Consider the following 52,816-nt stretch of genomic DNA (forward strand, 5'->3'; position numbering starts at 1 on the left):
TGTCATTATGACGTTAAGCTCACTGTTTATCATCGGGGGGATTGGCTATATCGTGCTGCTTGATTTAAAAATCAATAAAAGCTTGCGGAAACTTTCTCTCCATACCAAATTGGTTTTGCTGATGACACTGATTCTAAATATTTTAGGCACAGTTTTCATATTTCTTTTGGAATTCAATAATCCTGCGACAATTGGTGACTTGGGAATGAAGGAAAAACTGTTAGGATCTTATTTTCATGGCGTCGTTCCTAGAACAGCTGGCTTTAATTCGCTTAATACGGGTGAGCTGACCATGGGCTCTCAGCTTATTACCATGCTTCTAATGTTTATTGGCGGAGGATCAGGCGGAACGGCAGGAGGCATTAAAGTAACTACCTTTGCTTTGATCCTGCTTGCTGTCAGAGCCCTCATCAAAGAAGATGAGGAAGTCAATCTGATGGGCAGAAGAATCCCGAAGGAATTAATTTTTCGGGCGTTTACGATTACGGTGTACTCTATGGGTTTAATAGCACTGGTTCTATTTCTTCTTTCTTTGACAGAAAATGCACCGCTGAATATGCTTCTATTTGAAGTTATTTCTGCTTTCGGCACCGTTGGGATGTCTCTTGGATTAACTCCAGAGCTGAGTCCATTAGGAAAACAATTAATTGCTTTCATGATGTTTGCAGGCAGGGTGGGACCGTTAACTCTTGCATTCGCACTAGCCAGAAAAAGAGAAAAAGCTAACTTTAAATATGCAGAAGAGAAAATCATGATTGGATAAATAATGAAAAGTTATCTGGTGTATACGACAGATTTCAATAAAATGCCACCATAAAAAGGATAGGGGATTTTTAATGAAAACCAGATTTAATGACTATATAAGCATTAAGATCCATCAGACAGACCTGAACTTAACAAGCTATATTAAGACTAAATTAGCCCATTTAAATATTGCCCCTGAGCAGAACCTTATTCTTATGCTTCTCTGGGAAGAAGACGGATTAAGCCAAAATGAAATCGCCAGGCGGCTGGATAAAGATAAATCCAACATTACCAGAATGCTGAGCAGTCTTGAAAAAAAAGGATTTATCAATAAAAGCATGAATAAAGAGGACAGCAGATCTCTGAATGTCTATCTAACAGAAAACGGCAAAAATCTCAGCGAGCATGTATATCCAATCACAGAGGAATTTCACTCGATCGTCACATCAGGTATTACGAAAGAAGAGCTGAGAATTGTTGACGATGTTTTAATGAAAATGAGAAGAAATGTAGAGGGTAATAAGTAAAATTAAGATTGTGGCTGTGCAGGATAGAGTGGAATGCTCTTCCTGTTTTTTTGTGAAGGTCTTTAAGACAAAAATGAGAGCAGCAGTAAGAAAACAGTCGCCATGGAATCTATAAGAATTTAAAGCGGCATTCAAAAGAAAATCAGTTTATGTGCAATTAAACATTTGAACCATCTGAATTAACAGGTAAATCGATTCAGTTCCCCTCATTAATAATGTATAATAAAATACTAACAGGTTTGCATATGAGACTTTATTTAAAATTGTTGGAAATGAAGCAATAGAGACGACAGAGGGGCAGCAGATTCGATATAATTATAAAGTCCCCGATATAGGCAGGAAGGGGAATGGAAAACAATATATACTGCCATTAGAGCTTTTAAAGAAAAATCAGAAGGAAGTTTGATCAGGTGAAACTCATCAACAAACTATTCTCAAAGCAAAAAACGGCTTCGATTGAATTTTGTCAGCGGAATCTGGATGCTTTTTTAAAAGAAGAGAGTGTTGCTGCATTTAATCAATTTCTGAGCCAGAAGAGTGTTAACTATAAAGAATACGAATGTCAGAGCAGATGCAAAGAATGCAGGCAATCACCCTATGCCCTTGTAGACGGGAAACTGATTGCAGCGGAGAATTCGGATGAATTATTGATAAAATTGAAAGAGGAAGTAATGAAATAAAAGGAATCGGAGCAATCCGAGTCCTTTTTTATATAATATCATTTTTTCTGGCGTAACCTTGAATGGTTTACGGCTGTTCAAAATAACAAAAACAAAGTCAGAGTGATGCATTTAGTGCATCGCTCTTTTTTGAGGTATATTGGGAATGTATTAATCTATTATTGGTCCTGAAAGAGCATAAAAAAGAAGGAGCACTATTGCTCCTTCCCTGCACCAAGGTCTTCTGCCAATTCGATAATCGCTTTGTTGATTCTCCAGACGAAATAAAGATGATGAATCAAATCTCGCTGGGATTGCTGCCTTGCCGGTGCCAATCGTTCAATTTGTTCCCTTTCATTTTCAAGACTATAAACAAGCATGCCGTCTCCGCTGTCTTTAATCAGGTCCATTAATGTCTCAATATTTAGTTCAAGCTTTTCTTCAATCCTTATGAAAACATCGACCAGCTCATCGGGATAGTCAAATCCTTTTCGGTAGGAGGAAGCCACAAGGTGTCTTGCATAGTAATTGATGGCTGAAAATAATGTAATCCATCTGTTAACATCAGCATGGCGCGGGGATCCGGGTTTCTTTATCAAGGATTGCGCTTCAACGTTTATGGTTTTAAGTTTTTGATCCAATAAGAAGCCTTTGCCTGAAAGCTCCTTAACGTTCACATCTTCCCGGAAGCTTCGCACATACTCAGTGACATACGGTTTCAGTTCTTGAAGGTAATCATTTATGGTATCCGCCACTTTTTCCTTCGTTTTCTTTGGGAAAATAAATAAGGAAACTCCGAATGCAATGCCGGCACCGGCGATTGTATCGATAACCCTTGAACTGATAAGGGAAAATGTAATTCCACCCAGTAAAAGGTCATACATAAAAGCAACCAGCATCGTTATAAACATGCTCATTAACGTATAGGAGACCTCAAACAAATAAAAGGCGAAAAAAACTGCTGCAAAAATCAGCGCAATTTCCAGGACGGAATGGCCGCTGACAACTCTTGCAAGTGTAAATCCTATTACTGCTCCAATAATTGTTCCAACCGAACGCTGAAAACCCTTCGTATAAATGCGTCCGATCGATTCGGTTCCGAGCAAAACAATAAAAGCGGTTAAAAGAACCCAGTAAGGCTGGTCAGGCGAAAGAATCTGGCCGGCAATGATGGAAATGATTGCAGCAGTCAATGCCTGAAAAGCTTTTTTAGTGGAAGGCTTGATGCCCTTATCTTCTTCAGATGGTTCATCTTCATTTTCGACTTCAGCTGCCTCATCGGATGATTTAATCTCATTGTCTTTCACTTTATGAAGTGCCTGCTGTATGGTTATGCCGCCCTCGATTACATGGTTCGCAATGGACTCGATTCGCCTGATCAAAAACAGCCATCCAGCAGGTTTGTCTTCCCGGCTGAACAAATCAATAATAAGCAGGCGAAGGGCCTGTACAGCAAGCTCTGCTTCACGCAGATTTTGTTCTTCATATTGCTGGGCAAGAACTTCAGCATCGCGAAGAGAACGGGTTACCCAAACCAGGAGTTTTCTCAGCTCATCAATTTCAAGAGCATTCGCTTTTTTTAAGCTTCGAATTGAGTCTGTCAGTGTTTCAATCAGCATACCTGCATCAAATATATATAACCTCAGCTGAGTAGAGGTCAGCCCTGGCCATAATTTTTGAACATCTTCATCATTTACATACTCTGAAACCATTACTGCGTATTCCCTGAGCTTCAGCACGTTTCTCCGCAATTCCTCCCGCTGCTGGGGAGTCATTTCCTTGGCTTTCATCCCCTCAATTAACAGGTTGAACGTAAAATTGCTTTGGAAATGAAAGGAGCGAATGCTTCTTTTCAGGTTTTTCGCGGTGTCCTGAAACAGGATGAAATTGAACAGGAAAGCATACGCGACCCCTATCCAGATGCCGAAGTAAAAGGATGGAAGCTGACTGCCTGATAACTTTAGGATAGATGAAAAATAAAGTGTCATGAATGCAATCATGCATAGAGAAAAATACCGTACGCCAAAGCGGGTTAAATAAAAGCTTAAGAATATTAACAGCACCATTGCAATATCGACAAAGACCGTGCTTCCCGCCAATAGTGAACCAATCGATACCCCCGCCATGGCAGAAATTCCAAGCAGGCCAGTTGTGAGCATCTTACCTTTTTTAGAGTCATCCATCACAATCATGATGCCAAGCATGCCAGCCATTCCGGACACGATCGCCGGAGTGAGAGCGGCTTTAGCACCAGCGCCGGCCAATTGCATGATAAGCAAAGTCGTAAAGACTGAAGCCATTAAACTTAAAGTGGCCCGTCCAGCTTTTTGAAATCGGATAAGCCCGGGATCGGATGCAAGCAATCGACCGAGCCACCGGTGTTTTATAGGGAGCTGCTTCATTGTTTCACCAATCTTTTTAGAGAGTTAAAGATTATTTTACCACTCGTACTTTTATTATCCAAATGAACCAGCTTGAGTTTTTTATGCTTTACTGGTTTAAATACAGAACAAATGTTCTATAATAGAGGATGGAGGGATTTACTATGCCGCTAAAAGACAGAGGGAAAATAAAATGGCTGCCAGCCCATTTCATGCCGGAACACCGGGCGATGTTAAGAAAATTGGAAACTGAACAAATGGCACAAAACAAGCCGCTTATTGATGAATATGAATTGGAGGATTATGAAAACAAAATTCACTATGCAATGGAATTTGCCTTTTTTCTAAAAGTAAAGGTTTGGCGTGGTGGATTTTTCTGCGAATACACAGGGAGGGTAAACAGGCTGGATAGCATCAGCAGAAAAATTTATCTGGAAATGGAAGATGGGTTTCTTGAGAAGGTCATGTTTGACGAAATCACTGAGGTTGAAGTGAAAGAACGGTGCAGAGAGTCATAATTCAATTTTTGCAGAAAAGTTGAAGCCTTACCAACCATTATTTTCAATTTTTAGATATAATAGAAAGAAAGCGCTGATCGGAGGTACATATGAGCACGGACTTAGAAAAAGCGATAGTACTTCGCAATCTCGGAAAATACAAAGATTCCAACCTTCTGCTTATAAAATTGGCTGAACAGTATCCCTTAAACCCAGTTATTCATTATCAGTGCGGCTGGAGTTTTGACGTTTTAGGGGAGGAATCGAAGGCTGTTTCTTATTATGAAAGAGCGATCGAACTTGGGCTTCCTGAATCAGATCTGCAAGGTGCTATTTTGGGTCTTGGGAGCACATACCGGACACTTGGGGAATATGAAAAGTCAAAGATGGTGTTCGAAAAAGGGATCTCCCAGTTTCCGGCTAATCGTGCAATCCAGGTGTTTTATTCCATGACGCTCCATAATTTAGGCCAGCATAGGCAGGCCATGGAGCTGCTCCTAAAGTGTGTGGCCGAAACCTCTGATGACCCAGAAGTTTTGCAATATAAAAAAGCGATTACCTTTTATGCAGACAAACTTGATGAAATATTTGATAAAGATTAGAAAACGGATATTCCAAAATACATGATATGAAGGTGGATAGATAAAACATCTTTGAATTATAAGGGGTAATTTTAATGAATGAATGGTTAATCGATTTAATGGATAATCTTAAAAGGTCAAATGGCGGCCATATCCTTTATCAATTCGATCAAAGAGACTGCTATCTTCAAAATGCAGTCTCTTATATATCTGCAGGCGCCAAAAGCGGCTGCCATGTTTTATTTGTGGAGAACGACCGTAATTTCCTTCAGATTGATAAAGAGATAAGAAAGCTGTTAAACAAAGAGGAATTAAAGAGAGTCCACTTCGCGAATAACTTTGATTTTTATTATTCGAACGGGGATTTTAATCCTGAAACAGTGTTGAATTTTTTTCTCAAAAACATACATCCTTATTTGGAAAGCGGTACAAAGATTTTTACATGGGGCCTGGTTGAATGGGGAAACGTGAAGGACTATATTCCGTTAGTGGAAGCGTATGAAAAGAAAATTGACAAGGTCATTTCTGAACAGGGTCTGATTTCCCTGTGTGCTTATGATAACAGCATTACCCCTCTGGAATTAAAGAATAATTTAATGCGCTGCCATGATGTGCTAATTACAGATAAAGAATATAAATACTTGCAAAACTAAAGTGTTTGCTATTTTAGGAGATACCGATGGACAAGATCACTTTTCATGATATTTATAAACCGGGACACACGGTTCTGGAAAATGAACTATTTATTCACAACCATAATCCTGACATGCTCCTTCAGTATGACAGCAACTTTGTTGTTTTTAAAAGAATGCCTTCTGTTCAAGAGTTTGAGGAGGCACATCAATATTTAAGAGATTTTCATCAGAAATATGGCCAAAAGCATGTAAGGTTTTATTTTCCCGATGACGAGGAGCTTTCTGGAGAGCTTCTGGCTTTTTTTCAGAAAGATGAGGATTATACGGTTGGTTTCTTAGAGTTATTTGCCATCCATCCGGCTGATTTTCCTGATGTTCAGGAAAAGGAAGAAATCATAGTCGAAAATGTTAAGGATGAAACATGGAATGATTATCTGGAATTCCAGTATGAGCAGGATTCGGTATATGGGGGAAATTTCGCAGAGAAAAAGAAAGCTCAGCATCTTAGAAATTACAGCGATGAATGCATTCAGCAGGTTATTGCATACTATAAAGGGAAAGCTGCCGGATCTGTTGATGTCATTATCAAGGAACGAACAGCTGAAATTGATGGATTGATGGTCCATGAGGATTTTCAGAAAAAGGGCATCGGCAGCCGCCTGCAGAAAGCGGTGATGGATCAGATTAAGGATAAAACCATCATCCTTGTTGCAGATGGAGAAGATACTCCAAAGGAAATGTACCGCAGGCAAAATTATCAGTATCTTGGAAAGCAGTATAATCTGTTAAAAATATATGAATGAAGTGAAGCCTGGTTCTATAGAGAACCAGGTCTTTTTGTGTCAATAGAACATTGTTTTGTTGAGGGAAGAGCTTCCAGGATTGATTTCACGGTACAAAACGATAAATTTGTCGAAAAATATCAGAAAAAAATGAATAAAACAACATTTTAATGTAACAGTGTTATGTTACAATGGTAACATTAGAAAGGAGTCCTGGAATTGAGCGATGAATTAATTTCAAAAAAAGAAGTCCTTGATCTAACTGGGATTTCTTATGGGCAGCTTTATCGGTGGAAAAGGAAAAGCCTGATACCGGAGGATTGGTTTGTCAGAAAATCAACCTTTACAGGGCAGGAGACTTTTTTCCCAAAAGAGAAAATTCTGGAGCGGGTCGATAAAATACAAAAGATGAAGGATAGCCTTTCGCTGGATGAGCTGGCAGATGTGTTTTCTCTGAATGCTTCACATCTGAAGCTGACAAAGGAAAGTCTGATTGCTAAAGGGATAGCTTCTGAACCGGTTATGAATATCTTTCTCGAAACTCAGGGGGAGCTTAAAGAATTCAATTACCATGAGATTTTGAAGCTTTATATACTTTCCATCCTGCTTGAATCGGGAGATATCCATATAGAGGAAGGGAAAATGCTCCTTCAGTTATTGAACGATCATCAAAGTATCCTGCAGCAGCCAAAAGCTGTTATTTGCTTTATTCGCAAACTTGGAATGTCCAGCTGCCTGGTTTCGGTTAACGGGGAACAAGTCCTGCTTGAAAAAGGAACAAAAGTGGCAGCCACTTTATCGATAGAACATTGTGCAGAGGAATTAAAATCCAAATTGGCATAGGGGGAAAATTTGCTGTGAATATGAAAACGCTAGGGAACTTAATTATTAATGGAGTTGGATCGTCTAATGGAGGTTCATTTGAAAAGGTTGAATTAAATGGCAAGGGAACTGTAAACAGTGATATTGAATGCGAGAGATTCCTTTGTAACGGTACGGGCACTGTCCATGGAAACGTAAAAACCGAAAAAGGAGAGATCAGTGGTGCAGCAAAAATCCACGGATCTGTTAAAGCTGAATCCCTGATTATCAATGGCTCGGCTGCCATTTCTGAAGCCGTCAGCTGTCAAAAGCTTGAGGTCGCTGGGAAATCCTCTATTGGAGGCTCTGTAAAATGCGATGTAATCGATGTGAATGGAAAAGTATCTATTGAGGGAGACTGTGAAGCGGAAATCTTCAGTGCTGAAGGGACTTTTTCAGTAGAAGGTTTACTGAATGCAGAAACGATTGATATTAAGCTTTTTGGAGACAGTAAAGCGAAAGAGATTGGCGGCAGAAAAATTAAAGTGACACAGCATAGAGAGACCCTATTTAAATTAATCAAATCCATCTTTCCCTTGAAGCTGGAGGCAGATTTAATTGAAGGGGATGACATCGAACTCGAAGGCACAGCAGCTCTTGTCGTAAGAGGGAAAAATGTAAAAATCGGCAAAAATTGCGAAATTGGGCTTGTCGAGTATTCTGGCGAGTATGAATGTTCCCCAGAAGCAGCAGTTACAGAACTTCGCAGAATCTGATAAAGGAGAGAGGTGAAGGGAAACAGTTTATTGATAATTACTTTCGGATAGTCCAATTTTATTTCCAGATAAAATGCTTCATTTGCTAGAACAGAATACCAGCAATTAATATGCATACAGCTGAAAGGAAAATGTTATTCCAATTACTAACTTCAAAAGCATATGTACAAAATAAGAAAAATATACTGTAAAAAAATAAAAAATATTTTAATAATGTAAGCGCTTTAAAGGGTTGAAGTTTTCAGAAGACTTTGATAAGATTTAAAAAACCGAAAAGGCTATGTGTAACTGGCGAGACGCGGATCACCGCGAGGGAGCACATAGTGTCGAAGCCGTTCGCCTGGGCAGAGGTAAGGGATTCTACCCTTGCCTCTTTCTGTTTTAAAATCTGACAAAGTTAGTTGAAAAGGGGAGAATCCAGTGAGTACCATGACTTTAGACAGAGTAAAGACGATTAAAACGTTGAATGCGATTGCGCCAAGCGGTCTTGAGGTGTTTAACAAGGATCAATTTACAATCGATAATGAAAGCGGCAATCCGGATGCGATTGTCCTTCGCAGCTTCAATATGCATTCAATGGAATTGGGCGATCGATTAAAAGCAATTGCCCGCGCAGGCGCGGGTGTAAATAATATCCCGGTTGAGAAATGCACTGAGCAGGGCATTGTTGTTTTTAATACTCCTGGTGCCAATGCAAATGCAGTAAAAGAAATGGTGCTTACTTCCTTAATGGCGTCATCCCGCAATCTCTTTGCCGGCATCGCCTGGACCAAAACGCTGAAAGATGAAGGAGATCAAATTCCAAAGCTTGTAGAAGCAGGGAAAAAGCAATTTGTCGGAAAAGAAATTAAGGGGAAAACTCTCGGTGTAATCGGATTGGGAGCAATCGGGGCACTTGTGGCCAATGATGCACTTGAACTTGATATGGATGTTATAGGCTTTGATCCATTCATTTCAGTTGATACGGCCTGGAACTTGTCCCGCAATGTTCAGCGTGCCATGACCATTGAGCAGGTGTTTGCAGAATCCGACTATATCACTGTACATGTTCCATTAACCGATGATACAAGGGAAATGTTCAATGAAGATACATTCAGCATGATGAAGAATGGTGTTCATATTTTGAATTTCTCACGCGGAGAGCTTGTGAATGAATCAGATATGGCAGCAGCCCTTGAGAGCGGAAAAGTGGGCAAGTATATTACAGACTTCCCAAATGAAAATGTCCTGAAAATGAAAAACGCTGTGGCAATTCCGCACCTTGGCGCTTCAACAAAAGAATCTGAGGAAAACTGCGCTGTCATGGCAGCACGACAGGTGAAGCACTTCCTTGAAACAGGCAATGTTAAAAACTCAGTGAACTTCCCAAATGCTGCTCTTCCTTACACAGGCAAGCGGCGTGTCACTGCTTTTCATAAAAACATCCCAAATATGGTCGGCCAAATCACGCTTGCCATTTCAAGCTACCAGCTGAACATCGCAGACATGGTGAACCGCAGCCGCGGTGAATATGCGTATACCATGATCGATATCGATAATAAAGTCAATGGCGAAGTGGTCCCTGGACTGCTTGAACAGATCAATCAAATTGACGGCATTGTAACGTCACGAATTATATAAAACTGCAGCCTCAATTCCAATGGGATTGGGGCTTTTTTTTTGGATTGAAATCAAAAAAGGTATATGAGCAGGATAATATCAGCTATCCTTAGAATAAAATGATAATAAATTATAATTACCCCGTATCTTTTAGTTCTCTTATTCCGTTATAGAAGCAGAGATGTATTAAAGGAGTGAACAGGTTTATGAAGCAAGGGAAAGTTCAGGCTGAATCAAGGGATTTCTTAGAGCAGAAGGAAAGATGTATTGCAGATATCTATCCTTCACTGCAGCGTTATAGCCGGTTTCTTGCACAGAGCAGCTGGGATGGGGACGATCTTGCCCATGAGGCAATCATCCGCGCTTATAAAAGCTATTCTCCGGAGAATATCAATCAGGCTCTTTTGAAGAAGATTGCCTATAATTGCTGGATGGATACTCTTCGAAACAGAAAGCGGGAGCAGCTGGAAGAGTCGCCTGAAAGTGAAATGAAGAATTACAGCACCGATCGAGGAGAAGCAATCAGCCATCTCATTAACCGTCTGACATTAAAGCAGGCTGTTATTTTTACTCTAAAGGAAGGGTTTCGATACAAAACAAAAGAGATTGCGGATATCCTGCAGACCACTGAATTTGCAGTGAAGTCCTCGCTGAACCGTGCTCGGAAGCAGCTACAGCACTCAGTTGAAGATGAGACTGAGGATTCTTTTGCAAATGATGAAGAAGAAAAGCTTTTTCATCTGCTGCAGCAATCTGTGGCTGCGGAAGATCCGTCCATCCTGGTAAAAATCATACCTTTTCTGCGATCCCTGGAAAGCCAAGCAAAGAAGCCTGTACTGCCAGTTCCATCTCCTTCTAATACTCTCTGCATGGCGGCATAGATCCGCAATGAACTGGAGGGATACAGGTGACAGCAATACCATATGTAATTGAGCAGTCAAGCAAGGGAGAACGTTCCTATGATATTTACTCACGGCTGTTAAAAGACAGGATTATCATGATAGGAGAAGAAATTAATGATGTGGTTGCCAATAGTGTGATTGCCCAGCTGCTATTTCTTGCAGCTGAATCTCCTGAAAAGGATATCTCTCTTTATATTAATAGTCCGGGCGGTTCGACCACCGCAGGGTTTGCCATCTTTGACACGATTCAATATATAAAGCCTGATGTGAGAACGATTTGTACAGGAATGGCCGCATCATTTGGTGCTATGCTTCTCCTGGCAGGAAAAAAAGGAAAGCGCTACAGCCTGCCGAACAGTGAAATCATGATTCATCAGCCTCTGGGCGGTGCTCGAGGCCAGGCAACCGAAATCGAAATTTCGGCGAAGCGGATCTTAAAACTGAGGGAGCATATAAATGGAATTATTGCAGAAAGAACTGGCCAGCCTGCAGAAAAAGTGGCGCGGGACACGGACCGCGATTATTTCATGACTGCTGAAGAAGCAAAGGAATATGGGATTATCGATGAAATTATCTACAAAAGCTAGGATAACGGAAAAAGCAGCCGAAGGAGGCTGCTTTTTCCGTTTGATCATTTTTCCTCGGAGTAATACTCGTCAATTGCTCTAAGCCAGTTGACACGTGCAATGTGTCCGGCTTTTTCTCTGTCTTTTTGTTCAAATGCTTTTAATATATCTTCATGTTCTTCTATAGAACGCTCTTTCAATATAATTGTTTTATTGTAGTAAAGCCGCATGACATGAGCCTGAAGCATGGAAGCTGTATTCGTAATATAAGGATTCTGAGCAAGATCTATAATAATATTATGAAACTTCTCATCCTGCTTCAAAGCTGTGAAGGTATCTCCTGCAATTAGAGCTTTAGCGAATTTATGATTAATATCCCTAAGTATATTAATCGTTTCCTGGCTGATAACAGGAGCTGCCAATTCTGCAGCAAGTGCCTGCAATACGCCTAATGGGGGCAGGATTTTACTAATATCTTCAGGATTAACTGAAGTGACCTGCGTTCCAACTCCGGGAAACATTTCGACGAACCCCTGAACATTCAGCAGCTGAAGAGCTTCCCTGATGGGGGTTCGGCTGACGCCTAACGCTTTGGCAAGATCGGCATCATTCAATTTTTCTTTCGGCTGTAGTGTGCCGTCAATGATCCACTCCTGGATTTGGGAGAAGGCGCGATCCTTGGCTGACACTCGGGTAGGTGATGAATAATTGGAGGGTATCGGCATAGCTGTAACCACCTTTTCATTTCATGCAATTTATCTGTGAAATTATAGTTATTTCCAATAGATTATAAATTTAGTATATAGAAGTATCTTGAAAAATTCAATATATCGCATGATTCGACAAAAAGTTTTGTGCGATATATTGCATAAGTATTTTGAATATGTTATCTTGAGTTATGCAATATATTACTAGCGTACAAAAATAATAATGTTACAGCGCTATAATATTTCAGAAAATTTAAATTTAATAAAATCAGAATCATTTAGACAGACAGATTAATAGGAGGAATTGAAATGACCAGCAAAATACCATTCTCATATATTGTGACAGTTGGTTTTATGCTCTTTGCCTTATTTTTTGGGGCAGGAAACTTAATTTTCCCTGCGATGCTTGGCCAATCCGCAGGAACGAATGTATGGTCAGCGAACGCTGGCTTCATCATGACAGGTGTAGGTTTGCCTCTTCTTGGTATACTGGCTTTGGGCTTCTCGGGAAAAAGTGATCTGCAATCACTGGCGAGCCGTGTCAATCCATTGTTCGGACTGGGATTCACAGTGGCCCTGTACTTATCAATTGGACCGCTTTTTGCCATTCCGAGAACAGCTACAGTGTCATACGAAATCGGAATTAAGCCATATCTATCAGAAGGAAGCGGATCAGTTGGCTTAATCGTATTTTCAATTATTTTCTTTGGAATTACCGCTTTTTTCTCTTTGAATTCTTCAAAGATTGTTGATATCGTAGGAAAATATTTAACACCGATTCTTCTAATTGTAATCGCAGTTTTAATCGGCGCTGCCTTCTTTAATCCAATGGGAGCATTCCAGGCTCCGACTGAATCCTATATGAATGGTGCGTTCTTTAAAGGGTTCCAGGAAGGCTATCTGACAATGGATGCTCTGGCAGCATTTGTATTCGGTATTATCGTTGTAAATGCTGTGAAGGAAAAAGGCGCAGTAACTAAGAAGGATATCATGGTATCCATTGCGAAGGCTGGTGTGATTGCTTCAGGTCTATTAGCAGTCATTTATACATCGCTTTCATTTATTGGGGCTTCAAGTGTCAGCGGTCTTGGAGCATTGGATAACGGGGGTGCTGTTCTATCTGGTGCATCTTCCCATTACTTTGGCTCATTTGGTATGCTGCTTTTAAGTGTCATTGTGTTTGGTGCATGTTTGACAACCAGCATCGGTCTAATTACAGCTTGTTCTTCATACTTTAATAAACTGATGCCAAGAGTTTCTTACAAAATGTTCGTCATTATTTTATCAATATTCAGCGCGGTTTTTGCCAACTTTGGCCTTAGCCAGCTTATCGCCATTTCCGTCCCTGTCTTGGTGGGAATCTATCCATTGGCCATTGCATTAATGGCTCTTACTTTCCTGCATCCATTCTTTAAAGGCAAGAAAGAAGTTTATCAGGGAAGCATGCTATTCACATTTGTGGTAAGTTTGTTTGATGGTTTGAATGCAGCAGGCATTGCGTTTGCGCCAATCAATGACCTATTCAGTGCGATCCTTCCTTTATATGATGTGGGGTTAGGCTGGATTGTCCCAGCTATCGCAGGTGGTCTGATCGGTCTGGCTGCTGCTGCCATAAAGAATAACAGCCAATCATCTTCTGCTGATGCCAAAAAAGCAGCATAATGATTAGAGCCTCCAGTTTAATACTGGAGGTTTTTTTATGGATGAATATTGCTGAATTACGAATGTTTAATAGTTAATATGTACTAATTGTTCGTATTTCAGTTGAATTCTCACAAGCTATTTGTTATATTGGCATTGTAATCTTACTAATTTCATCACTCGTATATGCTCGGTAATATGGTCTGAGTGTTTCTACCTGGTTCCCAATCAAAGAACCGGACTACGGGTTAAAGTATAGGAAAGGCCGCAATCTTTATTGCAGCTGCTTTAACTCTATGGTCTGGAAGGTAGAAATCATTCTGCTTTTACAGGCCTTTTTCTATGATTAGAAATTCGGGTGTATCAGACAACAAGAAAAGGGGAGAACGTGCAATGAAAAAGAAATTAGCTTCACTCGCTGCGATTGCAGCACTATCTGCAGCGATGCTCGCAGGATGCTCTTCGGCAGGAAAATTAGAAACCGAGGCTGAAGGAGCCCAAAAGCCAATTCTTATCCAGGGGCCAATGCCGATCGAGGCTGAAAAGTTTGCTGAACGATTAGATAAAGTTAAAGTAGAAAAATCAGGTAATTTTGTTTTTTATAAAGGCAAGCTGGACAAGTACCCGGTTATCGTAGCTAAAACCGGAAAAGGCATGGAAAATACAGCAGCTGCCACAACAATCGCCATTGAAAAGTATGATCCAGCTGCCATCATCAACCAGGGGACTTCAGGCGGCCATGATCCGGGCTTGAATGTGTATGATATCGTTTTAGGAGAAAGAACAGTCAATATCGGATCATTGAAGACTGGTCATTTGGAAGCAGGGGAAGGGATTGAACCAACTAATTGGATCCCAATGGACCTGATGGCTTCTGAGGGAAGTGCCGGTGAAGACCCTGATGCCGAAAAGATTCGTTATTATGAGGGAGATGAAAATCTTCTTGCTGCTGCCAATGCAGTTAAAGATAAGCACAAGAAGGGCAAAGTAGTCGAAGGGACAATCGGTTCAGCGGACCTATGGAATAACGAAGTAGACCGCATCAATTGGTTTCATGAAAACTACGGAACATCGGTAGAAGAAATGGAAGGCGCTGCAGCAGCGCAGATTGCCGGAGCATACAATGTTCCATTCCTGGGAATTCGTATTCTTTCTAATAATAAAACAAACGGAGGCCAATACGACCCCAACACTGCGGCCGCAAACCAGGATTACGTATATGAAGTTGTAAAACAGTATATTTCAGAGATAAAAGGAAAGTAAATTTGCTGTTTACCTATTCTGACAGAAGAAGGACGAATCCTAGAGAATGAGTCCGAACGCAGACAACCTTCAGACAGCGTAAGGATAAATCCGAAGAGTTGCTTCTGAAGTCAGGGGACCTTCGGACAGAGTAGGATAAATCCGAGGAATTGAGTCCGAAGTCGAGGCACCTTTGGACAGAAGAAGCAAGATTTTCGGAGGGAATGAGTCCGAACTGGCTCGCCAGTCAAAAAAGAAATAACCAGGATCAAAGAGATAACGCAAAAAAGAGTCTTCCAAAAAGGGAGGACTCTTTTTTGATATTCATATATAAATTAAGCCTATAACCAGTTCTGCGACCATTTTTCTATTTCTTTCATCAGCGGTTCCATGGCCAGGCCTTTTTCTGTCAGGGAATATTCGATTCTTACAGGAGTTTCAGGGTAAACTTCGCGTTTTACGACCCCCTCATTCTCCAGGTCCTTTAACCGGTCTGAAAGAACTTTGCCGCTTATCCCGATAGAGGATTCTATACTGCAGAACCGCTGCGGCCCGTTAAGCAATTGATAAATGATCAATCCGGTCCAGCGCTGGCTCAATATGCCTATGGCTTTTTCAAATCTTGGACAAATTAGCGACTTTTCCATAATAATCACTCCTTGTTTCTTATTATAGTCATAAACCGGAAATAATTAAATCACTTTTTATAAAATAATTACTTGACGAAAATAAATATCAATTATATACTAACTTACATAAAGTAAGTAACTAACATTAGATTCAAGGAGGAAAACATGAACAAAAACGAATTAGGCCATTTCATTCTGCGTGTAATTTTAGGATTTATTTTCTTTATTCATGGATTATCAAAATTTCAGGGAGGCATAAGCAATACTGCCGGCTTCTTCGACAGTATCGGTATTCCGGGTTTTATGGCTTATGTCGTTGCCGTAATCGAGCTGGCAGGAGGCATAGCGGTGATTCTGGGTATTGGCACAAAAATGGTTTCTGTACTATTTGCTTTCATCATGCTGGGAGCGATCTTTACTGCTAAGCTGTCCGCAGGCCTGCTGGGGAACGGCCAAATGGCTGGATATGAATTAGATTTAATCCTGCTTGCAGCATCGATCTATTTTGTATTAGCTAAGGAATCACCACTATCTCTTGGGAGCAAATTAATACAATCAAAAGCAAACTAGTGGGAGGAAAAATTCACATGAACTTTCATCAAAAACCGATTACCTTTGTAGCTCAGGTCAATCTGAAAGTACAGGATCTGGAACGGTCACTTGCATTCTATAAAGAAGTAATTGGATTTAAAGTGTTAACAAAAACAGAAAGAACTGCCCAGCTGACTGCTGATGGAAAAACGGCATTGCTGACCATTGAACAGCCGGAAAATGTCGAACCTGCAATAGGAAGAACAACAGGTTTGTATCATTTCGCCCTGCTCCTCCCAAAGCGTTCTGATTTGGCTAAGATAGTACGTCATTTCGTCGAGATTGGGCTGCAATTTGGATCATCGGATCATCTTGTCAGCGAAGCACTTTATCTGTCAGATCCGGATGGCAATGGGATAGAAATTTACACTGACCGCAACCCTTCTGTATGGACATGGAAAAACGGGGAGGTAAATATGACTGTTGATCCTCTGGACTTCCCTGACCTGCTGTCAATTGGGCAGCAGCAGTCCTGGAAGGGCCTGCCTGGCGGTACGGTCATGGGGCATATCCATTTGCATGTAGCAGAACTGGCGCATACCGAAACGTTTTACAGTGAGGGGCTTGGATTCGAAGCAGTCTGCCGATATGGCACACAGGCACTGTTCATTTCCAGCGGAAAATATCACCACCATATTGGTTTGAATACATGGAATGGGGTAGGAGCGCCGCAGCCTTCAGAGAATAGTGTTGGGCTACAATCCTTCAGGCTCATTTTTGAAAATGAAGAAGCCGTAGATCAGGCAGTAGAAAACTTGAAAAAGATAGGCGCGGCTGTGTCTGTTGAAAATAATCAGGCGGTTACTGAAGACCCTTCTGGAAATCGAATTATTATAGGAGTTTAAATTATCATCAGGTGGTGTGAGTCATGGGTTTTTTTAATCAATTATTTGGAAGAAAATCTAAGGAGGAACAAACAATGAGCGAGAAATTAAACATTGGGATTATCTTAGGGAGCACACGTCAGGGGAGAGTCAGCCCACAGGTCGGTTCATGGGTAAAAGAGATTGCCGATAAACGCGGAGATGCCAATTATGAGATTATAGATATCGCTGATTTCAAATTGCCATTCTTAGGTGAAGCGGATTCGCCAGGAATTGCTGCATGGAATGAGAAGCTTAATAGTCTGGATGGATTCATTTTCATCGTTCAGGAATATAACCACAGTATTACAGGGGCATTAAAAAATGCACTTGATCTAGCCCGTGAACCCTGGAACAATAAAGCTGCAGGAATTGTAAGCTATGGGTCAACCGGCGGTGCGAGAGCTGCTGAACATCTGCGCGGAATCATGGGTGAATTAATGATTGCTGATGTACGCGTGCATCCAACATTGTCTTTATTTACTGATTTTGAAAATGGTACAGTATTTAAACCTCAAGATCTTCATCTCAATAATGTGAACGCAATGATTGACCAGGTGATATCCTGGAGCGGTGCATTAAAAACCATTAGATAGAGTCTAAGCAGAACCCTCGAGGTTCTGCTTTTTTAATCTTATTCTGAATAGTGGTTTTTAGGATTGGCCAAAAGGAAATAATGAGAGAAACAAAACAAAATGGAAGGAGTGAACTTGATGTGGAATGCTGCACTATGGGGAGGGGTCTCTGGATCAGCAGTCCTTTTTGGCGCATTGGCAGCGATGTTTTTGCCCATCCGGAAAAAAATGATCGGTTACATTATGGCATTCGGAACTGGTGTCCTGATTGGTGCTGCCTCCTATGAGCTGCTTGGGGAGTCAGTCCATAACGGCGGCTTAATTCCGACAGGCATTGGATTTTTGGCTGGAGCAATTATCTTTACCCTTTTTGATATCATGATTTCAAACAAGGGGGCTAAGAACCGGAAAAGGTCCGGCCATAAAGCAGCAGCCAGCAGCGGTATAGTCCTTTTTACCGGGACCATTATGGATGCCATTCCAGAATCAATCATGATCGGAACAAGCCTGCTTGAAGGAGGTAAGGTGAGTTTTCTATTGGTGACAGCCATTTTTATCAGCAACTTTACGGAAGGCCTTTCCAGCACTTCGGGAATGAAAAAGAGCGGCTATTCAAAAAAGAAAATTATCCTCCTTTGGAGTTCGGTATTTGTCATTGCGGGAATTGCTTCGATGGCTGGATACATATTTTTGGATGGAGCTTCAAAAGAGGTCCTGTCAGGAATTGCAGGCTTTGCTGGTGGTGCAATTATTGCCATGGTGGCTTCCACGATGATGCCTGAAGCCTTTGAGGACAGCGGACCGATGACCGGATTCATTGCAGCTACCGGTTTGCTGGCTTCATTGGTGCTTGATCATTTTTCATAGTATTTTCCAGAAATTAACTATATATTAATGAATGTTTGGCACCTTATGTGGAAAAGACAAAACAGAGGTGTTATTCATGAAGATTAGAAATATAGTTAGGGAACAGCAGGAAGATGTGCATATTTAAATAGGCGACTACGAAATGATCATTGAAAAGCGATATAGGGTAGTATCATTTATTAATGATCTGCTCCTGGGTGTTTTATATTTTATCGGAAGCATATTGTTTTTAACAGATGTCAGCCAGGCGGTTTCGATATCATTTTTCCTTGCAGGAAGTATTATGATGATTATCAGGGCAGGCTTAAATATATTGAAGGACCTTCATATTAATAAGATTACAGGACCAAAGAAAGAATAAATTAATTTGAAAATGAATTGGGTTTTGCGGAAGGATGAAACGGCAATACTAGCCTCATAGCGAAAACCAGCTAAAAAAATTAAAGTATTTAAAGGAGAATGGCGATGGCTGAAGAAACAGAAAAGGTAAGCAAAGGTAAAAAAGCAGATGTCGGCGATACGATCAGCATCTTAAGCGGTTCCGAAAAAGGGAAAAAAGGCAGAGTAATCGTGGTACGGGATAACTCAGTCATTGTGGAGCTTGGAATTAATCCGAAAAAGGATGAGCCCATCAAAACGGTGATCAGCCATAAGCGCTATAAAGTCGAAAAATAAAGAGGGAGGGGTAAAGGTGAGATCTGAGCAAAAACGAACTTCTGCGTCCATACCTGCTGACGTCCGTGAAAAAATTATTCAAGCGGACAGGGATGAAAAAGCAAAGCGACAAACAAAACGGCCGCAGTAAATGATATCCATGACAGCCGAACGCGCTGTCATGGATTTTTCATTTGGTTGAAGGGAGTGGAATGGAAGGTGCTAATAGGACATATTAAAAAGATTGTCCGCTATCCGGTGAAAAGCTTTTACGGGGAAAGTGTGAAAAAAACAAACGTAATGGATTATGGACTCTATGGTGATCGCAGCCATGCCTACCTGGATGAATCAAGGCCGGGGAAATATTTGACGATTACTCAGTTTCCCAAAATGGTCAGATATAAAGCAGAGTTTACGGGAGAGGAAAATGAGAACTTATTTCCTCCAGTAAGAATAACTACTCCCGACGGCAGACGGATCCCCTGGGATGATAAAGAATTGTTAAAAGAAATGGAAGACCATTCTTCCAGAAAAATCACTCCTGTGAAATATAGTCCTGTTCATGTACCTGTAGGAGCAATAGAAGAGGAAAACATTCTATTAGTGACTGACGCGTCCCTGCAAAAAATGAAAGAGATGTGGGGCAAAGAGAAAATGGACTTCCAGCGGTTTCGCCCGAATTTAGTCATTTCCCTGATAAAGGACGATCCTTTTGCTGAGGAAAAATGGTTTGGGAAGACAATGAAAATTGGCAGTGCTGAGATAAAAGTTAAGCGGCATTGCGAACGGTGTATGATTATTACAGTAGATCCAGAGAGCGGGGAGCGGGATTCCAGTTTGCATAAAAAGGTTATCAGTGAAAGGGATAATCATTTTGGGGTGTATTCCTCTGTCATGAAAACTGGTGAGATTTCAGCAGGGGATGCGGTTTATCTTTTTAATTAATATATGTTTGCTCCTCGTCAATAAACTAAGTTATAGCGGGCCCAGTTCATAAACTGGGCTCTTTTTATACACCTTGACTCATTCTCTTAACTTTTTTTTGGGTCCCAGCAGCAAAGACCAGGACGATAATGCTTGCCGATATTAATGTCCCATGGAAGAGCCAAACCATTTTAGCTAATGAGAATACTTCCAGTACAAGAGGGGCGGCAGCAAATCCAAGTGCAAAGCCGAATGATTTTAAAAGCATGCCTACTCCAAAAATTCTGCCTCTGATATGGTTGTCTGTCTTCTGCAGAATTGTGGCATGCAGAGTCGTGAAACCCGCATCAAAAATTCCAGTTAAAAAGGCAAACGGCAGAATAATCCATAAGCTATGATTGGACAGGAAGGTGATAAAACCTGCCGACATAAACATGGCGGATACAAAGCATGCAAAATAAAGGCGGTTTTCCCGGAGGCTTTTTAATTTTGGCAGAATCATGGTTGCTGAAACTGATCCAATTCCCCATACACCCCAGATTAATCCGTAGTAAAAACTTTGTTTGCTGCTGTCGATATTCTCGGCCAGCAGCGGAATCCCCAAATTATGCGAAGCACCTGCGAATGCCCCAATAAGAAAGACAATGTGGACAAGAAGCAGCATCGGCTTCACCAAAATAAAGGAATAGACTTCTTTCAAATCTCTGCCGATGATTGCCAGTTTATCTTTAAAGCCGCTGCTGATCCTTTTTCTTACAGCTGATTCCGACGTTTGCCATTTCATTTTTAATAAAACGAGTGCTGAAATGATGTAGGTTGCGGCATCAATGATTAAAGTTACCTGGTATCCGAGGAAATCAGTTATGACTCCAGCCCCGATAAAACCAAATACCAGACTGACAGATGTTAATCGGGAAATTAACGCATTTGTTTCCAGTACTTTATCCTCGCCAAAAATCTGAGGGATTTCGGCGCTGTAGCTAACTGCAAAAAAGCTTGATGTCAATCCGATAAAGAAGCAGACAATGAGAATCATGATTGGATTTGGAAACGGTATTAAGCTTAAAATGATGACAGCCCGGAATACATCCGTCCAAATCATAATTTTTCGGCGGTCAAAGCGATCGGCCAAGACCCCTGAAAAAAGGCTTGATAAAACGCCGCCAAGTGTCCTGATGGCCATGGTCGCTGCAAGCCAGGCAGAGCTTCCGGTGGCCGCATACATGAGCACATTTATGGCAATCAGGTCCATGAACGTGCCCAAATCGGAAAAAGCTTTTACATACAAAAAAATTTTGCGGTTCATGTGAGTCTCCCAGATTTTCAAAGATGTTTTCTGTTTTATTTTAAAGATTTTGAATTTAATTCGCAATACGAAATTTCAGATTTTTATTTTACTGATTCTGGCATTTTTTATAAAGGAGAATCACGTAAGAATGTGGAATAAATTGATTGGTGAAATTTTGAAAGCAAGACTGGATCACTGATGAAAGCAGCCATTGATACAAAGAAGGTAAGAGAATGAACAACGTATTCGGGAACCAAATAAAAGGACTTGATTATAAAATACGCAAAGGTGCTTACGCTGTAATATTCAATTCCTGTTTATGAATGTACGAAATGACCAGCTGTCATCTTGACGGCTTTTTTCAGCTTTGTTGGCGGGATAAGGTTTATTATCAAATTACTAAGTGCCAAGATTCATCAAGAGAGGGGTGCTTATATGGAGCTGGAAGAAAAAAGGGAGTCATCTAAACGTTTGAGGCTGATTAAAAAGGTCATATGGGGAATATCGATTATTTCGACCCTCTTAGCAATGTTTTATTTAGATATGCAAAAGTTACACAAGGAAGAAAAACCGCCAATGCCCACTGTATTATTTGGGGAGCAGGAGTTAGATCCGATCTTAAGCACTTATACTTGGAACGCAGGAGAAAATGTGAAGGAGATAAAAGATCTCACGAAATTGATTGAATATCAGCATGCAGAATTTCGAGAGAATCTTAACATAGAATTTCCAAAAAATCAGCAGCCAATCTTCATTGCAAGAGGAAACTATTATAATGGCGAAATTAAAGTAGAGCCCTATCAAACTCTGTATCGTGGATTTACACTTTTAGGAAACGAATCGCGCAAAGAAATATATTCTATAAAAGCCTACTGGAAGGATGGCAAGCGGGCTGAATATATCATACCTGTTAACATTAAAGAGGTTAGTCCGGAAAAGAACTATCTTGCAAGAAATAAAGGGTATCATTCACTTCTGATTGTTGGAGATACTGATAAAAATGTAATTGATGAACTTTATTCTCAACCAGTTCACTTTCTTTTCGAAACAAGCAGTTCATTAGGTCTAAAGGATGTAAATGCTATTTATCCTGAATTACAAGTAAAGGAAGAGCCTAGTTATATATTATTTGATCATATGAAGGAAGCATTTCGCGCAGCTTCTATAGAAGAGTTAATAAAATATATGAAAGATAATACGTATTCTAAAAAAAGCACAATAAAGGGAAACGTTATAAAGCTGGATCGAGATTTGGGAGTAATCCAAGTGGATGATAAAGTTTTTACTGCTGCAGATATGGAAGAGGTTAAAGTTGGACAGAGAATCTCTATAGAGGTGAATCAGCTAAATAAGGACATCCCTTACTATCGAATAACCGAGAACATCAATGTGATAAAAGCTCCTGACACGGTCTTTTCCGCTGCTAAATGGCTAGCGAAGGATGCTGAAAAGGTTTCTATTCTTGCTATTGGACCATCTGCCTTTACTGAGCAGTTTAAATCTCCAAATAAGGAAGATTTCAAGCTGGTGGAAAACATAGAGATTCAAGAGACACTAACATTAAAAAATGGAGAGGCAGTCACAGATGCTGCTGTTTATGTATTTAATGATAAGGAATTAGTTTTCCAGACGGACGAATTTGACCAGCTGCTGAACTATTTATTTGAGTTTGAAATGTTAATGCCTGCTAGAAAGGAAAGAAACGGGCTTTAGTGCAGCGAAAGGGGGATAATTGGTGGGTACTCCAATTATCAAAACAGACAGATTAATGTTAAGAAAAATGCAGAAAAGCGATCTGCCTCATTTAATGGAAATTTTTCCCGACCCGGTGGCCATGAGGTATCGCTCCACCAAAACGAGTGGGCAGGCCTAAGATTGGATCAGCTGAGCTTAAAATATAAGAAGCTGGTTTCTATTATAAATGTGAACAATCTTGCTTCTATCCGTGTTGCCGAAAAAGCGGGCATGAAAAAGGAAAAAACATTCCTCAGATCCGGAAATAAGATGTAGGCATATTCCATATCAAACGTTTAGAATTCTAGAAGATGTTTTTATAATGCTCAGTAAACACCTTAAAAAGCCTTTCATCTCCGCCGCGGTCTGGATGGAGGGCTTTTAGAAGTTTCTTGAATTCTTTTCGGATCAATTGCAAATCCTCATCAGGCTTCAGGCCCAGGAGCTTTGCAGGCTTGATTTCTTCATCATCAATCATCTTTTGTGCTTGTATCATTTTCTTCAATGATTTAACTTTGGATTCCTCTATTTGGACACGGGTATTCAGGATCTCCATTTGTCCCTTAAGATCTTTAACTTGCAGAAGGATCCCTTCGAGTTTTTGCTGATAAAGCTCTTCCTGTTTTTTGAAGATGAAATCAGTGAGATCCTTCGTCTTTATTGTGTAGCTGATTTGCCTCCTGGGACTTCGTTCCGCTTTTATTTTTCCTTCTTCTATCCAGCGCTCAAGCTCTGCGTCATTCGCCTTAATTCCAGCTTTATGTAATTGTGCCACAGCATCAGTAATGTTCATCTTTCATGCTCACTCTCTATAAAATCTATTTATCAGTCAAAAATATCATATCACTGAACACTTTCAGAAAAATAACAAGCAGATGACATAGTATTAAAGTTTATTTACACTGGTAACGCCATTATTTCGAATAACTGGAATTATTAGAAAAATAGGCGGAATCTTGATATAATGTAAAAAACTGGACGTGGGAGGATGGAGATAATCATGAAGAAAATGTTCAAATTTGCAGTATGGGTCGCTGCTCTACCGGTTATTTTGCTGTGGACAATCTTTTTTGATTCGAGCGGCAACTCTGCCATGTTTGTGAATGACGTATTTAATGATAAGAAATAGGTTAAAGAAATTGAATGGGCAGCTGGACTCCCGCATATCCTCATTCGGTTCCTTTGAGTCTAGATGAGGGAGTCTTATGCCCGTCAGATTGCTATAAAGTCAAACACCAACCAACAATTATTTTATAGGACGCTCGAGAGTCAGGATTTCATCCTCCATTGAAGCATATTGCTGCTCTACTACATGCTTTACATCTGAAATCGCTGCATTATAGAAATGAGGGGCCAATGACTCTTTAACAAAATCCAGCACCCTTTCTGCACCGAACTCAGATATTTCTTCATCTCTTTCCTCAGAGAAAAAAATCTGGATATCCTCGATCATCTTTTGCTGCTGCTCTTTTGTTATTTTTAAAAACATATCATGCCTTCCTTTCGGTTTTGGATACATGTTACTATACACAGAAATTTCTTCAAAAGGGAGACTGTAATTTTTAAAAGAAATATGTACAGCAGGAAAATGGAAGCCTCCCGCCAGCTACTTATGTGATGAGTCATCGCTATAGACATCAAAGAGAAGTCTGTAATAATCTTTCACATAAATATCTTTGTTTTCAGCCTTTTTTTTTGGATAGAGTGAAATAGGGATAGATGACAAGGCAAGAATCGAACTGCATAATAGAACCAGATATAAGATTCCAGTTAGAATGTACATATAGGATACCTCCTTTAGTTGTTAAAAAAAGCTTATATTATGAAACGCATTTCAGAGCAAGAAAAAAAGTGAAAAAAATTAGGTGGTTTTATGGCAAATATAAAAGACATTGCTAAAAAGGCAGGGGTTTCAGTTACAACCGTTTCCAGAGTGCTGAATAACCATCCTTATGTGAGTGAGGATAAAAGGGGAGCTGTCCTGCAGGCGATGGAGGAATTCAATTATCAGCCGAATATCAATGCTGTTCATTTGAGTAAAGGGGAAACACTTCTTATAGGAGTCGTGGTTCCTTTTACCAATCATCCTTATTTCGGCCTGCTTTTAGAAGGGATTGCAAATGAGGCCATGAAAAACAACTATAAATTAGTTCTTTTTCAAACAAATTACGAGCAAGACAGGGAGATTGAAGCTCTAAAGATGCTGCAGCATAAACAAATCGACTCTTTAATTATTTGTTCCAGAATCTGCGAATGGGATGTCATCAATCAGTTTACCGAGTATGGCCCCATTGTTCTATGTGAAGATGCGAGGAATCATAATGTGTCCTCTGCCTTTATCGACCATTACATGAGTTTCTCTAGTGCTTTAGAGTATCTGCATAATAAAGGGCATCAGAAAATCGGGTATTGCATTGGAAGAAAGACGGGTGCCAACAGCATGCAGCGCGGAAAGGCTTATGCTGATTTTTTAATACGAATTAACGAACGGCATAACGAAGAATATATATTCTATGAGTGTCTGAATTTTGAGCATGGCGAAGAAGTGGTTCGCCGCATATCGAACATGGATAATCCACCGACAGCTTTGCTGGTAACAAGTGATTTTGCTGCTGCCGGAATTGTAACCTCCTGCAGGGAAAAAGGCATCCATATTCCGGATGACCTGGCAATCATGGGGTTCGATAACCAGCCAATCGCCAAAATCATGCACATTACAACACTTGAAATACCGCTGGTTCAAATGGGACGGCAGCTGCTTCTTCAAGCGATTGATGGTAAAAAGCACACACATGAGGAAATATCGGTGAAGCTGATCGAACGGCAAACGGTATAGCAGAATGATGGCTGAAGCGGCTGATCCCAGCCGTTTATTTATTTGTTTGATGCATTTTAAAAAGGATCAGAGGGTGTCCATTCGGACAGGTAAAGAGAAGTCTTATCAAGTTAGTCCGAACAAGGCTCATCCTTCAGACAGGGGAAGAAAAAATCCGGGAGAGTGGTTCCGAACTCCTGAGAAATCCATGGAACGGGGCTACCCAAAGGCATAACATCAGAATAATATTCAAATTCTCAGGTTAAACTAGCAAAAAAGTATGGGACTGATGTTACATGGGATTTGTACTTATCGTTTTTCTAGCATGGCTGGTGCTAATGCTGTTCACATCAATGAATAAAAAGCTGACATTTATTGAAAATACCTTCGTATATCTAGTGGCATTGGTCATACATATCAATTTTACGTGGATTGTGTATGAAGAGTTGAATATGGCGAAGATTTCCCAGCATATTTTAGATAATTCCGCTTTCTTAATACATAGAAGCATAACTATTCCGATCACAGTTGCTATTACACTAAATTTATATAGAACAGCGCATTCCTTTGGTTCAAAATTATTTAAAACCGCCCTGTCAGTTTTGTTCCTAATCCTGGCTGTGGTGATTGCCCTATACTTTGACATTGTAGAATATAAAAAGTGGAATATCGGCTATGAGATTATTTACTTATTCCTCCTTCATTTAGCGGTTCAATCCATGCTGAAGTATTTTGGACAGCTTAAAACAAGAGGGGTGAACGAATCATGAAATTATGGGAGGATTTCGGTGGCAATGAGCTGTATCTCTTGATCATGAATGCTGCTGCCTATCTTATCTATTTTCTCCTCATAAGAAGGCCGGATAAGCTGGCTAAGCAAATCAGAGTACTGAGTCTGCTGTGGGGGATAGCAATTGGGATTTTGTATGATTTCACAATAGGCGGAGGGAGAACCGATTTTTATAAGGTGAACGATTTAAATAATTATGAAGTGACAGATGTTCTTTATTACTTACTATTCGCTCCATTTGGCTACTTCTTTTTTTATTTTTATGAAAAACTGAAGGTCAGCAAAAAGACTTTCATTCTATATGTTTTGGTCTGGGCATTATTTGGGGTGCTTGTACAATGGGTACTAACGGCAGCTGGAATAATTACTCTGCAAAAAGAATATCAGCTCATCCATTCATTTCCTATCTTTCTGCTGACTCAAACACTGACAGGAGTTTATATCCAGGTGCTCAAATCCAAAGAACAGCTTACAGCAGCAGAATAGAAAAACGTTAGGCGGCCTCATCAGGATGGCCGCATTTTTCTGTTTTCATGAACATTTGCTGCTTAAAGGTGTATAATATCTATTTTAGGGATTCGATCTCATCTAATCTGAAAAGTTATAGGAGCACCAAGATCAAATCATGAAAAAATATAAATTAAAGAATCATTTTAAAGGCTTAAAGAAGGGAACTCACTTTTACCTGATTGCTGAGTCTGAATTTATTGGCATTAAAGAGTATGTATTGCGGACAAAAGACTTATCGATCAGGATTTCCATTAATGAAAGCGAGCTGTCCAGGCATTTTACTTTAATGCACAGCTATGCTGCCAAAGGGGGATAAATACCTCCTTTATGGTTGTAAAATAATAAAAAGCCCCCTGTAGGCGGCCTTAAATTAGCTGTTTTGATGTTTGTCCCCAGCGCATGACAATGGCTCCCCAGCCGAGACCTGCACCATATCCAGCAAGTACAACCACATCCCCGTCTTTTATTTTTCCTTCCTTCACTTCTTCATGAAGACCAATTGCTATCGTTGGTGCAGAAGAGTTTCCGTAATATTGTATGGTTTTGGTATGCACTTTTGCCATAGGAAATCCAAGGCGTGCAGTACCTGCTTCAATGATCCGCAAGTTGGATTGGTGAGGGATGATGAAATCGACATCCGGCAAGCTCAGGCCAGATAGTTCCAAAACTTTATGAACCGCTTTGGGAAATCTGTCTACTGCAAATTCAAAAACGGCTCTTCCGTCCATCCTGATGTGCTTGTTTTCATCAAGATGAAGATATTTTCCCCCGCTTCCATCCATTTGCATATGGATGCCGAGAATACCATTGCTTTTTTCCACCTGACCTAAGACAACAGCAGCAGCTCCATCTGAAAACAGCAGCGCCGTCTTTTTATCCATCGGATTCAAGAGGGAAGAGCATTTGTCGACAGCAATGACTAATACGTTTTTATACAACCCGGTCTGAACAAATTGGGCCCCGGTTGCCAGGGCTGTGATAAAGCTGGAACAGCCTGAATGAAGATCCAGCCCCGCACATTGTTCAGCACCGATCCTGTCCTGAACCAAGGCTGCTGTAATGTGGGTGTCATGTGTGTTTGTTCCAATAATGACCATGTCGATATCCTTCGGGTTGACCCCTGCGTCTTCTATCGCACGTTTTCCAGCAATTTCGCACATATCTGTAAGTGATGAGTCTGGAGATTCGTAGCGTCTTTCCAGTATGCCTGTTTTTCTGCATATTTCTTCTTGTGTAATACCGAAACGTTTGGCAATTATCTCATTAGTAATAATAGTTTCTGGAATGTTTACACCGATTCCTAATACACCTGCACTGAACAAAGCACTGACCTCCCGGGATGAGTTAATTTTTACCATTACATTTTATCACATAATTGGACAAATTTTGCAATATTAAGAGTTTTATAATTTTGTTCGAAAAAATGCTCAGAGCATTTCGCCCTGAGCAATCTAAATTTCGTAAGTCTTTTACCAAATGTCACCGCGCTCCTTCTTTAGAGCCTTCATTTTTTCAACCCATTCGTCGACTCTCTGCTTAATTTCAGCACTTTGTGCATCAGCTGAATTTCGGTTTTTTTCATAGAGTTCTAAATAGAGGTCCTTCATTTGCTCGCTTCGTTCATAGCCCCAATCACGAAGTTCTGATCGCTGCTCATCAGTGATCCAGCCGTTGTCTCCCATGACTGTAACAGCATCAAGGATTCGATGTGCTTCACGTCTGCCGATCGTAAATAATTGGCGGGGATAAACTTCTCCCAGTTTATACTCATCTATCATTTCCCATGGGCTTGGCGACAGTGTAAAAGCCCAGGCCAGGTCGCCTGCAGAAGGAAGCCACTCGTATTGGATCGTGTTTTTCAATTCATCCGGGTTATCCGCTTTTAAATATTCCCCATTGCCGGCTTCGGCAACTGCTTTTAATTGGTTCTCGGCTTTTCCATCTACATCAAACCCAATGATATTCACAGTATTGCTGCTGTTGGTTTTCACAAGGTTTTTACTGGCCAGGACAGGGTCGCCATCACATGTTTCGGCACCGTCACTGACAATGTAGATCGTTGTTGACCCATCATAACCGCTGCTCATTTCTGCAGCCTTTTGAATGGCACCGGCAAGCGGTGTCCATCCTTTGCTTTCAAACGAATCAACGGCTTCGTGGAACTCCTTCTTGGAATATTTCCCCATCGGGTAGACTTCCTCTACTCCTGTACAGGAAATTTCCTTATCAGCGTCCGCTTCAGAGCCTTTATGGCCATATACAACAAGGGAAATTTCACTGCTTTGGCCAATTGTCTGCGCGAAACTCTTTACGGCACTTTTAGCGATATCCATTTTCATTTTGCCGCCTGCCTGCATCAGCATGCTTGAGCTGGCATCAAGAAGAATAATGGCCTGTTCTGAAGTCTTTTTTTCTTCCCCAGGCTCTGATTTAGTGGGATCCGGCAGGTAAGGCTCTTCAAAATCTGGCTGGTAGGCATTGGAATTTTCAATGATGTTTTTATAATTAGGACTCGCCAGCAGGGAAAGAAGCCCTTTTTTAATCGAGTCTGTATCTTTGGCTTCTTTCGTCAGCTCTTCCAGTTTGGGGGTCATTTTGCTTATCAGTTCTGGATCGGTTTCAGGCACATTGAATTCAATGGCCTCAATGTCTTTTTCGTATGTGAGCCCTTCCATTAATGTTCCAGGGGTCAATTTCAGCAGGTTTTCTTCAGAGATTTCTAAATTAATATTCTCAGACTCTCCTAAAATGCTTTCCTGCTTTTTTTCTTTCCTGTCTTCTTGCTTTTGTTCTTCTTTGCCTGATGAATCAGCTGCCGCTTTCTCTTTGTCATTGCTGCATGCCGAAAGAATCAATACAGCAGACAGCAGCCATAAAGCATAACGTTTCACATAAATTCTCCTTTTTCTTTAAGTTTTACTAATAATTGAGTTTATCATGGATAAAGCTGGGTTTGAAGTAATTTCCATATGATAGGATTTTTTTACAGCAATTTGGTATAGTTGAAGAAAGGTAGAAAGCAGAGGAGGCAATCCGTTGGAAACAGTTTTTCCGATCCTTGAAACAGAAAGATTAATTTTAAGAGAAGCAACTGAAGAAGATGCAAAAGATATGTTTGTATATCTGTCAGATCACCTGGTTGTAAAGCATATGGGAATCTCGGCCTGTGAATCTGTCGAAGAGGTGCTGGGTGAAATAGAATGGTATAAATCCATTTATAAAAATCGCACTGGAATGCGCTGGGGTATTACCCTAAAGGATTCCGGGAAGGTCATAGGGAGCTGCGGTTTCCTAAACAGGAACCCCAGACATTTCCGAAGTGAAGTCGGTTATGAACTAAGCAGAGAGCATTGGGGAAAAGGGATAGCCAATGAAGCACTTGAGAGAGTTTTAAAATTCGGATTTGATCATCTTGAGCTTGAAAGGATAGAAGCCCTGATAGAGCCTAAAAATCTCTCCTCCCAGAAGCTGGTTGAGAGGCAGGGATTCACGAGAGAAGGTTTGCTTAGGCATTATGAATATGCAAATGGAAAATTTGATGATCTGTATATGTACTCTATATTAAAAGGGGATTTGTAGAGGTACTGGAGTTAAAGAATACATATTGGGTTTGAGTGAAACACCAGATCCGCCGGGAGGATATTTTAATGAACTACAATGGCCGTACCTTTGTTTCTGTTCAAAATACAGAGAATGGTGAAGTATCATCAAAGACTTTTTTTCAGTACAAACAGGAGGGAAACATTATATCTGCTGATTATGGCGGGGGAGAGATTATTCAGGGGACACTTATTGGCATTGTAAATGAAGATGGGAGTTTAGAATTTAGATATAACCATGTGAATAACAAAAATGAAATACGCGGCGGAAAATGTCATTCAAAACCTGAAATATTGCAGGACGGCCGCATCAGGCTATATGAAAAATGGCAATGGCAGGATGACGAGGGGACTGAAGGTCATTCAATTATCGAGGAAGTAAAAGAGTAAAGTTATAAAGGCGGCATGGGAGCCGGAGGGAATTACCCCTCCGCATGCAGCTTCAGGTTCTGTCTGCTTCTATTTGTTTTTTCTTTCGTTAAGGTGAAGAAGAAAACAAAGCCGATGAATGATGTTACAAACAAGATGGCACCCATTGGTACGGCAGTGGTTTCATTAATGCTCACCAAAGGGGAAACAGCTGAACCCAGCACTAAGGGAAGCATTCCAATAACGGCGCTTGCACTGCCAGCACGATGCCCCTGATTTTTCATGGCTAATGTAAATGAGCTGGTGATGATCATCCCCATTGAAGTCATATAGATAAAAATCGGAATGACAAGCATGAACAGCGGCCCTTTAATGATCGTCATGATCAAAAGGAACGAAGTGGCACTGACGGCAATGCAGACGGCTGTCCGGAGCAGGCTTCTTTCCGGAATGACACCTGCCAGGCGGCCAATCAGGTAACTCCCCGTAATGATGGCCAACCCATTAATGCCGAACAGGATGCTGAACATCTGAGGCGATACTCCATAAATCCCCTGATAGACAAAAGGTGTCCCCGAAACATAAGCAAAGCTTCCGCCATGTATGAATCCTACGATAAGGGCATACCCGATGAAGGAACGGTCCCTGAAAAGGCCACCCATGCTTTTAACGGAACTTCCAATGGAGCTTGGGACCCGTTTTTCTGGGGGAAGGGTTTCTTTTAATCGGAAATAGATCACAATGGTAATAAATAATCCCAAAAAGCTTAGAAAATAAAATATGGTTTCCCAGCTTGCAAAAGGAATCAGAAGCAGGGCACCGCCTGTCATTGGCGCTATCATCGGTGCCGTTGCATTAATGACCATAAGCAGGGCAAAAAATTTGGTGAGCTCTTTTCCGCTGAACACATCACGGACAACTGCCCGGGATAAGACAATTCCAGCAGAGGCGGTTAATCCCTGCAGAAAGCGGGCTCCCATAAATGCTGCAATATTTGGTGAAATGGCGCATAAAAGGGAAGATACGGCAAAGAGTGAGATCCCGATAAGCAGTGGTTTTCTTCTGCCATGCGAATCACTGAGCGGTCCGACAATAACCTGTCCAGCTGCAAGTCCAATCAAACACGCTGTTAAACTCATCTGTACAAGTGAAGCTCGGGCACTGAAATCATCAGCGATATCTGGAAAGCCTGGCAAATACATATCAATATTGAATGGCCCCAATATTCCAAGCATGCTGAGGAGAAAAGCCAGTGCAAGCCTCTCTTTTCCAGTCGGATTGTGAATCATGTTAAACACCTTTCTTTCTATGAAGCTGTTAATCTTTTACATAAATATGGCTAGTATACGCCAGGTAAAGGGGGATGTCCAGCGGAGAATGCTGTAAATAAAAAAATCTATGGCAGAATAGCCACAGATTTAATCATTAACAATTGCAGATCATCAATACATTTCCGTCCAAGTCCTGAAAGTTGAAATAAGCAAAATCTCCAATACGCTCTATTTCCTTTACAATGGTGATTCCCTGATCTTTCACAAAAGTGTATGCCTCATCAATATCCTGAGCGAAGAAATTAAATAAAACGTGGCCGGAAGGATTTAAGGTAAAGGCTGGATCAAAGGTGTGGTCATCCAATGTAAGACCGGTTTCAGAGGTGACAGGAATGTTATATACCGGGGATTCTACAGTATCCTTATGAAAAGGCACTCCAAGCAGGGTGCTATACCATTCAGCCGACTTTTTCAGGTCGCTGACATGAATAAAAACATTGTTCACTTTGCTTGCAATCGGGGAAGCAATTGATTTCATATACTCACCGCTTTCATTGTGTTTATTTTACATATTCTCCATCCGATGGAAAATCCCTTTAATCTAAGGGTTTAGCTTATGTATTTCTCTGGCGACAGCTTCCAAAATGTACACAACTGGAACTTGAGTCGTAATATTGGACTGCTCAAAGGTTTCCTCTGTCACATAATAGGCGATGTTTAAATCAGAAATCTTCGCAATCGTTGAAAGCCGGCTGTTTGTGATGCTGATGATTTTACTGCCTTCCTGCTTCAGCTGGTTAAGATGGGTGATTGTAAAAGGAGTTTCCCCTGAGACAGATAAGGCAATTGTGACACTGCTGCTGCGGATACTCGAATGAATCGGAAAATGGGGATCCTTGATATACAGTGAAAACTTGCCAAGGCTGGAGAAATATCTGGCTCCGTATTCAGCCAGTATCCCTGAACTGCCGATTCCTATAAATATAACGTTATCTGCCGTATTTATTAGTTCTGCTGCCTCTCTGATTTTTTCCTCTAAATCACCCCTTAGCGTTCGCTCGAAGAACTCGACGATAGATTGCCTGGAACCTTGTATAGAGGACTTTTTATTTTCCTGCAAATATAATTTAAACTTTATCTTAAATTCAGTGAAACCCTCACAATTCAGCTTCCTGCAGAATCGTAAAATGGTGGCAGTGGAAACATGGGTTTCATCTGCGAGTTCTCGAATCCGCATATAAGGAATCTTTTCTTTGTTTTGACAAATGTAATGGTATATGGCTGTTTCTAAATTATTAAAAGATGCGATGATTTCGTTTGAGAACATGATTCATTAATCTCCCGGCGTAAAAATAGTTAGGCTTATTCTATCACATGTGGAAACAATATGTTACTTTGATGTAACAAATATCAAAATGCGGTTAAATAAGACTTAATTAACTCTAATTATTTACATTCCTTTTGACTCGATTTAAGCTTCTTCTATATCCCTTTTCGGGTAACATAAAAACTCCATTTAAACAAATAGTAAAAATAGCAGGTATTGGAGGGAATGAATTGAAAAAATACAATTTTCCTGAAGGTTTTTTATGGGGCGGCGCCACTGCAGCGAACCAGATAGAAGGCGGTTATAAGGAAGGGAATAAAGGCTTGAATATTGCGGATGTTCTTCCCGGAGGAAAAGAAAGATACAATATCTTAATGAAGCCAGGGTTTGACTTTGAAATTCATGAGGATCAATTTTATTATCCCAATCATGAAGCAATCGATTTCTATCATCGGTTTAAAGAAGATATTGCCTTATTTGCAGAAATGGGCTTCAAGGCATTCCGCATGTCGGTAGCCTGGACCCGCATTTTTCCGAATGGCGATGAGACGGTGCCAAATGAAGAAGGGCTTGCTTTTTATGATCGTGTTTTTGACGAATTGCAGAAATATGGAATTGAGCCGGTTGTAACGATTTCACATTATGAAATGCCCCTTAATTTAGTAAAAGAGTATGGTGGTTGGAGAAACCGCAAAGTTGTCAGTTTTTTTGAGAGGTACGCTAAAGCGATTTTGGGCCGGTATAAAGATAAAGTAAAGTACTGGATGACTTTTAATGAAATCAATAGCGGATTGGTCATGCCAATTAATGGGCTTGGCTTCTCCTATCAAGGTGAAGAAGATAAATACCAGCCGACCTTTCAGGCCTATCACCACCAATTGGTCGCAAGCGCAATCGCGGTAAAGGCATGCCATGAGATTATTCCTGACTCAAAAATTGGCTGCATGATTCTATTTGCGCCTGTGTATGCCTATGACAGCAACCCGGAAAATGTCATGTATGCTCTGCAGGAAGAACAGCTTTTCAATTACTTTTGTGCTGATGTACAGGTACGCGGGGAGTATCCGGCTTTTATTAAAAGATACTTTAAGGAACATCATATCAGCCTGGACATACAGGAAGGCGATCTGGATTTGTTAAAGGACGGTATTGTTGATTATATTGGCTTCAGCTATTATATGTCCCGTACCGATAAGAAGGTTAAGTCAGATGCAGATTCATCGGAAGGGAACATCATTGGCGGGGTTAGGAATCACTTCCTGGAAACAAGTGACTGGGGCTGGGAAATCGACCCTGAAGGTTTGCGGATCAGCTTGAACAAGTTATATGACCGCTATCAGAAACCGCTATTTGTCGTAGAAAACGGACTTGGTGCATATGACAAGGAAGAAGAGGATGGCAGCATCCATGACGACTATCGGATTGACTATCTTCGCGAGCATATAAAAGCAATGGGTGAAGCTATAGAAGATGGCGTCGAGCTAATGGGCTATACAAGCTGGGGCTGCATCGATATGGTCAGCATGTCAACAGGCGAGTTTTCAAAACGCTATGGCTATATTTATGTGGACAAGCATGATGACGGAAGCGGAACAATGGAACGGAAGAAGAAGAAGTCTTTTTATTGGTATAAAGATGTAATCGGGTCAAATGGAGAAAAACTATAGCAAACTTAACTGGCTGCCTGGGGGCAGCCTTTCCTTGTTTAGAAAGTTAAATGTGCAGGTGTTATTATGAGAAATTTACTCATTAACTAATTAAAAAATGTTTATGGAGTAAAATATGAACTAAGTCCAGGAAAATGATATGGCAGAGGTGCTAATAATAACCCTGGTGTTCAGGAAAGTCTGATGAAAAGGGAGATGAAGCAGGTGATTTATATCTACCACGATTTTGGGGGAACTCATACGACATCACTGGCAGCAGCATACCATCTGAAAATAATTCAGAGCCGCAAACTCGAAAAAGAAGAAATAATTGAGCTGCCGTATTTTAATAAATTGACAAAGAAAGATGCAGGAAAATTTATTTTTCATGGTGAGGATGAGGAAGGAAGTCCGGTGTACACCCTTGGAAGAAGATCTTCTAAGCTGGCAGTTGAAACACTGCATCACTTTTGCCATTTATTAAATAGTCATAAAGGAATTAATGATAAAATCGTCCTCTCTGATACTTCACCTGCAGTCCCTCTTGCCCTGACCATCGGAGGATTCATATCCAAAGGCTTAGGTCTGAACAGCATAGGGACTCCACTGGTTATTAAAGGAGCACAGAAATGCAGCGGAAATATTCTGGAGCTGGTGAACGAAACGAAAAAAATTGCCGCCGGTTCTAATTCTGACATAATTAAAATTGACAATAAGGAGTTCCAGGCATAAGAAAAGAATATCTGAAACTTTTTCTCATGACGGTAAATGTTCAGATAAAGAAATATGGAATTATGAAAATAACTAATTATACCCCCATAATATAAGGATTCTCCATCGTATTCTTTGAATATAATTAATAATTAGTCTCGAGGGGAAACATATGAAATCACCAGCTAAGGGGGCCCTTGCCATGGTATTAGCAGGGGCTATAACGTTTTCTGCTGCCAATGGCATGCTGAAAGCTACTAAACTTTTTTCAGAGGAACACTCTTCTGTTTTATCAGGTATTCAACAAAAATCTGAAGTAAACAGACAAATTGACGAAAAGGCGGAAGCAAGCATACTGGCTGTGCAAGAGTATGCGAAACAAAAAACGGTTACAGAAGGTGCTCCTGCTTTTGAAAAATCATTAAAAAAGGAAGAGAAAAGCAATAAGATGATTGTTGCTGCTCAAACGAATACCGAAATTTCCAATCAAAAACCTGCTGTGAATCCTGTTTCAAAAGCTGTATCTGTCTCAAACGAAAAACCTTCGGCACCGGAGTCTGCCACTGCACCTGCGGGAAGCAAGCCAACAAATGAAGCATCAAAACCTGAGACCAGCACAAAAGATCCAAACATACCTGTCTCTGGCACGGGAGGAAGCAGTACAACGAGTCCTGCTGCAAAAACACTCAGCCATGGACAGCAGGTTTCCCAAGCCGCAAAAGAAAAAGCTGTGAGTAATCGGGTCAGCAAAGGAAAAGAAGACAAAGAAAACAATGGGAAAAATCATTAAATCTATCAGAAAGGATCACCAGGTAATGGTGGTCCGTTTAATTCTATAGTTAAGTAAAAGGGCCTCTCCTCAGTTTGGGAAAGGCCCTTTGATTCATTTAATATTCATAATGGAATTATCCTGAGTTACATTGCCATTTCGTTTAAGTTTATTCCAGCCAACGGTTACTCCTTTGATAGCGGAGAAGATCGATTTTACCACTACATAAGTCATCAACTGTTTATATAAAATTCGCTGCAGAAACAATGAGACCAGTGGCTTAGGGCTTTCTTTCTCCAGCCTGAACGCATATAGGGCGGCAAAGAAATCCATCAAGTAAAAAAGGACAAATCCTATGGCTGCTTTTTCAGGTTTTGGGCTGAAAAGGGCAAAGATGAACAATATATCTGCAATAGGAGAAATGGTTTGATAAACATATTGAAATAGCCACATGTTAGGCAGGGCTACATACCCTAATGAATGGTGTTTTTTGTTAAATAATGCCGCACGATGTTTCCAAAGGCATTGGAGAGTACCATATACCCATCTGTAGCGCTGCTTTGCCAGGCTTTTAATATCTTCAGGCACTTCTGTATAAGCATAAGCCTTTTCTTCGAACTCAATTTTCTTATCGTTTCGCAATAGTGCAAGAGTGATATCCGTATCCTCCGCAAGTGTATCCTCTCTAAAGTAACCAGCTTCTTCAACCGCAGACTTTTTCCACGCACCGATGGCACCTGGTACTACGGTAATGCAATTAAGAGCTGCGAACGCTCTTCTTTCCAGATTAAAGCCTGTCACATATTCAATATGCTGCCAATTCGTCAGGAGATTCCCCTTATTGCCAACCTTTACATTACCTGAAACCGCAGCCACTTGATTATCTTTAAAATGGCTAACAAGCAAAGAGATGGCATTTTCAGCAATGAGTGTATCTGCATCTAATGCAATTACTATTTCTCCCTTAGCTTCCTTAAATCCAAGATTTACAGCCGAGGATTTTCCGCCATTGGTTTTTTTAACTAACCGGACGCAGGGATTGTCTGAAAACGCTTCTTCAACTGCACGAGCAGTATGGTCCGTTGAGCCATCGTCGATTATCAGTATCTCAAAATCTGAATAGTCGCTCGATAAAATAGAATCTACAGTTTTGCAAATTACTTTTTCTTCATTATAAGCTGCAATTACTACACTGACATAAGGAGTAAAGTCAGGGTCAATCTGGGTCTCTTCGTGCCTTTTAACCTGTTTCCAGGACAGGAAAACAAGAAATAAGATGCGCAGAACACCTAAAAGGATGGCTGAGTAAAACAAAAAGCTAAGTCCAGAGTTCCAGCTTTTAATGACCTTAAATACCGCCATATCATAAACAGAATAAGGGTTATCCTGATCAGCAAAAGGCATGATTTCAGTATCGCTTTTCCCAATTAAACCAGCAGTTGTCGTAAAAGTGTAGCCCTTATTTTTAAGTGTTTCAATAATAACCGGAAGGGCTTCTGCTGTTTTGGAGCGGTCTCCGCCAGCATCATGTAGCAAAATGACGCTGCCTTCGGACAGCTGATCCAATGTTCGATTTACAAGTTCATCTGCTGAGGATCCCTGCCAATCACCCGGGTCAATGGATTGGCCGACCATGGTATAGCCCAGCTTCTGAGCCTCCATTATAGGAAGCTGCTCGTTTCTTGTGCCCAGTTCCGTATCCGCTATGTAAGGAGGGCGAAAAAGAGTCGTAGAATGGCCGGTTATGCCTTGAATTAAGCGCTGTGTTGCATTTAATTCCATTCGTAAACGAAATGGTGTGATGGATGTAGTATCAGGGTGTGTAAAGGTATGATTTCCGATTTCGTGTCCTTCATCATAAATTCTTTTAACCAGCTGGGGATGCATCAATGCATTTTCTCCAACAATAAAAAAGGTGCCTTTTATCCCATAACTCTTCAAAATGTCCAATATTTTTGGTGTGTACTCCGGATCCGGGCCGTCATCAAAGGTAAGAACGATTTCTTTTTTGCTGGAATTTCCATGGCGGATTACTTCAAAAGGCTTTGGATATTTTACATAGGATTCCTTTTTTATCATTCCATTGGAATCCATTTCTATATTCCTTTTTCCTTTTTCAGTTTGTGAAGCGATTTTCAATACCTCTCCGTTCCCTGTATGAAGTGCTGAGACAGGACTTTCAAAGGCACTTAGCATTTCAGATGGATTAATGATTTCCTTAGGCTTGTTAACAAAACTCCAGATAGAGGGATCCTCCGAACCGAGACGCCATATTGCTATTCCGGTAGAGCCGCCATTAATCGCAAGGTTCATCTGGTTATAAAAAGTACCAGCATCCAAAAACCAGACAGTATGATTTTTTCCGTTTTGTTTATAGCGTAAGTAGGGGTTTCCAGCTTCCATGCTCCAATTGATAGTAAGGTTCTCCTCGCTGCCCAGCTTCATGATATCCCCAAAAGTCATGTCAGCTGCGGGTTTATCTGAACCTTCTTCCCAGTCGTAACCGTATGTTCCCAACCCTGCTACCAATTTTCCGGCTGGAATTTCAGCCTGATCCAAGTTGTCCTTAACCCAATCGGTTTGAGCGACTGGGCCGGGTGTGCTCATGGAATAATGCTGGTCATAGAGCATGACAATCACACGGTCAGCGTATTTTGCTAAAGAAGTATAATCATAGCTTTCGTCATTGGGCGGAACATCCAATGTCACCATTAAGCCTTCTTTGTGGAAGGCTTTATAAACTTTACTCATGAACTGAGTAAAATGGTCCTTGTCAGCTGGTTTAATTGCTTCAAAGTCAATATTAATACCATCAAAGCCATTTGTTATCACATAAGACAGCATTTCTTTTATAAAGAGATCGTCAGCACCTGGAGCAGTGAATAGCCGGTGGAGAACATCTGAATCCCATTTGTTGTCTATAAAATTATTCACTAATGGCAGAATCTTAATTTCATGTTTATTTGCTTCTTTTACAATGGACCGGTCAGTAGAAGATTTGAGCTTTAGATCTGGTGTCACCTGCATCCATTCGGGGACTAGAGTGGTTATGGACTCTTTATTTTTCCTGAAGGATGTTTTACTATTCTTGTCCCAATTGACATAGAATCCATAAACCTCTTGTTTTTGTGTCATTTGCGGCATCTTTGGCTTTTCTGAAATATTCGCTGCAGAATTTCTCTTTTGAATCTGTGGTGCCAATTCCTCTTCATTAAAGGGCTTATTTATCGGATCTATACCGGAACTTGATGCGCTTTGATACAGATGAAGCTCAGGAAGCTTTGGAGCTGTATTTAAACTCTCTATAAAAAATGTTGATATCACAACTATTAATAGGATGAAGCCAGCGCTCATTCGCTTAATTAGGGACCACCGCGTTTTAGCAGGATCAAGAAATATAGATTCCTGTTTTCCCTCGTTTTTTTTCAGCCCCAGGTTATAAAACCAGTGGAAGAAAAAATAGCAGACTAGTCCTACCACACCTCCGAAGACACCTGATGCAATAGATTCCGAGGTTAAAATATTGTTTTTAAGTGTTGAAATGAACCAGGAATCTGCAAATGGGCCAAAATTCATGAAAGGCAGCTTGTGTATGTAAGGTATAAAAACAGTAATCAGAGTGCCCAGGAATAAGGCAATAATATTTAGGCGCAGCAGCAGTGAACAAACAAACAATAAGGGAATACTAAAACCTTCCAAAGGTAAAAATGCCAGAAAAAAACCAAGAGTACTTGCAATCGCTCCTGCATTTCCGGAGACAGGTGCAAACAAAGATCTGACAATCCACCTGAAAAAACGATCCACATTCATTCCTCCCAAAAGTAAAGTCGAATTATGTATAGTAATTTAATAGCTTTTTGGAGTGTATGCTCCAAATATCCAGAGAATCATTATTTCGACAAAAAATGACCATCAACAAAAATTTAGGCTGTCATTCTTTAATTTTGGGGGTGGGAGAAAAAAATGTGTTTGTTTTATTATGGTATTTAAGCAATTTAAGATGAATTAATATAGGTATTGGTTTCATTCAAGTTAATTTGAATACCTCATCTTCTTGTCTGCTCTTTAAGATTTCCAGCAGCTGTTCGGACATATAGTTTGAATCATATTTAAATCCATAATTTATCCATTCCGTAATCATTCCCAATATTGCATGTACATAGAAGCTTGCCTGCAATTCACGATTGATTTTTGGGTTAAACTTTACATCTTTAAGGTCTTTCAAAGTTACCTCCTTCAGTACATCGCACAATTTGCTTTGCAATCCGGATAAGGCATTTGATTTTACCATTAAGGAATAGAATTCTTTTTTATGACTAACATGTTCAAAAATTTTAATGGCAGAAGAGGTAAGGGTCTTTAACTGGAAGGTTTCTGTGTTCTTGTATGGTTCGCGATAGGAGGAGATTAGATCTGATATCACATCATCGACCATTTCATCGAGGATATCCTCTTTGTATTCATAATGCTTATAAAATGTACCCCTGTTGAGATTGGCTGTCTTCACGATATCCGTTATGGTTATTTTTTTGAATTCCTTCGTCTGCATTAAGGATAATAGGGCATCCATTAAAGCTTGTTTTGATTTTGTTATTCTTCGGTCTATAGGGAGATTCTGCTTACTGGACATAAAAGGCCTCCATAGTTGAAATAGGATGAAAAAATAATCAAAATACAATGAATGTGTTCAATAGTAGACAAATCGCTGATAATTTGCTGATTGAATGGGCGTCCTTATTAACATATTATAAAGATGTAAGAGATAATCAACAAGTGTTCACTAAATTATTCAGCTGAACGGAGGAAATCTAAATGAAGCTTCAGGATAAAGTAGCGATTGTAACAGGTGCAGCATCCGGAATGGGAAAAGCGATTGCGGAGTTGTACGCAAAGGAAGGTGCAAGTGTCATTGCCGCTGACCTGAACCTGGAAGGGGCCGAGGCTGTGGTAAAGGGAATCACTGTGAATGGCGGAAAGGCCAAAGCTGTTCAGGTTAATGTTTCAAAACAAGATGATATTGAAAGAATGATAGATGGAGCTGTTCATGAATTTGGAGCGCTGGATATCCTGGTGAATAACGCAGGAATTATGGACGGGTTTGAACCCGTTGGAGACATCCAGGATGAACGATGGGATTTAATATTTGATATTAATACAAAAGGCGTCATGCGTTCAATAAGAAAAGCCATCCCTCTCTTTTTAGATAAAGGGAAAGGGGTAATCATCAATACTGCTTCTACAGGCGGATTAAATGGCGCCCATGCAGGCGCTGCTTATGGGGCATCAAAGCATGCCGTGATAGGGCTTACGAAAAACACTGCCTATATGTACGCAAACAGCGGCATCCGCTGTAACGCCATTGCACCAGGCGGTGTGGAAACAAACATTGCCTCATCAATGAAAAGCCTGAATGAATTTGGATTCAGCCGTACAAAGGCTGTTCAGGGTGTTATGCCAAGAGTCGGAAAGCCGGAGGAAATTGCACAGGTTGCATTATTCCTGGCATCTGATGATTCCAGCTTTGTTAATGGATCCGTGATCGTTGCTGATGGCGGATGGACAGCAGCGTTCTAGCAGAATCATATTTATAGGGTGAGGCATCAAATCATGAAGATTTGGTGCCTTTTTTTGCGATAAATAAGCTAAGTGGTTTTGGCCGTGACTTGATTCATGCATAGCTGCCAAATTCATAAAAGAATCATAATCTGAAGTTGTCCGGCAGTATGATAAAGTAATAACTTTTTGACAGATCCCCAGGAGGAGAATAGGTATGGTCTTTTATCGGGATCCACAGTTAAATACAGAAGAAATGCTATCCATCATCAGAAACGGTCTCGGCCTTTCTAAGGTCCAAAAAAAAATAATCGTTGTCGGTGCCGGTATGTCAGGTCTTGTTGCCGCTTCCCTGCTGAAGGCAGCAGGGCATGATGTGACGGTTTTAGAAGCAACACAAAGGGTTGGCGGCAGAATATTTACAATGAGGGAGCCTTTTATGGACGGAATGTATCTGGATGTGGGAGCCATGCGCATTCCTCATACTCACTCTTTAGTTTTGGAATATATAAAAAAATTCCGTTTAAAGGTAAATGAATTCCGGAACACAACTCCTCAGGATCTTATCTTTGCCAATGGCATTAAAATAAATCGCACCATATATCAGCAAAACCCTGATATCCTGCGTTACCCTGTTGCTCCGCATGAAAAAGGGAAGACGGCGGAGGATCTGCTTACGATGGCCATTAAGCCTGTAGCAGATTTTATTAATCAAAACCCTGCTCGAAATTGGAGTATTATAGTAAAAGAATTTGACCGGTATCCGATAAGCTTCTTTCTCAGATACAACCCGGTTGGACCGAGTTTATCACCTGGTGCCCTTGAAAGCATTAAAGTTTTGCTTGGTCTGGAAGGTTTCCCGGAGTTGTCGTTTCCTGCGATTCTGCGGGAACTGCTTCCTTTATTTAGCCCGGACATTCATTTTTATGAAGTAGAAGGAGGGAATGACAAGCTTCCAAATGCTTTTTTGCCCCAGTTAAAAGAAGACCTTTATTTCGGTTATCAAATGACAAAAATAGAACAGGATCCTCAGCAGGTTACAATCCATGCCAGACATACCTTGAGTCAAAGACCTTTGATGGTCAGTGGTGATCTTGCCATCTTAACTATACCTTTTTCTTTGCTGTCCTTCGTTGAAATCGTTCCCCGGCAATCATTTTCCCCGAATAAATGGAAAGCCATAAGGGAACTGCATTATGTTTCCTCCACGAAAATTGGACTGCAGTTTAAACAGCGGTTTTGGGAACGCGAAGGTTTGCAGGGAGGAAAGCTGATGACGGATCTGCCCATTCGGTTCGCTGCCTATCCGAGCCATTTAATTGGGTCAGCAGGTTCCGGCATCATTATGGCAAGCTATACATGGGAAGATGATACTTTATCCTGGGATAACCTTAAGGAAGGAGATCGGATTCGGAATGCCCTTGACAATTTAGCTGTCGTTCATGGCAATCAGGTTTACGAGTATTTCTTAACAGGCGCCTCCCATAGCTGGTCACAATATCCGTTTTCTGGCGGAGCCTTCTCCATGTTCAAACCGAACCAGGAAACAGAGTTATTCCCATTTATTCCTGTTCCGGAGGGAAGAGTCCATTTCGCCGGGGAACACACGTCCACAGCCCCGGGATGGATTGAAGGGGCGATTCAATCAGGAATAAGGGTTGCACTTGAAGTAACCGATTTGCCCCGCAGCTATTAGGGGCGGCAAAAGCTAAAATGCGACAGGAATGTCTTTTTTTGACGTTAAAATGTGCCATAGGATAGGCACTTTTTAACGATTTTCCAACAAATTGTACAAGACAGATGTAAACGCTTTCATTATAATTAAATTAACAGATAGGAAGGGGGATGCGTTCAGGTGGAACTTTTAATGGAACAATGTGAACATGGCCAGCAGGAAGAACCTTGTGAAAAGTGTGCCCCTAATCTAGAAGGGGAAGAGAGTTACGACACCTCTGAATATGACTATCATAAGAGACTGTGGTTCTAAGAAAAGCCTCAGCGCCTTGCCCGCCCCGGTTTCGTGAACTCGAGGGGGCAGGCGCTGAGGCTGGACAATTTCAATTGATTGTATTTTAAAAGACACTTGGAGAAAAAATTTTCCCAAGTGTTTTTTCTATCTAAAATTTCTTTCTCCTCATCCATTGCGTAGCAGCCCATTTATCTCCGATGACAACAGGTGCACCGCCATGAAGTGTCAGGTCGTTTAAGTTCTGATCATTATAAAAGTATTCAAAATAAACAGCCATGCCTTTTTGTGGAGAAACGGAGAAGTTAAGCTTAGGAAAATACGTTTCCCCGCCCTGTTCCACATCATTCAGGTACATGACGAGCGTGCTGATTCTCGGATTGCTTGCTGCTCTGCTGGTTGAAGAGAAAAAGTCAAAATGAGCTTTATATTCCTGGCCTATTTTATAATTAAGGATCTGCAGCCCTTCACCATGCTCAACTGGAATGTTCATGATTTGTGAGATTCTTTTTTCGATTCTGGAGACAATTTCATTCTCCCCTTCATGGAAAAAAGTACTGCTGCTGGTTCGCAGTTCATCAGCTTCAATGGAGTTGGCAACTTTTGAACGCTGCATGCGCTCTTTTGATTGCTGAATCAGCTGGTCACATTCTTCATCGCTCAGGACATTTCCCAGAATCACGATCAATGGTTCTGCTAATCTGGCAATTATATGAATTTCCCGATCTTCTGTAATAATCTTATTTCCAACATGATCAAAAATCGTTGGTTCTTTAATAGATGCATCCATTGCCATATACATCAACCTCTTTTTATTTAGTTTTCTGAAAATTCAATATATTTAAAGGCTGCTTAAAGTATTTCTATTAGTGCGTTCCATCCTCCTATACAAATGGATGTCTGTGTCAGTTTTTCAACTGGCTGAATTTATTTTACACTCTGATATGAAGGAATTCTATCTTTTTTTTACTGGAAACTATTAAAATAGAAAGGAGGCTTCTGCATTTTATTGATTTTTCGGGAATATATTTCAATACATAAGCCAGTCTGAACAAAAGGAGATGGCCAGTGTATAAAAATAGGATTCAATACTATTTAAGCCAAAGACGAAAGGGTAATTTTTCCGCCTTTAAAAATGGGCTGATTATCATATTCGGAGCAACACTTGTGGCTGTTTCCCTGCAATTATTCCTTGTGAAAAATTATGTTATTGATGGAGGCATTGTTGGATTGAGCATCATCCTTTCACATGTATTTCATGTAGATGTGGGTGTCTTGATCCTGCTGTTGAATCTCCCCTTTTTAGTGGCGGGCTTTTTCTACTTAGGGGGAAGATTTTTGGTGTTAAGCCTTTTTGCCAGTTCCGTGCTGGCAGGTGAGACATACATATTGGCCCCATTTGAGGAAGTGACTGACCATCCCCTGCTGATCATAATTCTGGGAGGTCTTTTGCTCGGAATGGGAGTGGGTCTCATTATCCGGTTTGGAGCCTGTCTGGATGGTACAGAAGTTTTGGCTATTTTATTCAGCGAGCGTTTGCCTTTAACCATCGGGCAATGCATCCTATTAATGAATACCATTATCTTTGGAAGTTCTGTTTTTTTATTCGGCATTACAGAAGCCGCATACTCCCTTGCTACATTTTTTGTTGCATATAAAACCATAGATACCATTATTATGAAGACTTAAACATTTTCGGATAAATTTGATGGGCCAGGTGCATTCTAAATAGTAAAAAAAGCTAAAGGAGATTATTTGTGAATCCATACGAAATTACCAGTATGATTATTGATGATGAATTTGATGGAGAAGAATATGCCACAATTGAATTTCTCCAGGAAAATAATACTTATAGCATAACATTTAAAAAAGCTGATCTTGAAGTGATCAACGCCTGGGTATTTCATGATGGCTCGTCGCTTCCGGCAAATTTGTCTGAGGAGATGATAGAGTCAATCAGAAACTCTGTGAAAAAAAGAATAGGACAAAAATAGAGGCAGGAAAGCGAACCTCTATTTTTTTTGCATAAAATCAGTCATCTCTCAAACAATACTTGTAAATACAATTGTATCTGCAAGTGAGGGGGAAAAGGATGAACATTTTATTGAAACAGCAGACATTGCTTGTCATAAGGGCACTATACTTCTGTATGGAAAAGAAGTGGGCAGAGCTTGAAAGGAAATTTAAGCTGACGCCTGCTCAGCAGCATATTCTGTTTCTGCTTGGCACCCATAATCAAAAACTAAGCCCGACCCAAATAAGTGATCTGGGCTGCTGGCATCTATCAACTGTAACCAGGCTTTTAAAACCGTTAAAGGAAAAAGGACTGATCGAAATCACGGCCAATAAAGAGCAGCTCCGCTATAAATGTGTAGCAATTTCCAAAAGCGGAAAGGAACTATTGGATCAGATTATGGATGAGGTAAAAGAGATGGAACAATTTCCGCTGAATATGAGTCATTTATCGGAAAACGAGCTTATGTCTTTCCTTGAATATGGGCAGAAGATATTAGGGGTTCAAAAAGGAGATACATTTAGAAAAATGCTGATTGATGCACGGGTAGAAAACTATGATTATGCATAATTCTATCAAGATGATGATGCGTTTAGGGAGGTAATTCTTTGAGTTATAGTGAATACTGGGAGCAGATATTCTCCCAAAGTGAAAAGATGAATGCACTCATTTCTTCCTATTGGAGAGAATACTCTGGTCTTGGAACCTGGCAGTTTTGGGTGGTTTTGGCACTTATGGTGCTGCCGCTCGTTATTGTATATCTATCAATTGACAGGACCAGGATATTTGAGATTTTCTTCTTTGGTTATACCGTGCATATTCTTTGGACGTACGCCGACAGCTTTTTGGAACGATATAGTTATTTTGTTCACACCTATTTTTTATTTCCCATGTTTCCCTATGCCCTGAACATGACAGCATCAGCTTTACCAGTCGGTTTCCTGCTGATTTATCAGTTCTGCACAAACCACAAGAAAAGCTTTCTGATTTACACGATTTTAGCAAGTGCCGTTTTTGCCTTTGGATTTGCCACACTTGAGGAATGGGCAGGCATGGTGCATTTTAAAAAGGGAATGAATCATTTCTATATCTTTCTGATCGATATCTCGATCGCTTATGCAGCCTATTTTTTGACAATGTTTGTTAAAAGAATGAGTGAGAATATCAAAGGATGACCAAAATCGAAAAAAATGAGCATCCCATCTCTAAGCAGATGGGATGCTCATTGTTAAACGTTCTCTTTCCATCGCTTCATTGGATTGTCTTGATCCTCATTTAATGGCAACCTATAATTAGAAAAAATTTTAAATACGCGCAACAGGATCTGCTGTAAATGGATGGATATTCATTCGGGTAACCTATATAATTAATTATACATTTTGATTATTTGAAAAATAGTAAGGAGGCATCCATTATGACAGAGTTAGATTCTAAAAGTCCTATTCCGCTTCACATACAATTAAAAAATAAGCTGCAGGAGCTCATAGACAATCGTTCTTTCAATGAGAAAATTCCAAGTGAAAGGGAGTTGATGGATACCTATAAAGTGAGCAGAAGTACAGTGAGAGAGGCAGTTTCCCATTTAGTCAACGAAGGTGTGCTAAAGAAAGTCCACGGAAAAGGCACTTTTATTTCAAAGAAACCGATTGAGGAGTGGCTGGGAAATATTACGAGTACAACAGAAGTGATTAAAAAAATGGGGATGAAGCCTGATGCAAAATTACTGGACAATGGCATTGTTGTTCCATCAAGAGAAATTGTGGAAGCCAGCGGACTTACAGAGGCATACTTTATAAAGCGAATTCGCTATGCAAACGATAAGCCATTGGCCCTTGAAAGTCAGTATTACCCTATTGAAATTGGTGAAAATCTCGCCCGATATGATATTGAAAAGGGTACACTGTATGATCTGCTGGAGCAAAGTTTAGACTTAAAGTTTTCAGAAGCTGAACAGATCATTACAAGCACTTATTTATCCAAGGAAGAAGCCGACCTGCTTGGTGTACCCTCTACATTAAGTGTGCTTCACATAGAGCGGTTATTATCAGACACAAATGGCAGCTTAATAGAATATTATTCTGCTTTTTTTCGTTCGGATATGTATTCATTTAGAATAAAACTATCAAAGAATTATAGTTAAATGCAGTGTTATTCAATTTTACAATAATATCTATTGATAATTCCGATAATATAAAATTTTTAGAAAATATTGAAAAGGAATAATGGTTATGTTTTAATTACAACTGAGGCTAGTCATACAACAACTGGTACGGACGACATGACGTCATGACGAGATGGTTAATATTTCTATTTTGCAGGATGGAGTGATGACATGATTATTGGTGTGCCAAAGGAAGTAAAGAATAATGAAAACCGGGTTTCCGTTGTTCCAGCAAGTGTTTCTGCATTTGTTAATGCAGGCCATACGGTCTGGATTGAGAAGGGTTCAGGTGCAGGAAGCGGCATCTCAGACGAGGAATACGAAAAAGCTGGTGCAACGGTTGTGTCAAGTGCAAAAGAGGCCTGGGCTGCGGATATGGTTATGAAGGTTAAAGAGCCTCAGCCAGTCGAATACCAATATTTCCGAAAAGGATTAATTCTCTTTACCTACTTGCATCTTGCAGCTGAACCTGAATTGACAAAGGCTTTGGTCGAAAAAGAAGTTACCTCGATTGCTTATGAAACCATTCAGCTGGATAACAAATCATTGCCTCTTCTAACGCCTATGAGTGAAGTTGCCGGAAGGATGTCTGTCCAGCTCGGAGCGCAATTTCTTGAAAAGATTCATGGCGGAAAAGGTGTCTTATTAGGCGGGGTTCCTGGTGTGAAGCCTGGAAAAGTGGTGATTATTGGCGGGGGAGTAGTTGGGACAAATGCCGCAAAAATGGCTGTCGGCCTTGGTGCAGATGTATGCATCATCGACATAAGTGCAGAAAGACTCCGCCAGCTGGACGATCTTTTTTCAGGCAGAGTGAGAACAGTCATGTCAAATCCGTTCAATATCGCCCAGGAAGTAAAACTGGCCGATTTAGTGATAGGGGCTGTCCTTATCCCCGGTGCAAAAGCACCTCAGTTAGTAACCGAAGAAATGGTTATGCAAATGGAAAAGAACTCGGTCATTATTGATGTTGCCATTGATCAGGGCGGTTCAATTGAAACCATCGATCATATTACCTCACATGATTCTCCAACTTATGTAAAGCATGGTGTTTTGCATTATGCGGTTCCAAACATTCCGGGCGCTGTAGCAAGAACTTCCACCTATGCCCTCTCCAACACTACAGCACCATATGCCTTAATGCTCGCTAATACAGGAATTGAAAAATCTATTTTAAAGTATCCTTTTCTTGAAAAAGGGGTCAATACCATGAATGGAAACGTCACTCATCAGAAAGTTGCAGAGGCGCATAACTATCCTTATACACCCACCCAGGAATTAATAAACAAGATTCCAGCCGCAACATGATTCCCATAAGGAAAGACAAAAAACAAACCTGAATTAATGAATAGAAGGAGGCAAGCAATATGTCTACGCTAGAACTTAATGATAACAAAAAGTTAACTGATCAGGACCAGGAACACTTGTGGCATGCGATGAGCCGGCATACAGAAGGAAGCAGTCCGATGATTGCCAAATCAGGTGAAGGCTCATGGTTTACTGATATGGATGGCAATCGATATTTGGATGGTGTATCCGGTCTTTGGTGTCTGAACCTGGGACATGGACGGAAAGAAATTGCAGAGGCTGCTGCAGAGCAAATGATGCAGCTGTCGTATTTTCCTCTGACATTAAGCCATGCACCAGCCATTAAGTTATCTGCAAAAATTAGTGAATTGCTGGGGGATTCCTATAAAACCTTTTTCTCAAACAGCGGTTCCGAAGCGAATGAAACCGCATTCAAAATAGCGAGGCAATACCATAATCAGAATGGCAATCCGGGAAAATATAAATTTATTTCGCGCTACCGTGCCTATCATGGTTCTACTTTAGGTGCTTTAAGTGCTACTGCACAGGCTAACAGAAGAGTGAAATACGATCCTGGCATGCCGGGGTTCCTGCATGTGCCGCCTCCTTACAGCTATCGCTGTCCATTTGGCGAGGATGTGAAGGATTGCGATAAAGTCGCAGCTGACATGATTGACCAGGTCATCCAATGGGAAGGTGCCGAAACGGTTGCTGCAGTCATAATGGAGCCTTTCATTTCAGGCGGGGGAGTTATTATCCCGTCCCCTGAATATCTGCAGAGAGTGGCACAAATCTGCAAAAAACATGATGTCCTCCTGATAATGGATGAAGTAGTATCCGGATTCGGGCGAACGGGCAAGATGTTTGGATTTATGCATTCAAAGGGTGTTCAGCCTGATATCGTAACAATGGCAAAAGGGTTGACCAGCGGTTATCTGCCACTTGGTGCTACGGCAGTTCATTCCAGAATTTATGAGAAATTTAAGGAACAGGGAACAGATAACCATTTTCGCCATGTCTCAACCTATGGGGGACATCCGGCAAGCTGTGCAGTTGCATTGAAAAATATCGAAATCATAGAAAGGGAGAATATTGTCAGCAGGGTAGAGGTGCTGGGTGAAAGCATTTTAAGCAGTTTAAAAGATTTGCAGGCTCATAAAAATGTTGGCGAAGTCAGAAGCACCGGTTTCTTGTATGGCATTGAATTGGTTGAAGACAAGGAAACGAAGCAGCCGGCTTCTGACCAATTATTGACAAAGATCATTGCACTGTGTAAAGAAAAAGGCCTGATCATTGGCAGAAATGGGGATACAGTGCCTGGCTTCAATAATGTCCTTATTATAGCTCCGCCGCTTTCTTCTACAGAAGAAGACTTAAAATTTGTTGTTGAGACGGTCAAAAATGCATTTAAAGAAATTTAGATAGGGAAAATTTGAATCTGATTAAGAGCTATCATCCTATTAAAACTGGAAAGGAAGTGCCCGCAATGGCAAAAGCAGAAAAAGAACTAGCAGTAATCAAAACAAGAAAGGTGAAAATGACACCAAGTGAGGCAATTGTAGAAACATTAGTTAAAGAAGGTGTCACACATATTTCCGGGATTTTGGGATCAGCCTTCATGGATCTATTAGACTTGCTTCCAACTGCCGGGATCCGCTTCATCGGCGTTCGGCATGAGCAAAGCGCTGCCCACATGGAAGATGCCTATACTCGAGTAAGCGGAGTTGCAGGGGTGGTCATTGGCCAGAATGGACCTGGAATCACCAATATGGTAACGTCGGTAGCGGCAGCGAATCAGGCTCACACTCCTATGGTCGTCATTTCTCCTTCAGCAGGAACACCTACCGTCGGATGGGACGGTTTCCAGGAGTGCGATCAGGTTTCAGTTTTTAAAGCGATCACGAAGGAAACCGTTAGGGTCACACATCCGGGACGGGTGGCGGATTGCCTGAGGACTGCCTTTAGAATTGCTTACGCAGAGAGAGGTCCAGTGTTATTTGATATTCCGCGGGATTATTTTTATGGTGAAGTGGAAGATGTAATCCTAGAACCGCATCAGTATCGCGTAGATAATAGGGGCTGCGGATCATTAGAACAGATTGATCAGGCTGTGGAATTGCTTTCATCTGCCAAAAATCCAGTCATCATTTCCGGCAGGGGAGTAGTGGATTCAGATGGAATAGAGGCAGTGAAGGAAATTGCCGATCATTTAACGATCCCTGTAGCTGTTTCCTATATGCATAATGATGCTTTCCCGGCAAATGAACCTTTAGCGGTGGGGCCTATTGGGTATATGGGGTCAAAAGCAGCTATGAACACATTAAAGGATGCAGATGTGGTGCTCGCTATCGGTACCAGATTATCTGTCTTTGGAACATTGCCATGCTATGACATTGATTACTTTCCGAAAAACGCAAAGATTGTCCAAATTGATATCAATCCCCGTAATATCGCCAGAACCCATCCAGTAGAAATTGGGATTATTGGTGATGCCAAAGCAGCTTCTGCTGAAATCGCAAAACGGCTGAAAGAAAAAGTACCAAATAAGCAATTCAATTCTGAGAGAATGGCGAGAGTCACAAATGAAAAAGAACAATGGGAAAAAGAACTTGTGGATCTGGCCATGGTGGAAGGAAGTCCAATTAATCCGCGCAGGGCGCTGCTTGAGCTTACAAAGGTCCTTCCGGAAAACGCAATTGTCACTACAGATATCGGGAATGTATCTTCTACCGCAAATGCCTATTTAAAATTCAATTCCGGCCGCCAGCATGTGGCAGCCTTAACAGATCGGAAGAGCGTCGTGTAGGGAAAGAGTGTAGACGAGCGTGTAGATCTCGGTGGTCGC

58 protein-coding genes, 1 pseudogene and 2 riboswitches are annotated in these 52,816 nt (G+C 40.8%); of the genes and pseudogenes, 44 read left to right on the top strand and 15 right to left on the bottom strand.

Annotated features, from left to right (window positions below):
- The 3 genes from ACEQ1T_RS20075 to ACEQ1T_RS20085 all read left to right on the top strand — a co-directional run.
- Positions 1 to 763 (top strand): potassium transporter TrkG (locus ACEQ1T_RS20075; protein WP_370224431.1); only part of this gene is annotated, 763 nt, incomplete at its 5' end.
- Positions 764 to 836: 73 nt separating this feature from the next.
- Positions 837 to 1,271, top strand: a complete 435-nt coding sequence (locus tag ACEQ1T_RS20080; RefSeq protein ID WP_206843822.1) for a MarR family winged helix-turn-helix transcriptional regulator — start codon at positions 837 to 839, stop codon at positions 1,269 to 1,271.
- A 410-nt stretch (positions 1,272 to 1,681) separates the two neighbouring features.
- The gene (locus ACEQ1T_RS20085) at positions 1,682 to 1,951 is read left to right on the top strand and encodes a DUF1450 domain-containing protein (protein WP_370224432.1); all 270 of its coding nucleotides are present in this window, start codon (positions 1,682 to 1,684) and stop codon (positions 1,949 to 1,951) included.
- A 194-nt stretch (positions 1,952 to 2,145) separates the two neighbouring features.
- Here the strand turns inward: ACEQ1T_RS20085 and ACEQ1T_RS20090 are convergent, their stop codons facing one another.
- The gene (locus ACEQ1T_RS20090) at positions 2,146 to 4,293 is read right to left on the bottom strand and encodes an FUSC family protein (protein WP_370224434.1); all 2,148 of its coding nucleotides are present in this window, start codon (positions 4,291 to 4,293) and stop codon (positions 2,146 to 2,148) included.
- Between the two features lie 182 nt (positions 4,294 to 4,475).
- Here ACEQ1T_RS20090 and ACEQ1T_RS20095 point away from each other — a divergent pair, with 182 nt between their 5' ends.
- From ACEQ1T_RS20095 to clpP, 9 genes are all read left to right on the top strand, one after another.
- Positions 4,476 to 4,829, top strand: coding sequence for a YolD-like family protein (locus tag ACEQ1T_RS20095; protein WP_370224435.1), 354 nt, complete (start codon positions 4,476 to 4,478; stop codon positions 4,827 to 4,829).
- A gap of 89 nt (positions 4,830 to 4,918) precedes the next feature.
- Entirely contained in the window at positions 4,919 to 5,410 is a 492-nt protein-coding gene (locus ACEQ1T_RS20100) for a tetratricopeptide repeat protein (RefSeq protein ID WP_206843830.1), read from the top strand.
- 74 nt (positions 5,411 to 5,484) lie between these two features.
- On the top strand, positions 5,485 to 6,042 hold the full coding sequence (locus ACEQ1T_RS20105) for an MEDS domain-containing protein (protein WP_206843831.1): 558 nt from the start codon (positions 5,485 to 5,487) through the stop codon (positions 6,040 to 6,042).
- 26 nt (positions 6,043 to 6,068) lie between these two features.
- Positions 6,069 to 6,827, top strand: coding sequence for a GNAT family N-acetyltransferase (locus ACEQ1T_RS20110; RefSeq protein ID WP_370224436.1), 759 nt, complete (start codon positions 6,069 to 6,071; stop codon positions 6,825 to 6,827).
- A gap of 198 nt (positions 6,828 to 7,025) precedes the next feature.
- The gene (locus ACEQ1T_RS20115) at positions 7,026 to 7,649 is read left to right on the top strand and encodes a YhbD family protein (protein WP_206843836.1); all 624 of its coding nucleotides are present in this window, start codon (positions 7,026 to 7,028) and stop codon (positions 7,647 to 7,649) included.
- A 20-nt stretch (positions 7,650 to 7,669) separates the two neighbouring features.
- Positions 7,670 to 8,383: a polymer-forming cytoskeletal protein gene (locus tag ACEQ1T_RS20120; protein WP_370224480.1), complete on the top strand. Its 714-nt coding sequence runs from the start codon at positions 7,670 to 7,672 to the stop codon at positions 8,381 to 8,383.
- A gap of 274 nt (positions 8,384 to 8,657) precedes the next feature.
- A riboswitch (ZMP/ZTP riboswitch) is annotated at positions 8,658 to 8,736 on the top strand.
- 67 nt (positions 8,737 to 8,803) lie between these two features.
- Positions 8,804 to 10,003, top strand: coding sequence for a phosphoglycerate dehydrogenase (locus tag ACEQ1T_RS20125; protein ID WP_206843839.1), 1,200 nt, complete (start codon positions 8,804 to 8,806; stop codon positions 10,001 to 10,003).
- 185 nt (positions 10,004 to 10,188) lie between these two features.
- On the top strand, positions 10,189 to 10,863 hold the full coding sequence (locus ACEQ1T_RS20130; RefSeq protein ID WP_370224438.1) for a sigma-70 family RNA polymerase sigma factor: 675 nt from the start codon (positions 10,189 to 10,191) through the stop codon (positions 10,861 to 10,863).
- Positions 10,864 to 10,889: 26 nt separating this feature from the next.
- The gene (clpP, locus tag ACEQ1T_RS20135) at positions 10,890 to 11,471 is read left to right on the top strand and encodes an ATP-dependent Clp endopeptidase proteolytic subunit ClpP (RefSeq protein WP_035329466.1); all 582 of its coding nucleotides are present in this window, start codon (positions 10,890 to 10,892) and stop codon (positions 11,469 to 11,471) included.
- 44 nt (positions 11,472 to 11,515) lie between these two features.
- Here clpP and ACEQ1T_RS20140 read toward each other — a convergent pair whose 3' ends face one another.
- A complete protein-coding gene (locus tag ACEQ1T_RS20140) occupies positions 11,516 to 12,175 on the bottom strand; it encodes a GntR family transcriptional regulator (protein ID WP_206843844.1) in 660 nt (219 codons plus the stop codon).
- Positions 12,176 to 12,466: 291 nt separating this feature from the next.
- Here ACEQ1T_RS20140 and brnQ point away from each other — a divergent pair, with 291 nt between their 5' ends.
- Together brnQ and ACEQ1T_RS20150 are read left to right on the top strand one after the other, a co-directional pair.
- On the top strand, positions 12,467 to 13,819 hold the full coding sequence (brnQ, locus tag ACEQ1T_RS20145; protein ID WP_206843846.1) for a branched-chain amino acid transport system II carrier protein: 1,353 nt from the start codon (positions 12,467 to 12,469) through the stop codon (positions 13,817 to 13,819).
- Positions 13,820 to 13,958: 139 nt separating this feature from the next.
- Positions 13,959 to 14,062: riboswitch (purine riboswitch) on the top strand.
- Between the two features lie 129 nt (positions 14,063 to 14,191).
- Positions 14,192 to 15,061: a 5'-methylthioadenosine/S-adenosylhomocysteine nucleosidase gene (locus ACEQ1T_RS20150; RefSeq protein WP_370224440.1), complete on the top strand. Its 870-nt coding sequence runs from the start codon at positions 14,192 to 14,194 to the stop codon at positions 15,059 to 15,061.
- Positions 15,062 to 15,381: 320 nt separating this feature from the next.
- Here ACEQ1T_RS20150 and ACEQ1T_RS20155 read toward each other — a convergent pair whose 3' ends face one another.
- Positions 15,382 to 15,687: a helix-turn-helix domain-containing protein gene (locus ACEQ1T_RS20155; RefSeq protein ID WP_019382679.1), complete on the bottom strand. Its 306-nt coding sequence runs from the start codon at positions 15,685 to 15,687 to the stop codon at positions 15,382 to 15,384.
- Between the two features lie 147 nt (positions 15,688 to 15,834).
- Between ACEQ1T_RS20155 and ACEQ1T_RS20160 the strand changes: the two genes are divergently transcribed.
- From ACEQ1T_RS20160 to ACEQ1T_RS20190, 7 genes are all read left to right on the top strand, one after another.
- Complete coding sequence (locus tag ACEQ1T_RS20160; protein ID WP_206843850.1) at positions 15,835 to 16,239, top strand: DoxX family protein; 405 nt, start codon at positions 15,835 to 15,837, stop codon at positions 16,237 to 16,239.
- A gap of 17 nt (positions 16,240 to 16,256) precedes the next feature.
- Entirely contained in the window at positions 16,257 to 17,105 is an 849-nt protein-coding gene (locus tag ACEQ1T_RS20165) for a VOC family protein (RefSeq protein WP_370224442.1), read from the top strand.
- Between the two features lie 23 nt (positions 17,106 to 17,128).
- Positions 17,129 to 17,719 (top strand): NADPH-dependent FMN reductase, encoded by a 591-nt coding sequence (locus tag ACEQ1T_RS20170; RefSeq protein WP_370224444.1) that lies wholly within the window; start codon positions 17,129 to 17,131, stop codon positions 17,717 to 17,719.
- Positions 17,720 to 17,836: 117 nt separating this feature from the next.
- Positions 17,837 to 18,565 (top strand): ZIP family metal transporter, encoded by a 729-nt coding sequence (locus ACEQ1T_RS20175; protein WP_370224445.1) that lies wholly within the window; start codon positions 17,837 to 17,839, stop codon positions 18,563 to 18,565.
- Between the two features lie 142 nt (positions 18,566 to 18,707).
- A complete protein-coding gene (locus ACEQ1T_RS20180; protein ID WP_370224446.1) occupies positions 18,708 to 18,926 on the top strand; it encodes a YrhK family protein in 219 nt (72 codons plus the stop codon).
- A gap of 104 nt (positions 18,927 to 19,030) precedes the next feature.
- The gene (locus tag ACEQ1T_RS20185) at positions 19,031 to 19,240 is read left to right on the top strand and encodes a DUF2187 family protein (RefSeq protein ID WP_206843860.1); all 210 of its coding nucleotides are present in this window, start codon (positions 19,031 to 19,033) and stop codon (positions 19,238 to 19,240) included.
- 198 nt (positions 19,241 to 19,438) lie between these two features.
- Positions 19,439 to 20,164 carry an MOSC domain-containing protein gene (locus ACEQ1T_RS20190; RefSeq protein WP_206843862.1) on the top strand — a complete coding sequence of 242 codons (726 nt, stop codon included), beginning with the start codon at positions 19,439 to 19,441 and terminating at the stop codon, positions 20,162 to 20,164.
- Between the two features lie 64 nt (positions 20,165 to 20,228).
- Here ACEQ1T_RS20190 and ACEQ1T_RS20195 read toward each other — a convergent pair whose 3' ends face one another.
- Positions 20,229 to 21,449: an MFS transporter gene (locus tag ACEQ1T_RS20195; RefSeq protein ID WP_370224448.1), complete on the bottom strand. Its 1,221-nt coding sequence runs from the start codon at positions 21,447 to 21,449 to the stop codon at positions 20,229 to 20,231.
- Between the two features lie 417 nt (positions 21,450 to 21,866).
- Between ACEQ1T_RS20195 and ACEQ1T_RS20200 the strand changes: the two genes are divergently transcribed.
- Genes ACEQ1T_RS20200 through ACEQ1T_RS20210 form a run of 3 tightly spaced genes read left to right on the top strand, consistent with a single transcriptional unit; the run spans position 21,867 to position 23,441 of the window.
- The gene (locus ACEQ1T_RS20200; RefSeq protein WP_206843867.1) at positions 21,867 to 23,144 is read left to right on the top strand and encodes a hypothetical protein; all 1,278 of its coding nucleotides are present in this window, start codon (positions 21,867 to 21,869) and stop codon (positions 23,142 to 23,144) included.
- 22 nt (positions 23,145 to 23,166) lie between these two features.
- Positions 23,167 to 23,304, top strand: a complete 138-nt coding sequence (locus ACEQ1T_RS20205; RefSeq protein ID WP_370224449.1) for a GNAT family N-acetyltransferase — start codon at positions 23,167 to 23,169, stop codon at positions 23,302 to 23,304.
- Between the two features lie 2 nt (positions 23,305 to 23,306).
- Positions 23,307 to 23,441, top strand: a complete 135-nt coding sequence (locus ACEQ1T_RS20210) for a GNAT family N-acetyltransferase (protein ID WP_370224451.1) — start codon at positions 23,307 to 23,309, stop codon at positions 23,439 to 23,441.
- 28 nt (positions 23,442 to 23,469) lie between these two features.
- Here the strand turns inward: ACEQ1T_RS20210 and ACEQ1T_RS20215 are convergent, their stop codons facing one another.
- Positions 23,470 to 23,958 (bottom strand): J domain-containing protein, encoded by a 489-nt coding sequence (locus tag ACEQ1T_RS20215; protein ID WP_370224453.1) that lies wholly within the window; start codon positions 23,956 to 23,958, stop codon positions 23,470 to 23,472.
- A 207-nt stretch (positions 23,959 to 24,165) separates the two neighbouring features.
- On the opposite strand from ACEQ1T_RS20215, the gene ACEQ1T_RS20220 reads away from it, so the two are divergent.
- The gene (locus ACEQ1T_RS20220; protein WP_280516118.1) at positions 24,166 to 24,294 is read left to right on the top strand and encodes a hypothetical protein; all 129 of its coding nucleotides are present in this window, start codon (positions 24,166 to 24,168) and stop codon (positions 24,292 to 24,294) included.
- Positions 24,295 to 24,411: 117 nt separating this feature from the next.
- Here the strand turns inward: ACEQ1T_RS20220 and ACEQ1T_RS20225 are convergent, their stop codons facing one another.
- Together ACEQ1T_RS20225 and ACEQ1T_RS20230 are read right to left on the bottom strand one after the other, a co-directional pair.
- On the bottom strand, positions 24,412 to 24,654 hold the full coding sequence (locus ACEQ1T_RS20225; RefSeq protein ID WP_019382696.1) for a DUF2164 domain-containing protein: 243 nt from the start codon (positions 24,652 to 24,654) through the stop codon (positions 24,412 to 24,414).
- Positions 24,655 to 24,771: 117 nt separating this feature from the next.
- Positions 24,772 to 24,948, bottom strand: coding sequence for a hypothetical protein (locus ACEQ1T_RS20230; RefSeq protein WP_206843873.1), 177 nt, complete (start codon positions 24,946 to 24,948; stop codon positions 24,772 to 24,774).
- Between the two features lie 90 nt (positions 24,949 to 25,038).
- On the opposite strand from ACEQ1T_RS20230, the gene ACEQ1T_RS20235 reads away from it, so the two are divergent.
- From ACEQ1T_RS20235 to ACEQ1T_RS20250, 4 genes are all read left to right on the top strand, one after another.
- On the top strand, positions 25,039 to 26,001 hold the full coding sequence (locus tag ACEQ1T_RS20235) for a LacI family DNA-binding transcriptional regulator (RefSeq protein WP_206843876.1): 963 nt from the start codon (positions 25,039 to 25,041) through the stop codon (positions 25,999 to 26,001).
- A gap of 275 nt (positions 26,002 to 26,276) precedes the next feature.
- Complete coding sequence (locus tag ACEQ1T_RS20240; protein WP_370224456.1) at positions 26,277 to 26,750, top strand: hypothetical protein; 474 nt, start codon at positions 26,277 to 26,279, stop codon at positions 26,748 to 26,750.
- Positions 26,747 to 27,256, top strand: coding sequence for a hypothetical protein (locus ACEQ1T_RS20245; RefSeq protein ID WP_206843882.1), 510 nt, complete (start codon positions 26,747 to 26,749; stop codon positions 27,254 to 27,256). The genes ACEQ1T_RS20240 and ACEQ1T_RS20245 overlap by 4 nt, the downstream gene beginning before the upstream one ends.
- Before the next feature lie 139 nt (positions 27,257 to 27,395).
- On the top strand, positions 27,396 to 27,596 hold the full coding sequence (locus tag ACEQ1T_RS20250) for a hypothetical protein (protein ID WP_206843884.1): 201 nt from the start codon (positions 27,396 to 27,398) through the stop codon (positions 27,594 to 27,596).
- Positions 27,597 to 27,645: 49 nt separating this feature from the next.
- Here ACEQ1T_RS20250 and ACEQ1T_RS20255 read toward each other — a convergent pair whose 3' ends face one another.
- Positions 27,646 to 28,602, bottom strand: a complete 957-nt coding sequence (locus ACEQ1T_RS20255; protein ID WP_206843886.1) for a 3-oxoacyl-ACP synthase III family protein — start codon at positions 28,600 to 28,602, stop codon at positions 27,646 to 27,648.
- Between the two features lie 147 nt (positions 28,603 to 28,749).
- Entirely contained in the window at positions 28,750 to 30,171 is a 1,422-nt protein-coding gene (locus ACEQ1T_RS20260; protein ID WP_370224457.1) for a VWA domain-containing protein, read from the bottom strand.
- A gap of 145 nt (positions 30,172 to 30,316) precedes the next feature.
- Between ACEQ1T_RS20260 and ACEQ1T_RS20265 the strand changes: the two genes are divergently transcribed.
- Entirely contained in the window at positions 30,317 to 30,859 is a 543-nt protein-coding gene (locus tag ACEQ1T_RS20265; RefSeq protein ID WP_206843891.1) for a GNAT family N-acetyltransferase, read from the top strand.
- 68 nt (positions 30,860 to 30,927) lie between these two features.
- Positions 30,928 to 31,269 carry a n-acetylglutamate synthase gene (locus tag ACEQ1T_RS20270; RefSeq protein WP_370224458.1) on the top strand — a complete coding sequence of 114 codons (342 nt, stop codon included), beginning with the start codon at positions 30,928 to 30,930 and terminating at the stop codon, positions 31,267 to 31,269.
- Positions 31,270 to 31,301: 32 nt separating this feature from the next.
- On the opposite strand, the gene ACEQ1T_RS20275 is transcribed toward ACEQ1T_RS20270, so the two are convergent.
- The 3 genes from ACEQ1T_RS20275 to ACEQ1T_RS20285 all read right to left on the bottom strand — a co-directional run bounded on the left by ACEQ1T_RS20275 (position 31,302) and on the right by ACEQ1T_RS20285 (position 33,846).
- On the bottom strand, positions 31,302 to 32,537 hold the full coding sequence (locus tag ACEQ1T_RS20275) for a Bcr/CflA family efflux MFS transporter (RefSeq protein ID WP_370224460.1): 1,236 nt from the start codon (positions 32,535 to 32,537) through the stop codon (positions 31,302 to 31,304).
- Positions 32,538 to 32,673: 136 nt separating this feature from the next.
- Positions 32,674 to 33,057: a VOC family protein gene (locus ACEQ1T_RS20280; protein ID WP_206843897.1), complete on the bottom strand. Its 384-nt coding sequence runs from the start codon at positions 33,055 to 33,057 to the stop codon at positions 32,674 to 32,676.
- Positions 33,058 to 33,120: 63 nt separating this feature from the next.
- Entirely contained in the window at positions 33,121 to 33,846 is a 726-nt protein-coding gene (locus ACEQ1T_RS20285; protein WP_370224462.1) for a MurR/RpiR family transcriptional regulator, read from the bottom strand.
- Positions 33,847 to 34,076: 230 nt separating this feature from the next.
- Between ACEQ1T_RS20285 and ACEQ1T_RS20290 the strand changes: the two genes are divergently transcribed.
- From ACEQ1T_RS20290 to ACEQ1T_RS20300, 3 genes are all read left to right on the top strand, one after another.
- Positions 34,077 to 35,513, top strand: coding sequence for a glycoside hydrolase family 1 protein (locus ACEQ1T_RS20290; protein ID WP_206843901.1), 1,437 nt, complete (start codon positions 34,077 to 34,079; stop codon positions 35,511 to 35,513).
- Between the two features lie 183 nt (positions 35,514 to 35,696).
- Complete coding sequence (locus ACEQ1T_RS20295; protein WP_370224463.1) at positions 35,697 to 36,224, top strand: DUF3189 family protein; 528 nt, start codon at positions 35,697 to 35,699, stop codon at positions 36,222 to 36,224.
- Positions 36,225 to 36,375: 151 nt separating this feature from the next.
- Entirely contained in the window at positions 36,376 to 36,993 is a 618-nt protein-coding gene (locus tag ACEQ1T_RS20300) for a hypothetical protein (RefSeq protein WP_370224465.1), read from the top strand.
- Positions 36,994 to 37,086: 93 nt separating this feature from the next.
- On the opposite strand, the gene ACEQ1T_RS20305 is transcribed toward ACEQ1T_RS20300, so the two are convergent.
- Both ACEQ1T_RS20305 and ACEQ1T_RS20310 read right to left on the bottom strand, forming a co-directional pair.
- A complete protein-coding gene (locus tag ACEQ1T_RS20305) occupies positions 37,087 to 40,776 on the bottom strand; it encodes a polysaccharide deacetylase family protein (protein WP_370224466.1) in 3,690 nt (1,229 codons plus the stop codon).
- Positions 40,777 to 40,999: 223 nt separating this feature from the next.
- Positions 41,000 to 41,602: a TetR/AcrR family transcriptional regulator gene (locus ACEQ1T_RS20310; protein ID WP_370224467.1), complete on the bottom strand. Its 603-nt coding sequence runs from the start codon at positions 41,600 to 41,602 to the stop codon at positions 41,000 to 41,002.
- Positions 41,603 to 41,784: 182 nt separating this feature from the next.
- Here ACEQ1T_RS20310 and ACEQ1T_RS20315 point away from each other — a divergent pair, with 182 nt between their 5' ends.
- Both ACEQ1T_RS20315 and ACEQ1T_RS20320 read left to right on the top strand, forming a co-directional pair.
- Positions 41,785 to 42,546, top strand: coding sequence for an SDR family oxidoreductase (locus ACEQ1T_RS20315; RefSeq protein WP_206843912.1), 762 nt, complete (start codon positions 41,785 to 41,787; stop codon positions 42,544 to 42,546).
- 196 nt (positions 42,547 to 42,742) lie between these two features.
- On the top strand, positions 42,743 to 44,221 hold the full coding sequence (locus ACEQ1T_RS20320) for a flavin monoamine oxidase family protein (protein ID WP_370224469.1): 1,479 nt from the start codon (positions 42,743 to 42,745) through the stop codon (positions 44,219 to 44,221).
- A 421-nt stretch (positions 44,222 to 44,642) separates the two neighbouring features.
- On the opposite strand, the gene ACEQ1T_RS20325 is transcribed toward ACEQ1T_RS20320, so the two are convergent.
- A complete protein-coding gene (locus tag ACEQ1T_RS20325; protein ID WP_206843915.1) occupies positions 44,643 to 45,287 on the bottom strand; it encodes a 2OG-Fe(II) oxygenase in 645 nt (214 codons plus the stop codon).
- Positions 45,288 to 45,559: 272 nt separating this feature from the next.
- On the opposite strand from ACEQ1T_RS20325, the gene ACEQ1T_RS20330 reads away from it, so the two are divergent.
- The 8 genes and pseudogenes from ACEQ1T_RS20330 to ACEQ1T_RS20365 all read left to right on the top strand — a co-directional run.
- Positions 45,560 to 46,180, top strand: a complete 621-nt coding sequence (locus ACEQ1T_RS20330) for a YitT family protein (RefSeq protein WP_370224470.1) — start codon at positions 45,560 to 45,562, stop codon at positions 46,178 to 46,180.
- Between the two features lie 68 nt (positions 46,181 to 46,248).
- Positions 46,249 to 46,485 carry a hypothetical protein gene (locus ACEQ1T_RS20335; RefSeq protein ID WP_206843921.1) on the top strand — a complete coding sequence of 79 codons (237 nt, stop codon included), beginning with the start codon at positions 46,249 to 46,251 and terminating at the stop codon, positions 46,483 to 46,485.
- A gap of 98 nt (positions 46,486 to 46,583) precedes the next feature.
- Positions 46,584 to 47,075 carry a MarR family winged helix-turn-helix transcriptional regulator gene (locus ACEQ1T_RS20340; protein ID WP_370224472.1) on the top strand — a complete coding sequence of 164 codons (492 nt, stop codon included), beginning with the start codon at positions 46,584 to 46,586 and terminating at the stop codon, positions 47,073 to 47,075.
- 38 nt (positions 47,076 to 47,113) lie between these two features.
- Positions 47,114 to 47,680, top strand: a complete 567-nt coding sequence (locus ACEQ1T_RS20345) for a hypothetical protein (protein WP_370224473.1) — start codon at positions 47,114 to 47,116, stop codon at positions 47,678 to 47,680.
- A gap of 239 nt (positions 47,681 to 47,919) precedes the next feature.
- Positions 47,920 to 48,645: a GntR family transcriptional regulator gene (locus ACEQ1T_RS20350; RefSeq protein ID WP_206843930.1), complete on the top strand. Its 726-nt coding sequence runs from the start codon at positions 47,920 to 47,922 to the stop codon at positions 48,643 to 48,645.
- A gap of 192 nt (positions 48,646 to 48,837) precedes the next feature.
- Positions 48,838 to 49,971 carry an alanine dehydrogenase gene (gene ald / locus ACEQ1T_RS20355; protein WP_370224475.1) on the top strand — a complete coding sequence of 378 codons (1,134 nt, stop codon included), beginning with the start codon at positions 48,838 to 48,840 and terminating at the stop codon, positions 49,969 to 49,971.
- Positions 49,972 to 50,030: 59 nt separating this feature from the next.
- On the top strand, positions 50,031 to 51,392 hold the full coding sequence (locus tag ACEQ1T_RS20360) for an aspartate aminotransferase family protein (protein WP_370224476.1): 1,362 nt from the start codon (positions 50,031 to 50,033) through the stop codon (positions 51,390 to 51,392).
- A gap of 65 nt (positions 51,393 to 51,457) precedes the next feature.
- A pseudogene (locus tag ACEQ1T_RS20365) lies at positions 51,458 to 52,756 on the top strand (sulfoacetaldehyde acetyltransferase); the annotation flags it as partial.
- Between the last annotated feature and the right edge of the window lie 60 nt (positions 52,757 to 52,816).

The organism is Cytobacillus sp., assembly GCF_964223445.1.
GTDB lineage: Bacteria > Bacillota > Bacilli > Bacillales > Cytobacillaceae > Cytobacillus.

Bases quoted from the DNA above. Each gene is read 5' to 3' on its own strand.
- ACEQ1T_RS20080 (WP_206843822.1), top strand. From the start codon at position 837: ATGAAAACCAGATTTAATGACTATATAAGCATTAAGATCCATCAGACA.
- ACEQ1T_RS20095 (WP_370224435.1), top strand. From the start codon at position 4,476: ATGCCGCTAAAAGACAGAGGGAAAATAAAATGGCTGCCAGCCCATTTC.
- ACEQ1T_RS20100 (WP_206843830.1), top strand. From the start codon at position 4,919: ATGAGCACGGACTTAGAAAAAGCGATAGTACTTCGCAATCTCGGAAAA.
- ACEQ1T_RS20105 (WP_206843831.1), top strand. From the start codon at position 5,485: ATGAATGAATGGTTAATCGATTTAATGGATAATCTTAAAAGGTCAAAT.
- ACEQ1T_RS20110 (WP_370224436.1), top strand. From the start codon at position 6,069: ATGGACAAGATCACTTTTCATGATATTTATAAACCGGGACACACGGTT.
- ACEQ1T_RS20120 (WP_370224480.1), top strand. From the start codon at position 7,670: ATGAAAACGCTAGGGAACTTAATTATTAATGGAGTTGGATCGTCTAAT.
- ACEQ1T_RS20130 (WP_370224438.1), top strand. From the start codon at position 10,189: ATGAAGCAAGGGAAAGTTCAGGCTGAATCAAGGGATTTCTTAGAGCAG.
- ACEQ1T_RS20140 (WP_206843844.1), bottom strand. From the start codon at position 12,175: ATGCCGATACCCTCCAATTATTCATCACCTACCCGAGTGTCAGCCAAG.
- brnQ (WP_206843846.1), top strand. From the start codon at position 12,467: ATGACCAGCAAAATACCATTCTCATATATTGTGACAGTTGGTTTTATG.
- ACEQ1T_RS20150 (WP_370224440.1), top strand. From the start codon at position 14,192: ATGAAAAAGAAATTAGCTTCACTCGCTGCGATTGCAGCACTATCTGCA.
- ACEQ1T_RS20155 (WP_019382679.1), bottom strand. From the start codon at position 15,687: ATGGAAAAGTCGCTAATTTGTCCAAGATTTGAAAAAGCCATAGGCATA.
- ACEQ1T_RS20160 (WP_206843850.1), top strand. From the start codon at position 15,835: ATGAACAAAAACGAATTAGGCCATTTCATTCTGCGTGTAATTTTAGGA.
- ACEQ1T_RS20165 (WP_370224442.1), top strand. From the start codon at position 16,257: ATGAACTTTCATCAAAAACCGATTACCTTTGTAGCTCAGGTCAATCTG.
- ACEQ1T_RS20170 (WP_370224444.1), top strand. From the start codon at position 17,129: ATGGGTTTTTTTAATCAATTATTTGGAAGAAAATCTAAGGAGGAACAA.
- ACEQ1T_RS20175 (WP_370224445.1), top strand. From the start codon at position 17,837: ATGTGGAATGCTGCACTATGGGGAGGGGTCTCTGGATCAGCAGTCCTT.
- ACEQ1T_RS20180 (WP_370224446.1), top strand. From the start codon at position 18,708: ATGATCATTGAAAAGCGATATAGGGTAGTATCATTTATTAATGATCTG.
- ACEQ1T_RS20185 (WP_206843860.1), top strand. From the start codon at position 19,031: ATGGCTGAAGAAACAGAAAAGGTAAGCAAAGGTAAAAAAGCAGATGTC.
- ACEQ1T_RS20195 (WP_370224448.1), bottom strand. From the start codon at position 21,449: ATGAACCGCAAAATTTTTTTGTATGTAAAAGCTTTTTCCGATTTGGGC.
- ACEQ1T_RS20200 (WP_206843867.1), top strand. From the start codon at position 21,867: ATGGAGCTGGAAGAAAAAAGGGAGTCATCTAAACGTTTGAGGCTGATT.
- ACEQ1T_RS20215 (WP_370224453.1), bottom strand. From the start codon at position 23,958: ATGAACATTACTGATGCTGTGGCACAATTACATAAAGCTGGAATTAAG.
- ACEQ1T_RS20220 (WP_280516118.1), top strand. From the start codon at position 24,166: ATGAAGAAAATGTTCAAATTTGCAGTATGGGTCGCTGCTCTACCGGTT.
- ACEQ1T_RS20225 (WP_019382696.1), bottom strand. From the start codon at position 24,654: ATGTTTTTAAAAATAACAAAAGAGCAGCAGCAAAAGATGATCGAGGAT.
- ACEQ1T_RS20230 (WP_206843873.1), bottom strand. From the start codon at position 24,948: ATGTACATTCTAACTGGAATCTTATATCTGGTTCTATTATGCAGTTCG.
- ACEQ1T_RS20235 (WP_206843876.1), top strand. From the start codon at position 25,039: ATGGCAAATATAAAAGACATTGCTAAAAAGGCAGGGGTTTCAGTTACA.
- ACEQ1T_RS20240 (WP_370224456.1), top strand. From the start codon at position 26,277: ATGGGATTTGTACTTATCGTTTTTCTAGCATGGCTGGTGCTAATGCTG.
- ACEQ1T_RS20245 (WP_206843882.1), top strand. From the start codon at position 26,747: ATGAAATTATGGGAGGATTTCGGTGGCAATGAGCTGTATCTCTTGATC.
- ACEQ1T_RS20250 (WP_206843884.1), top strand. From the start codon at position 27,396: ATGAAAAAATATAAATTAAAGAATCATTTTAAAGGCTTAAAGAAGGGA.
- ACEQ1T_RS20270 (WP_370224458.1), top strand. From the start codon at position 30,928: ATGAACTACAATGGCCGTACCTTTGTTTCTGTTCAAAATACAGAGAAT.
- ACEQ1T_RS20275 (WP_370224460.1), bottom strand. From the start codon at position 32,537: ATGATTCACAATCCGACTGGAAAAGAGAGGCTTGCACTGGCTTTTCTC.
- ACEQ1T_RS20280 (WP_206843897.1), bottom strand. From the start codon at position 33,057: ATGAAATCAATTGCTTCCCCGATTGCAAGCAAAGTGAACAATGTTTTT.
- ACEQ1T_RS20285 (WP_370224462.1), bottom strand. From the start codon at position 33,846: ATGTTCTCAAACGAAATCATCGCATCTTTTAATAATTTAGAAACAGCC.
- ACEQ1T_RS20295 (WP_370224463.1), top strand. From the start codon at position 35,697: ATGAAAAGGGAGATGAAGCAGGTGATTTATATCTACCACGATTTTGGG.
- ACEQ1T_RS20300 (WP_370224465.1), top strand. From the start codon at position 36,376: ATGAAATCACCAGCTAAGGGGGCCCTTGCCATGGTATTAGCAGGGGCT.
- ACEQ1T_RS20310 (WP_370224467.1), bottom strand. From the start codon at position 41,602: ATGTCCAGTAAGCAGAATCTCCCTATAGACCGAAGAATAACAAAATCA.
- ACEQ1T_RS20315 (WP_206843912.1), top strand. From the start codon at position 41,785: ATGAAGCTTCAGGATAAAGTAGCGATTGTAACAGGTGCAGCATCCGGA.
- ACEQ1T_RS20320 (WP_370224469.1), top strand. From the start codon at position 42,743: ATGGTCTTTTATCGGGATCCACAGTTAAATACAGAAGAAATGCTATCC.
- ACEQ1T_RS20325 (WP_206843915.1), bottom strand. From the start codon at position 45,287: ATGGCAATGGATGCATCTATTAAAGAACCAACGATTTTTGATCATGTT.
- ACEQ1T_RS20340 (WP_370224472.1), top strand. From the start codon at position 46,584: ATGAACATTTTATTGAAACAGCAGACATTGCTTGTCATAAGGGCACTA.
- ACEQ1T_RS20350 (WP_206843930.1), top strand. From the start codon at position 47,920: ATGACAGAGTTAGATTCTAAAAGTCCTATTCCGCTTCACATACAATTA.
- ald (WP_370224475.1), top strand. From the start codon at position 48,838: ATGATTATTGGTGTGCCAAAGGAAGTAAAGAATAATGAAAACCGGGTT.
- ACEQ1T_RS20360 (WP_370224476.1), top strand. From the start codon at position 50,031: ATGTCTACGCTAGAACTTAATGATAACAAAAAGTTAACTGATCAGGAC.